This window comes from Paenibacillus massiliensis 2301065 = DSM 16942, from assembly GCF_000377505.1.
GTDB classification, from domain to species: Bacteria; Bacillota; Bacilli; order Paenibacillales; family Paenibacillaceae; genus Paenibacillus; species Paenibacillus massiliensis.
In genome coordinates, this window is the sequence record NZ_KB898193.1 from 230058 (window position 1) to 287728 (window position 57671).

Consider the following 57671-nt stretch of genomic DNA (forward strand, 5'->3'; position numbering starts at 1 on the left):
GCCCATGAGGAAAGCGATGAATACACTCAACCATTGGGGTCGCCTCTCCAAGTTCACTTCTGCAATTCCAGCAAGACACATCAGAGCGAACACCGCAATTTTCCAGTTCATAGTTAAATAAGGGTTCATTCCCCCTAGCATAAATGCTACAAGACGTAAAATACTACCCCAGAGTAGAGAAAATCGACCCGACATCACTCAGCCTCCTTTCCAAATCATATACCGTCATTTGTGACGAGTAGCGAATAACGACCGATGACCATCATCATGGCCCATTAACAGATTACCTCATTTATCCACTAAAGTTCAGCATAAAAGAGTAATAATATTATAGATTCGTTAGACTTTATCGTAGCGCACGACAAAGAGCCTTCCCGATGTAGAAAAGGCTCTTGATTACGAAGGATGCTTACATGGGCGACATCTTACGAGCCCGAAAGCTCATACAACTGTAGCCTTCCACTACATTTGCCACATTGATAACGCCTTGGGTCCATTCGCTTCTTCCGCATGTACATGTGACCACAGGCAGTACACTGTAGCTTGTACCGAAATGGTCGTGCTTGTCGTGATGTAGAGCGAGCATCGTTAGCAGGTAAGGTCCGGCAATAACGACTCCCCCCCACCTGGGCTAGCAATGTCTTAAAATCAGCGTCTCGATGCTTGTAGCCCATTCCGCGTAGATGCAGATGATAGTGACAGAGCTCGTGCTTAATAATACGCTCCACTTCATCTCGGCCAAATGCAGCCAATTGGTGCGGATTAATCTCGATATTGTGGCTCTTCAGAAAATACCTTCCACCTGTCGAAGACAGACGAGTATTGAAGCGTGCTTGGTGCCTGAAGGGTACGCCAAACGAGCTGAGCGAAATGCTCTCAATCCATTCCTGCAACTCCTCATCACTCATCTGTGTATGCTGCGACGCCGCTGTTTCCCTATCCATGTGCGCTCCCTCCCCACGACACTCCCCATCGAAACAACATTTTTACGGAACACATTGGGCGGCTTCCCCATATGCTAGACATACACAGGTTCGCAAGAGGAGGAGAGACGCATGCCCCAATGGCTCAGCAACCAGCTAATGCGTGCTTTTCACAAGCGGGATCGCAAGCAGATTCAATTATTGAATGACTGCTGGTTCCATTACCGAAGCACTCAAAAGAAAGCTCCAGCACCCTCAATGAAGGGTGCCAGGAATCCTTTGTCTTGATTCATACGGGACACGGCCCACCAGATGAGACCAGATTAAGCTTCCATGGGCTCATCTGCCGGTGCCTTCATCGTTAACCCAACTCTACCCTTCTTCAAATCCACATTCAGCACCCAGACAGTTACGTTATCACCGACAGACACCACATCCATCGGATGCTTCACGAAGCCACTACGCAGCTGGGAGATATGAACGAGTCCGTCGCTCTTGATCCCAATATCCACGAAGGCTCCAAAATCAATTACATTACGCACGGTACCCTGCAGCTTCATTCCTGGCGTCAGATCCTCAATCTTGAGGACGTCCTTGCGGAACACGGGGAGTGGCAACTCGTCACGTGGATCACGACCAGGTCTCATCAAGCTGTCCAAAATATCCTTCAGCGTAGGGACTCCGACCTCCAGCTTCGCAGCCCACTCTTCAGGCTGCAGTGCAGACAGAGCAGCCGTGCACTCCTTACTTCCTACTTCAGAGGTAGCCATTCCAAGCTCTTTGAACAAACGGTCTACAACCGCATAGGATTCCGGGTGAATTGGCGTTCGATCCAGCGCGTTCTCCCCACCAGGTACACGCATGAAGCCAACACACTGCTCATAGGTTTTGGCTCCCAGCCGTGGTACCTTCTGCAGTTGACGGCGATTGTTGAACTTGCCGTTCTCTTCGCGGTACTTGACGATATTTTTGGCAATAGTCGCATTAATGCCTGCTACATAGGACAAGAGCGAAGGAGAAGCGGTATTCACGTCAACGCCTACATGGTTAACTGCCGACTCGACCACAGCCTTCAGACTTTCTTCCAGATGCTTTTGTGACACATCGTGCTGGTATTGCCCCACCCCGATAGCTTTAGGATCGATCTTGACCAGCTCAGCAAGCGGGTCCTGAATCCGGCGGGCAATTGACGCTGCACTACGCTCTGCCACATCCAGATCGGGGAATTCCTCCTGCGCCAGCTTCGACGCCGAGTATACGCTCGCCCCTGCCTCGTTAACGATCAGATACGCCAAGCGGCTGTCACCGATCTCTGCAATGACCTCTGCTACGAATTGCTCCGTCTCACGGGAGGCCGTTCCGTTCCCGATCACAATGAGCTGAAGGTCATACTTTGCGATGAGCTCCTTGAACTTCTCCGCGGCCTCACGCTTTTTGTTGTTCGGTGGCGTCGGATAGGTCACAGCGACCTCCAGAAGCTTACCCGTGTCATCCACGGCTGCAAGCTTACAGCCTGTACGATAGGCAGGGTCTACACCAAGCACGCGCTGCCCCTTGATTGGAGCCTGCAATAGCAGGCTCCGCAAATTACCCGAGAAGATGGAGATCGCCTGCGTCTCGCCCTTCTCCGTCATCTCTGCTCTGACCTCGCGTTCGATGGAAGGCGCGATCAGACGCTTGTAAGCATCCTCGATAATCGTGTGTAATAGCTCAGTGACCAGAGAATTACCTTTCACAACCTGTCCCGCAACATAGCGATGCACCGGTTCCGCTGCAACTTCCAGATTCACCTTCAGAATGCCTTCACGCTCACCACGGTTAATCGCCAGAATTCGATGTGGTGGCATCTTCTTGGCCAGCTCACGATAGCTGTAATAGTTCTCGTAGACAGATTCTGCCTCAGCATCCTTCGCTTCCGATACAAGCATGCCGTGATCTAACGTATATCTGCGTACCCAGGTACGAATCGCTGCATCATCTGCGATATTCTCCGCCAATATGTCAGACGCACCTTGAATCGCATCAGCTTCGGTCTCCACACCGCGCTCAGGATCAATATAACGGCCTGCTTCCTCCTGCAGACTGCCCTGCTTGGGCTGTGCCCAAATCCATGCGGACAATGGCTCCAGTCCACGCTCCTTGGCGACACTTGCACGTGTCTTCCGCTTTTGGCGATAAGGCCGGTACAGATCCTCCACTTCCTGCAGCTTCACCGCATTGACGATAGCCTTGGACAACTCCTCCGTAAGCTTGCCCTGCTCCTCGATGATTCGCAGCACCTCGGTCTTACGATCCTCCAGATTGCGAAGATATTGCACACGCTCCTCGACCTGACGAAGCTGATTCTCGTCCAGCTCACCGGTCATTTCCTTACGATAACGCGCAATGAAAGGAATCGTGTTACCTTCCTCCAGCAAAGCTACGGTAGTTCGTACCTGCTTAAGGGACAGGGACAATTCCTGCGATACTTGCTTGATAATGCGCTCTGCCCGCTGCTTTTGCTCTATGTTTTGCTGCTCTTGCTCCTCTGTATTGGACATACGTCTTACTCCTCCTTGGACCCGTCACGCCTGCTGGCTACCATAATTTGAAGGCTGGTACATCAGCTAGGACGTTCACATTTATACACGTTCCTTATTATCACAAAAATCATGACAAAGCGCCAGTGCCGCATACTTGACGCAAAAGAAGCCGCATTGCTGCGGCTACCACGCTGCACATGACTGGCCCATTGTGGCGCCACGCATCATGTGTGATATCAAGATTTGCTGCATGTGCGCTCGCAGCTTGAACAAATAATAAGGCCATGAAGTTCGGACACCTCATGGCCTCTTCAAGACTGCATCTTGCCTGTTGTCTAGAAATCAATCAAGCCCAAACTGATCTGTAGAGAATCGCTTACTTTACGCATCGTCTCTTCATCCAGATGGGTGATCTTATCGGTAAGCCTTTGCTTGTCGATCGTTCGAATCTGCTCCAGCAGAACAACTGAATCCCGATCGAAGCCGTGCGTCGCTGCATCAATTTCCACATGCGTTGGCAGCTTCGCTTTTTGAATCTGGGCGGTAATAGCCGCCACGATTACAGTAGGACTAAAACGGTTGCCAATATCATTCTGAATAATGAGAACCGGTCTTACGCCCCCTTGCTCCGAACCGACAACAGGTGAAAGATCCGCAAAAAATACGTCGCCGCGCTTCACGATCAATGTTCATTACACCCCGCTTACTGTGCGGCCCAGAGTGCTGTCTGCATCTTCCTCCGCGTGAAACGCCTCGGATGCCATGGTAAGATTAATCTTCGCCATCTCCATATATCCGCGCTGCATCGCTTCACGGATATAACGCTTCTTACGCTCGTTCAAATACAACTTCATGGCCTGTCTGATGAATTCACTGCGGTTGGAATTTTCCATAGCTACAATCCCGTCCACTTCCTGCAAAAGATGATCTGGAAGACTGATCATGATCCTTTTCGTGCTCTGCAAATTGGCCAACGTTACTTCCACCCCCACAAACCTTGTCGCCATTGTACCATTATAACGTTATTCACGGTAATTTATACAAGAATAATATATGTGCTCCGTATATCAACTATGCTGTATCCCATTATAAACTACACGGACCGCCTACGTACAGTGCTTCTCGATCTGAAAAACGATAGGAAATCGTCTCTATACAACAATTTTACCGTCTAGATTTTATAATTCGAGATGCAAATGGCGAACTCCTGCTAGTTTATATGGTTTCTCTTGTCATTTCCTCGTTAAATATTACCAATCAAGGAGAACCGGTTTTGTAACCTTCGCGTTATTCGCGATAATGGTGGTATGACTTGTCGATTCATGGGGATGGAAATCAATCAGACCAATCAGACTATTCCTCACGAGAGGTCAGCAAGGGATTCGTAAGAGCAATCCTTACACCGTCTCGCAAATACGCACGCGGCACTCTCGCCGCAAGCATGCAGACCACTTCATAGTGGATGGTACCCAGCTTGGAGGCCAGCTCGTCAGCACGGATGCAGCCGTCTGACTGCTGACCGATGAGAACAACCTCTTCACCGGCATGAATTGGCTTGGCAGCATTCGCAAAATCCTGGAGAAGGACCATGCATTGGTCCATACAGATCGTTCCGACCACAGGCACACGACTTCCACGAACGAGGACCTCGGCTTTGCCAGTCAGCATACGCGAATATCCATCGGCATAGCCAACGGGCAACGTCCCTATACACTCCTCTTCCGTAGTAACATAGCGGGTACCATAACTGATTCCCCAGCCGGGGGGCAGGGTCTTGACATATACCAGCTCTGTCTTCAAGGTCAATACGGGCTTCAAGTACACCTGCTCATGATTCACCTCATCGGACGGATACAGCCCATACAGCGATATGCCGATCCGCACCATATTCGGCGAGAGTCCTGGCGTATCCAGTGCTGCTGCACTATTAGCCGTATGTATAATGGGAATGTTGATGCCTTGCTCTGATAACGTCTCTGCCACACTCCAGAATCTGCGATATTGCTCCAATGTATATTCTTTATCTTCTTCATCTGCACGGGCAAAATGAGTGAACAGCCCTTCCAGCTCAGCCTGCTCTGTCTCCAGCACACGATTAACGAAGGCTACAGCGTCTTCTCCCGGAAGTAGTCCCAGGCGTCCCATGCCACTGTCGATCTTGATATGGACCTTCAGCCTTCGCAAATCGCCACTACGATCCAGTCGGGCTATAGCTTCCAGCACCTCTGGGGAGAATAGTGTGATGGTAATGTCATGCTCCCATGCTATCTGTACCCCATGCGGTCCTGTATAACCGAGCACCAGAATGGGAAGCGTGATGCCTGCATGACGCAGCTCCAGCGCTTCATCAAGAAACGCTACGCTGAGATAATCAGCACCTATTCTCTCCAGCTCCCTGGATACTTCGACAGCTCCATGACCATAGGCATTTGCCTTTACGCATGCAAGCACCTTCTGGGTCGACGGGAGCGCCTGCCGAAAGGCCATATAATTAGCTTCAATGTGATTCAAATTGATTTCGGCCCTGGTCGGTCTGTAATGTCCTTCCAATTCCTCACCTTCATTTCTGAGAGTCCTTCGCCAGCATTTGTCAGCACGCCATACACCTGTGCTTGGCCAGTACTACCTGACAAGATGCTCTGGTCAATAGAACTATGTTAATGTTCTGCGAACCGACTGTCAATGAAGCTGCTACCGGAAGGTTGATCGCCCTCTCACACCGTGCAAAAAAAACAATAAAAGACGGATATCGGCGGAGCAGAGGCTTGGCTCTGGACCGTCAATATCCGCCGTTATGATGTTATTTACCCGATTGATCCTGCATAGAAGCGGCAATCTTGGTCATCTCGCTGACCGGTAGATCCGCGCTCGTAATTCTGAATTCGACCCCATCGTTCATCCAGGTCAAGGTCCGCTGCTGATCTCCGGTCAGCACACCCATCACTCCGAAGCCCATATCAATGAGGCTACCTGCTGACAGGGACACGGCCCGATCCTGAGGTCTGGCTTCTACGATGGTGAAATTGTACTGTCCTTCATAGCGAATCATGACAGCATGATTGCTGCTGTCGGTAATGACAGGCATATCGCGCATTTGTACCCCTTCTGGGAGATAGGTAGGCTCAATCAAGCCAAATTCGCTCATGGTCGGATCGACGACCCCTTCTCCCTCTTCTGCCGATTGCTCTGTAGATGAATCTGTGGAAGGTTCAACAGCAGACGGCTGCTGGCTGCCTGCCTTATCCTCAGCACCCTCGCTTGATGTCCCCTGCTGCTCGTTCCCAGTTGCCTCGTCAGTCTTCTCTCCTTGTCCCTCAGCTGATCCTGGCTCTTGGGATTGCTGCGTATTATTCGTATCGACAGCTGCCTCTGCCCCTGACGCCTCCGGGGTACCTGCTTGTGGAACAGCTGTGCTGCCCGCGGTCATATTACGTTCCATATCGAAGGCGTCCTTGTTGAATTTAGTGCCGAATTTGAAATCACTGAATTTGAGATCGACCAGCACCTTCGCATTCGCGTCAGACACCTGAACCTGCTGCGGCGCATAATTTTCTTTATTGAGCCAGATCTTCTGACGTACAAGAGAGCTACTGTTATAGTTCGCTGCTACATCAAAGACGTATGCATTCTCGCCACTCGCAAGCTGGCGGGTCTTGTCTCCAATAATACTACGCACAAGCGTCTCATACAGGTAGACCTGACCTTGATTGTCGGGCCAGTCACTCTTGAAGCGGAAGCTCTTGTTCAGACTTGGTGTCAGGACGAAGACACCTTCATCGTTGCGAAGCACAATCTGGGTAACATCCTTGTTCTCATTGGTCATGGCAATTCGATAGTAGGATGGCTTACGATACGACACATCAACCAAGTACTCTTGCGGCGTCTCTCCTGTATGCAGTGTCATCAGCGCCGTGCCGTGGTAGCTATCCATCCCGCTGACCACATTACTCAAATCCTTTACTACATCGTCCGCGCTTTTCTTGCCGCACCCGGCAACCAGCACGATCACGCACATGATCATGGCAAGCATCCATGAACTCCGGCGCATATCATCAACCCCTTCAGCACATGTTTTGATTCGGAATAGTACATGTCTATGAGGGACTTGTTCGATTTATGCAGACTAGCATGACAAGCCGGATTGTGAATTTGCATGGCATACTCTTTCGAGTGAATAAAGGGACGGATCTCTTAAATAGTTCCAAAAATGATTCCAAACTGTCACCTTCTCCATCTCTCCTGGCCTTGATCCCCTGTAGAACTGCCGTTATCTTGAATAAAGGGGGTTTTTGGAAGACAAATATAAAGCTACCAGAAAAGAGGTACGATCGTGATCCTAAAAATCGTTGGACAGGTTGCCGTGACTTTACTGTTACTGGCACTCCTGCTGTTCACAGGCTTCATTTTGCTATTCATTATTTCGTTCAGCATGGACACCCAGAGGTTCTACATTCCTATGCTATTGATTGTTATTGGCATTTTGGCGCTATATATCATTCTGTTCAATTTCCGTGCATTCCGCACTCGGCGACTGTTCCACAAGCTCTCCGCAGTGATGTTGGGTATCTGTCTTCTGACAGCTGGCGGCTACGAAATCAATCATATGTATCACAAAAGCCTTGAAATCAACAGTGTGCAGGACGTGGATATCGAGCAATACCAGCCCTTCCAGAACAAGGGTACCGTAGCCGTGCTCGGACACAAGGCTTCCTTTACCCTGTCAGCCACAGATGATCTGCCGCGTCTGGATGGAGCGACGGCACTGTATCCACTGTATTCAGCCTTCGTGCAAGCTGTATATCCTGAGAAGGAGTACACCCTGTATAACAGTGAAGTGATGGGCTCAGGCACTGGACGTGCCTATGAGCAGCTTATCATGGGCGAGTCGGATATCATATTCGCCATGTCACCCGGGGAAGTCCATCAGAAGATGGCCGCAGAATCGGGGCTTGATCTGAAGCTAACTCCCGTGGGTCGCGAAGCCTTTGTATTCTTTGTCCACAAGGATAATCCTGTCACAGCTCTGACCAGCGAACAGATTAAGGATATTTACACGGGACGCATCACGAATTGGAATCAGGTCGGAGGCAACAACGAACCCATCAAGGCGTTCCAGCGGCCTGAAAATAGCGGCAGTCAGGCGATGCTGCAGAAATTTCTCGGCGATGAGGAGCCTATGCCTGCCATTACCGAGGATGTGATCGCCGGGATGGGCGGAATTATTCAGCAAGCGGCTGGCTACCATAATTACAAAAATGCCATCGGATACTCCTTTCACCACTTCACTACCAACATGAACAAAAATGACGGAATCAAGCTGCTTGCTGTCGATGGAGCTCTACCCGACATAGCAGCGATCCAGAGCGGAGCTTATCCGATCATTTCAGAATTTTATGCGGTGACGGCTGAACGCCAAGGAAAGCTCAGGCAGCCACCGAAGCCAAGTGTAACCAAGTTGCTGCAATGGATCGTCTCTGAGGAAGGCCAGTCTCTGGTCGAGGCGACAGGGTATTTTCCACTGAAGTAAGAGGTTGTAAGCTGGTGCCTTGGATTGAGTAAAAAGCAGCTAATTCCTTTTTTCTTATCGGAATAAATTCATGTAATAAGATCATGATCTGTGCAATGAGAAAAATCATGCAAAACGGCAAGATTCTTTTTACATTTTCATATATTTTTCACTGGACGAAATCATAAAATCAATATATTCTGTAAGTAACTAAAAAAACGGAATAAGGATCTTCGGGGTAGGGTGAAAGTCCCAACCGGCGGTATAGCTCTAATGAGAGCTGAGCCCGCGACTCATGCGCTTCCATAAGTGTATGACTGATTTGGTGAGATGCCAAAGCCGACGGTATAGTCCGGATGGAAGAAGATCGACACATTAAGCCTTTTGTATGTATAGCTGGTGGTTTAGGTATACGTTATTATTTCACATACCTACAATTATCCTATATATGCTGAACTGGTTTATTTGATTAGCCCCCGAGCGTACACCTTATCCGTGTATTTCGGGGGCTTTTGTCGTCATCACCGGTCCTGTATTCATAAAGGAGTCTTAAAGCATGAGCGATACTACTGCAACCTCTGTTAGCTTTTCCAGACCGAAAATGAACAGCGGCTTTTGGCTGGTCGTCCTTGGTGCAGCCCTCTGGGGCGTTGATCCACTGTTCCGCATTCTGCTGTTGGACACTCTAACCTCCGCGCAGATCGTCCTTCTGGAGCATGTCCTGCTATTCTTATGTGCAGCTCCTATCCTCTGGAAGCATCGGGAAGAGCTGAAGCGTATTCGCCTTCGCCATGCTGTCGCCCTGTTCATTGTATCCTGGGGCGGTTCGGCAGTAGCTACCATCCTGTTCACCATGGCTTTGGCAGATGGCAATCCGAATGCCGTCCTGCTACTGCAAAAGCTCCAACCACTGTGTGCTATTATCCTAGCGCGCTTCATTCTGAAAGAAATGCTGCCGAAGCACTTTGGCTGGTTACTGGTAATCGCACTGGCTGGTACCTATATGCTTACCTTTGGCTGGTCCCTGCCTTTTGGTCATGTCAACGAATTCATCCAGATGGGAAGCTTGCTCTCTCTGGGAGCTGCGGCTCTGTGGGGCGGATCTACGGTTATGGGACGCTATCTGCTTGGCACCATGAAATACGAGACGGTAACTTCTCTTCGCTTCATGCTGGCCTTGCCGCTGTTGATGATCGTTACAGCTGTAGAAGGTGCTCCATGGCAGTTCCCGGCTGGACTAATGGCTGCAGGTGCTGTTACGCTCAACCTGATTCTTCAGGCCCTCTTGCCTGGACTGCTCAGTATGTTCCTGTACTACAAAGGTCTCGCAACCACCAAGGCGTCATATGCTACGCTAGCTGAGCTAAGCTTTCCAATGATCGGTGTCATCATCAATTGGATTGCATTTCGAGAGATGGTCACGCTGCCCCAGCTCACGGGCTTCATGCTGATCTGGGCCACCTTGTTCATCATTTCCCGTCAGCATAAAGAACCGGCCATGGAACCTAAGCTAGTATCTTAAGCAGATCAAATATGAGTATAGAGCCGCTGCAAGTGGGGAGCCCTGTCGACCACTGTTAAGCCTGCTGTTCATTGATCTAGGATCTCCCCAACTCATTAAATCTAATAAACGCCAAGGGCGATACCAGAGTCAAAGTTGACTACTGATATCGCCCTTCTCTTGTTGTACTATAAGGCACTTACCTTGGTTACTTCAATGTACTCACCTGTTACTACAAGCACTCAACCTATGAGTTATCTGATATGGGTCACACGATGGAATTGTTATGTACCCACGATATAACCTCTCATTAACCTCTCCTACTACGTCCTGACTTGTCACAATCCGCTAGCTCGCTTCACCCGTGAATTGTCTACGCTTGTCTGCATCCGGGTCCGAGACGAGACTGAGCTCCTGATCAAACACCGCCGTTACACGCTGTGTCGTCTCATAGGCTGGCCATTGCAGCGCTGCTGTTGCAGGATCGCCCGTCCGGGCAAAGGCAGCCCAGGCCGACAGCATTTGTCTCGACAGCTCCTTCATGTCCTCAGTGAGCTGAATGCCAAGTCCAGTCAATAGCTCAAGGTTACCGAATACGAAGGCAATCTCTGCTCCATGCACTGCTTTTCCCAGAAAAGGGTGGCCTGCGAGTGACCAATCGAACCGATACATCCACACGGATTGGTATCTTGCTTGTGCTGAGGCATACTGTACAGCAGAGCGCCAGAAATACAGCTCAGTCATGAATTTGCTCTGCCCCTCGACGGTCATTGGATAATACCGCAGCAGTTCCTCCCCATTCTCCAATCCTGTCAATGCATAGATTGCTTGTACTGCCAATTCAGGACTGATGAGGTGCTCCGGCTCGCGAACGAAATAGGCCCCTTCATCCAGATTCGTTCCGATGAGTAGCGGTACCTGAGCTCCTTGGCCGGATTGAATACAGGACAGCGGCTCCTCTGGCAGCGTATTCCCATCCACCACGGGCTGGAATAGCAACGTAATCCCGGCAGAGCCAACCTTCTGGTGCAGCTTATAGGTTGCCATCGTAATATCCTCCAGCGGTATGGCTGACAGATGCTCAACGGTTGGCTGCTCTACACCCAGCTCCTTCAGAAAAGCTGCCGCGATTGCGTGCGCCTTGTTGGCCTCCAGCACCTGTGATGCCCCACTTTGCATAATGGCCCGCTGGAACAATCCCTTTGCCGAAGGCATAGCTAGCAGCGCCCCGATGCTCATGGCACCAGCAGACTCCCCAAACACGGTTACGTTCTCAGAATCACCGCCGAAGGCCGTGATATTCTCCTGTACCCATCGGAGGGCAGCCACTTGATCCAGTAGGCCCGCATTGGACGCCAGCTCTGGGTCAAACGATGACAGATGCAAGAAGCCCAGCGGTCCCAAACGGTAGTTGATCGTTACGACCACCACATCTCCTTGCTGTGCAAGTGTACGCCCGTCATACAAGGACATGCTGCCAGAGCCCGTTACGAAAGAGCCACCGTGAATCCACACCATGACAGGCTTGCCCACAGAAGATACCACTGTAGCCTCAGTTGCCAATGCTGGGCTCCATATGTTCAAATACAAGCAATCCTCATCAGGATCTGGCTGCTCCGCTCTTGACCCAAAGATTCCCTCACTACTCTTGCCTGGCTGTGGACATACGGGGCCGAATTGTGCAGCATCGCGGATGCCCTCCCAGCTGGAGGGTGGCTCAGGGGCCTTGAAGCGCAGTTCTCCAACCGGTGGACTTGCATAAGGAATTCCCTTCCATACCCATACACCCTGTTCCTCTGTACCTTGTAACCATCCGTACTGTGTCTGGACACGACCGTCTGACATTTGAATACCTCCCCATCAAATATACATTTAGGATCTGAGGCCTCATTCAGGCAGCTACTCCACGGCGGTATCATCCTGTGAGACAGCCTTCGGCTCACTGCTCTTCTTTTGGCACCAGCTTGTAGATTTCTTCATCCTCCAGAGCGTCAATCAGACGATCCAGCCACTTGTAAAAAGATACTGCCTGCTTCATTTTATCACGATCATGCTCCAATATTTTCCTAAGTTCATCATTCTCCAATTCCTGGTCCAGTAACTTGTCCATTTCGTAGATGGCTTTGCGCATGACCTGGAGATTCATTTCGACAGCTTTACGCCACTTGATCGCGAAAAAATCTGCGAAGGTCTGATGCCAATCCATCTCTACTTCGTACAGATCCTTTCTGGAGCCTTTATTCCACACTTTATTGACCATTTTCAGATCAAGCAGTGTTCTCATGCTCGTGCTCATGCTGGTCTTGCTCATTTCCATTTCACGTCCCATGTCGTCCAGCGTCATGGGATGGTCCGCGAAGAACAGCAGCCCATACAGGTGCCCTGTAGATAGAGTTACACCATATAGATCCATATTTTTACCAATGGCCTCAATCACTCTTTTACGAATCTTCTGCAGCGTCTCCTGCTGCACTTCAGTCAATTGGTCCAAGCTCATGCTTGCAACCTCCTATCAGCTATTCTTGCTTCAATACTTCTTATATTTGCTTCTCTGCTTCCAGAGGAATGTAACTCGCATGTTCTTACTCCGCCAGATGCTCTCCTATTTCATGACACAGCGGGACCCGACATGAATCATGCCAATCCCGCTTGCTCATTCTAAATATGAAGCTGTAAAAGCTCTCTGGTGTCTTTTTTGTAATTATATAGAATTTGTTTACATTATTTAAGAAAAGAACATGCATTTTTTCACTACTTTGCTTCCTTTTCATTAACATTCGGTTTCAAAAGTCTGCTTTTTGCTTATATTTCTGATTAATGTCTATTCTACAGAAAAGAATAAAGCAAAGTAAAGTTACGAATGTTAAAGCTATTGAGAGCATAGTGGAGGATATTAGAGGATAATTTCATACAGTTTTTTCTGTACGTTCCTTATGAACAGATTTTTCGGTTGAAAGAAACGTAGACTGTCTGTTACAATTATCAACGTTGCGAACGAAGCCTACGGTCATTCATACAATTAGCTTTCGTAAGCAATCCCTTAACTTTGCATCAATCGCCATACAAGCACCAACGGGGTTAATGGAAAGCGAAAGATAGAGAGAAGAGGTGGATATATGACTATTTTGGAAGTCAGAAATGTCAGCAAGCTATTCGGTCCTAACGTCGAACAAGGCGTATCCCTGCTTGAGCAAGGATGGACTAAGGAAAAACTGAATAAGGAAAAGAATATTACCGTAGGGGTCAACCGGGCCAATATGGATATTCAGCAAGGTGAGATTTTCGTCATTATGGGCTTGTCCGGTAGTGGTAAATCTACACTTGTACGTATGTTCAATCGTCTGATTGAGCCGACCTCCGGCGAGATTCTTGTGCATGGCAAGGATTTGCGCAAAATGAACAAGGAACAGCTACGGGAAGTTCGGCGCAAGACGATCAGTATGGTGTTCCAGAAATTCGCATTGTTCCCGCATCGTACTGTGCTGGAGAATGTAGAATATGGACTGGAAGTTCAGAATGTAGACAAGGCTGAACGCAGACAGAAGGCAGAGCAATCGTTGGAACTGGTCGGCCTCAAGCATTGGGGAGACAAGATGCCAGATGAGCTAAGCGGTGGGATGCAGCAGCGTGTAGGTCTAGCTCGTGCATTAGCCAATGATCCTGAGGTACTGCTGATGGACGAAGCCTTCAGTGCCCTGGACCCGCTCATTCGCCGCGACATGCAGGATGAATTGCTTGAACTGCAGGATAAAATGAAGAAAACGATTATTTTCATTACCCACGACTTGGATGAAGCGCTGCGAATCGGTGACCGCATTGCCTTGATGAAGGACGGAGCCGTCGTACAGATCGGGACTCCGGAAGAGATCATGATTCAGCCTGCCAACTCGTATGTGGCGCGTTTCGTGGAAGACGTGGATTTGTCCAAAGTACTTACAGCAGCGCATGTCATGCGCAGACCCGAGACGATAACACTGGATCGTGGTCCTCGTGTAGCCCTGGAGCTCATGCGCGAACGCGGGATATCCAATCTGTTTGTCATCGACCGCTCCAAGAAGCTGCTGGGAGTCATTACTGCTGAAGATGCTGCGGCTGCCCTGAAGGCAGACAAGAAGCTGCAGGATATTCTAATAACAGATGGACCGCAGGTAGCACCGGATACCGTCATGAATGATCTGTTCGAGATTACAAGCTCCTCTAAGGTTCCGCTGGCCGTCGTAGATCAGAACGGCAAGCTGCAAGGAGTCATTGTACGTGGTGCCCTGCTGGGTGCTCTCGGCGGAGAAGTCTCATTGAAGGAGGTGTCTGAGCATGCCGAAAATACCACTCGCTGAATGGGTTCAAAGTATTGTTGATTGGATGGCGGTGAACCTGGAAGGATTGTTCAGCGTTATCTCTACCGTTATTTTCAGCATTGTAGGATTCTTCTCAGGACTCTTTATGCTGCCACATCCGATTGTATTTATAATCATTCTAGGAATAATTGCTTACCTGGTAGGACGGGTACCGTTAACATTGTTCACCGTGCTCGGATTCCTGCTGATTGATAATCTTGGCTATTGGAGTCAGACGATGGATACGCTGGGTCTTGTCATTACCTCGGCGCTGATCTCCGTGCTACTCGGTGTACCGCTTGGTATCTGGTGTGCTTACAGCAAGACAGCATCTCGAATCATTACACCACTGCTGGACTTTATGCAGACGATGCCTGCATTCGTATACTTACTACCGGCTGTAACATTCTTCAGTCTCGGTGTTGTTCCAGGTGTCATTGCGTCTGTGATTTTCGCAATTCCGCCAACGATTCGTATGACCAACCTCGGGATCACTCAAGTATCCGGCGAGCTCGTCGAGGCTGCAGATGCCTTTGGTTCGACCTCGGGTCAGAAGCTCTTCAAGGTACAACTGCCGCTGGCTATGCCAACACTCATGGCCGGTATTAATCAGACGATCATGCTGTCTCTGTCGATGGTCGTCATCGCTTCCATGATCGGGGCACAAGGTATTGGTGCTGAGGTCTATCGTGCTGTAACCCAATTGCAGATTGGTAAAGGCTTCGAAGCTGGTCTGGCCGTCGTCGTCCTGGCTATTGTACTTGACCGCTTCACACAGAACCTGTTCAATTCGGGGCGTAAAAAACAGAGTCGTGTGACCAGCAAGCAAAAAGCGCTGATCGCTGCTGCTGCGGGTGTAGTGATTCTGATCGCTGGTGCATCCCAATATTTCATTGGCAATGACTCCTCTGCTTCTGGTAATCATCAAGCCAGCTCCAGTGCAGGCGAGGCCGTGGACTACCGAATTATCGGTATTGATGCTGGTGCTGGAATTATGAAGTCCACGCAGAAGGCCATCGAGGATTATGAATTAAGTGACTGGACACTGGTAGAAGGCTCTGGAGCAGCCATGACCGCTGAGCTGGACAAGGCTATTCGTAACGAAGCCCCTATCATTATCACGGGCTGGACGCCGCACTGGATGTTCAATAAATATGACTTGAAATATCTAGAAGATCCCAAGAAGTCTTATGGTGAAGCAGAAGAAATTCATACCATTGCACGTAAAGGTCTTCAAGAAGATCACCCTGTCGCTTACGAGTTCCTGAATCGCTTCGAATGGACCTCAGACGACATGGGCGAGATGATGATTGCTATTCAGGATGGCACAAGTCCAGAGCAAGCAGCACAGGATTGGGCTGAGAAGCACAGCGACAAAGTCGATGCCTGGACTGATGGCTTGCCCCCTGTAGGTGGCGATACCTTCAAACTTAGCTATGTGGCTTGGGATTCCGAGATTGCCAGTACCAATCTGCTGAAGTATGTGTTGGAGAATCGTTTGGGCTACAAAGTCGAAGCTCTGCAGGTAGAGGCTGGACCGATGTGGACCGGAGTCGCCAGTGGCGATGTCGATGCATCCCCAGCAGCTTGGCTACCATTAACACATGCCGACTACTGGGACAAATACAAGGGTGAGATTGACGACCTGGGTGCGAATATGACAGGCGTGAAGACGGGACTGGTCGTCCCTGCCTATATGAATGTCAACTCCATTGAGGATCTGAAAGGCGGCAATACAGCTGCCTCCAATAATGATAATACCGCCGCTGTCGGTGAGGAGTTCAAATACCAGATCGTTGGTATTGATGCTGGAGCAGGGATTATGAAATCAACAGCACAGGCCATTGAAGACTATAGTCTGTCGGATTGGAAGCTGATCGAGGGTTCCGGTGCAGCCATGACGGCCGAACTCGACAAGGCCGTGCGGAGCGAGCAGCCGATCATCATTACCGGCTGGACGCCGCACTGGATGTTCAACAAGTATGATCTGAAGTATCTGGAGGACCCTAAGAAAACTTACGGTGATGCGGAAGAGATCCATACCATTGCCCGAAAAGGTCTGAAGGAGGACCATCCTGTCGCATACGAGTTCCTGAACCGCTTCGAATGGACCGCTGACGACATGGGTGAGATGATGATCGCTATTCAGGCAGGCACAAGCCCTGAGCAGGCAGCTCAGGATTGGGCTGAGAAGCACAGTGACAAGGTTGACGTCTGGACCGAGGGGTTGACACCTGTGAATGGTGATACCTTCAAATTCAGCTATGTGGCCTGGGATTCCGAGATTGCCAGTACGAACCTGCTGAAGTATGTCATGGAGAACAAGCTGGGCTACACCGTGCAGGCTCTGCAGGTAGAGGCTGGACCGATGTGGACGGGAGTCGCCAATGGCGATGTGGACGCTTCTCCTGCTGCTTGGCTTCCGCTTACACACGCCGATTACTGGAACCAATACAAGGACCAGCTTGATGATCTCGGCGCGAATATGACAGGTGTGAAGACGGGGCTGGTTGTCCCTGCTTACGTGAATGTCAACTCCATTGAAGAATTGCAATAACTTATTATAAGTTAACTAAAAGAGTATTTACACTGGCCACTCCGTTATCATGTAAAAAGCTTAGCTGAATCTAAAGTATCAACTGCACAACGTAAAGGTCGAGGAAGTAGCTCTGTGTAAGAGCCTGCCTCGACCTTTGTTATATTATCTACTCCATCCCTGACTGGCTTGGCCGCGAACCGCATTATCATCCGCCAGAATCGCCGAACCTTGCTCAGCAGTCTGTTCCTGTCTGAACCACAACGGGTAGATCACGAATGACACGAGCAAGGTAATACACCCTATAAGCCCTAATGCCAGAACATCCTTCAGGACGTAGTCCATCCCCAAGCCCTTCAGGGTCAGATTGCGCACAGCCTCCAGATAATACGTCAGCGGAAGCGCATGGCTAATCCCCTGAATAAATCCAGGCATCGCTTCAATTGGCCAAGTATATCCCGATAGCATAAAGGAAGGAACTGCGATGAGCATCAGCACCTGTGTAGCATTGACCTTCGTTGTCGAGATAAGACTGAACAGGAAGCCAAGCCCGCAGAGTGCAAAATTGAACGCCAGTGATACTAATACGAACGGTAACAGCTGACTATTGAACGGAATCCCGAAGCCTAACGCGCTAATGCCGAATACAGTCACCGTGTTGATCGCTCCAGCCAGGAAATACGGAGTCAGCTTGGCGATGGCCAGCCGCCAAGGCGTATGGCGCCAGGCACCGAAGCGTGCCCATGTTCCTCGCTCCTTCTCCCCGGTGCAGGACAGTGCAATTCCAAGCAGCAAGCATTGCTGCAAGGCTGCGCCAAGTACACCGATAGGCATGAAGAGCTGATAATCATAGGTCGGATTGAACAACACCCGCGAGCGGAACGGAATCGCACTGAACGTCGATGCAGCCTGATCCGGGTTCATTCCCTTCATTTCCAGCGATTTGGTGGATACTCCTGCACTAATGCTACTGATGACCTGATTCGCAATCCGGCTTGCACTATTGGAATACATCATATTACTACCATCTATAAGTGTCATGACTGGTATGTTCTCTCCATGCTTGATCCGATTCGAGAAATTATCAGGTATGATAATGCCTACCTTAGCCTCACCGGACTCCACCTGTCTGACGACTTCGTCTTCATTAAAGACCTGCCGATTCACGGCAAACGTATCTGTCGCATCGAACGCCTGAACAATCTGTCTGCTAAGCTGCGATTGATCGCCGTCATACACCGTCACAGGCATTTCTGTAATTCGTTGATTCATGTATAAGAAGCCAAATAATATCGTATAAAGGATAGGCGTAGCCAGCAAGATTAAGAGCAATCTTCGATCTGCAATCAGCAGTCGGAACTCCTGGGCAAGAACGCCCCTGATTGTCAGTTTGTCTTCCATATTAATGTGCCCCTTGCTGCAGGAATACGGTAGAGCCTGTCGGTACGGTATCTGGCAGATCCGTCAGCAGTACTTTGATTCCAAAGGAACGCACATCCGTATCACCGGAGTTCTGACTCGGTCTTTGTGTTGCGAAGTCTGCTGCTGCATCCATTACAGCAACCTTTCCTTTGACCACAGATTGATCCGATAGCAGGCTCACTTGCACCTCATCGCCTACATGAAGACCGTTCAACTGTGTCTCTGGCACATAGAATTTCGCCCAGCGCTCGCCGGTTGTCTCAATGGTATATACAGCGAAGCCTGCACTAGCCAGCTCTCCCAGGTTCAACGTCTTGGAGCGAATGACTCCGTCAGCCGGTGCAAGTAATTCAGAATATCCTACATACGTCTGTACTTCCTGCAACGCCGCTTCGGCTTGTGCTACTTGGGACTCAGCACCCTCCACAGTGGATTGCGCCTGCTTCACTGCAGATTGAGCCTGTTCTACAGAGGCTTGAGCCGCCTTGACATCCTCCTGTTTCAACGTCACTTGCCCTGCTCCGGCTTGGGCTTCCTTCACCGCAGCAAGGGCTTGCTGATATTGAGCTTCTGCAGCTGCAATTTCTTCGCTTCTGCTGCCCTGCTGGATCAGGTCCAGTTGTTGGCTGGCAACCTCATACTTAGTTTTTGCCTGTGAATGATCCAATGTAGCTTGATCCAGTTGGGCCTGCGTAGCCGCGCCTGCATCCTTCAGATCACGGATACGCTGTAGCTGCGTAGTCGCCAGCTCATATGCAGACTTGGCAACCTGCTGGTTCAGCTGCGCCTGTTGAATCTCCTGTGGCCGAGCTCCCGTCTTGAGTGCATCCAGCTTTGCCTTGGCGGCTGCTGATGCTGCTTTGGCCTGGGCAATCTGGCTCTCAACGGTCTGGGACGTCACACCTACCGCAGTATTGCCTTGACTCTTCTTGGCTTCAGCTGCGCCTACCGTTGCTTCGGCTTGGCTTACGCCTGCTTTAGCCTTGGAGACATTGGCTTTGGCTGCTTGCAGGGCTGCTTCAGCCTGCTTCACTTTGTCCTCTAGCTCCTTATTTTCGATCCGAGCAATAACTTGGCCTTTAGTAACTTTATCCCCTTCATTCACTAGCAATTCGGAGATGCGGCCACTTGTCTTGAAGCTCGCATTAATGACGTCTGATTCTACAGTTCCTGAAGTACCCGAGAAATCAGATTGTCCAGAAGTTGTCTGTGTACCCTGGAAAGCGAACAGTGCGTAGAAGCCCAGTGCAATGATAAGTATAATACCTGCATAGATTGTATATTTCTTTATAGTCATCTCTAATCCACTCCATGAATTGATTATAATTGCGGAGCCTTCAGCCCCAATGCATTGTAAATGAATGTTCTTACCGTTCTGCGAATCTGCGGGTCGGGAACACCGTCTCCCCCAATAACGACGCTCATCGGCATGAAGATGTAGATCCCGAAGACACAATTGGTAATCGTCTTGGTGTCGAGCTCCTGTGCAATAAACCCAAGCTGCTTGGCAGAATCAATCTCGTTCTCCATGTAGGTGAAGTAGCTATCTAGCACCTGGCGAATATCAAAATGATGCTCATTGACGACCCAGCCCTTACTGACAAGCAATCGGCAAAAATCCTGTTCCTCCCTCATGAATTTGAAATGAAGCTCAAAGAGTTGCTCCACCCGCTCCATGACATTCTCCGTTGGAATCAGATCCATGCCCTGCTTCATTTGCTCTACGAATCGGTCCATACCTGTCTTGAGAATGAAGATATACAGCTCCTGCTTGTTCTTGAAATTATAGTACAACGTACCTTTGGCAATGCTGCATGCCCGTGCGATCTCTTCCATATTGGTCTCGTTATAGCCACGTTCGGAAAAGGCCCTCAGTGCACCATTGAAGATGAGCTCCTTCGTTTGATTTTTCATGCTTCCTCCTTTTTTTGAACTGACCATCCAGTACAAAAAATCCACTGAAGTTATTATAATCATGTCAGTGCCCTAACTTCAATACTAAAATTTCCAATCGAATGAATTTAGAATAACCGTTCAAACAAGTCGTTCAATAACCTTGGGAACAGCTCCTAGCAACATAGACAATAAAAATGCTCCCCTCAAGTGTGTTGGTAAATGTGACTTCACCTATCCACTCTGAGGAGAGCATATTAGCCTCTTCAGCTGTAGCTATTCAATTCTACGAACCTAGTACCTTAACTGAAATTGATTGTTAATCTGTGTACTTATTGCACGGTCTGATTATACTGCGCAATCTTCTCCGTAATTTGCTGTGCTGCCTGGTCCAGGGCCGCCTTCGGCTCCTGTTGTCCATTTAACACCGACTCGATGGCACCTTCCGCAATCTGACGAGCCTCCGGGAATACACCCATGACAGCCCCTTGCGTTGCCTTCGTCGCGGCAGAAGCGTGCAGCTGATCGACCGCAGTCTTGAATTGTGGATATTTCTCCATGTTATCCTTCAACACCTGCTGCTCATAAGCTGCTGTTGTAATTGGGAAGTAGCCCGTATTCACACTCCACTCCGCCTGAACCTCAGGAGAAGCGACGAACTTGATGAATTCCCAAGCCGCTTGCTGCTGCTCCTCTGACTTGTTGTTCATAATATAGAGACTGGCTCCCCCAACGACGACCCCACCCTCAGTGGCGCTAGAAGGACGCGGCAAGAATGCTGTACCTACCTCGAACTTGTCTCCAACCTTCTCCACGATGGAACGCAGGCCTGCTGTCGAATCCAGTGTCATGGCAATCTGACCTGCTGCAAATGCACTGTTCGTGTCGTCGGTATTCCGTCCCAGATTCGAAATGATCTTCTTATCCAGCATGCCCTTCCACCACGTCAAGGTTTTCACGCCGGCTTCGCTGTTAATCAGAGATTCAGTGGCAGCAGCGTCTCGACCATTGCCATTGTTCACGTACTCAGCATTTTGATTAGCAAAAAATTGCTCCAGGAACCATCCATAAATCGCGATGGAAGCTCCTGTCTGTCCGTTCGCATTCAGAGCTGTAGCCGCTTGCTCGAAGTCTTCAAACGTCACAGGTGGCTTCTCAGGGTCCAGGCCCGCAGCCTTAAAGGCATCCTTGTTATAGTACAGAATTGGATTGGATGTATTGAATGGCATCGCATTCAGCTTGCCGTCTATCGTGTAATAACGAGTGATGTTCGGCTCCAGCTTAGACAGGTCAAATTGATCCTTATCAATGAATTGCTGTACCGGGGTGATGGCTTTGGAATCAATCATGAATTTACTCCCGATCTCATAGACCTGAATCAGATCCGGTCCACTATCCGAGCCCATAGAGGCCTTGAGCTTGTTCAGGCTGTCATCATACTTCCCTTGATAGATCGCTTCAACCTGAATGTCGCTTTGTGAGCTGTTGAACTTATCCGCGATTTGTTGAATGGCCTTCTCACCATTTCCGGACATCGAGTGCCACCAGGTTACCTTAACAGGGCCTCCAGTACCGCCTTCACTCGCAGGATTTTGGGCATTCTCCGCCGCTGTACCTCCACTGCAGGCTGAGAGAACGAGCAGCATACTAAGACAAATAAGCATGAGTGGAATAGATTTCTTACGCGTGAACATGGAATCGCTCCTTTGATTTGAATGAATATGGATTTGGATGAATGTGAATGAGATTATGGTAATGAGATTATGGTAATGAGATCATGTGATACTGGTTTATCCTTTGAGGGCCCCTGCTGCCATTCCACGTACCAGCTGCTTCAGCCCAAGGATTAACAGGAGCAGCGACGGTAGAATAACGAGCGCAGTTCCTGCAAATACGAGATTCCACGAGGTGGCTTCCTGGAATTCCAGCATGGATATGCCAATCTGTACGGTGCGCATCTGTGGTGTGTTCGTAACGAGCAATGGCCACAAATACGCATTGTACATATCCAGAAAAGAATAGACCGCAAGTGTGCCAAGTGCCGGACGAGATAGCGGCAGCACGTGGAACAGGAAATAACGAATATGACCACATCCGTCCATGCGTGCCGCCTCATAGAGCTCCTTGGGCAGCTGCATGAAGAATTGGCGGAGCAAAAAAGTCCCAAAGGCTGTAGCGAGAAAAGGGATCGTAAGTCCCTGATATGTATCGAGCCAGTTCCAGCTGCGAATGGTCAGATAATTCGGAATCATCGTGACCTCCCATGGGATCATCATGGTAGCCACGAACAGGCTGAACATAAGATTTTTGCCCTTGAATTCCATTTTGGCAAACGCATAAGCTGCGAGACTGGCGGTAATCAACTGACCGACCATGGTGATCCCGGATACCAAGAACGTATTGGCAATGAATCTGCCAATCGGTACAATCCCGAACACTTCAACGAAGTTCACCAGATGAAAGGATGTCGGGACAAGACGCGGCGGATAAGCACTCGCATCCTGCGGTGACATGACGGACATAAAAAATGTATAAATTACCGGGTATAGCACGAGTAGAGCCAGGATCGTCAATACAACATAGATCAGCGATGTCTGCAAAGAGCGCTTCATTGATAATGCACCTTCTTCTCTACCCATTTGAACTGAATGAGCGTCAACAGGAAGATGACACTGAACAGTACGAGTGCCTGAGCACTGCCCGTTCCAAAGCGAAAGTTCACGAAGGCTTCCTGATAGATTGAATAGACGAAGACATTCGTGCTGTTCATAGGTCCACCCTTGGTCAGAATGTTGATCTGTGCGAAGGATTGGAACGCCCCGATGATGGATACGACAACCACGAAAAATATTGTCGGGGACAGCAACGGTAACGAGATACGCCAGAACGTAACCATCGCCCCTGCTCCATCGATTTTAGCACTCTCATAGAGCTCCTCCGGTATCCCTTGAAGCCCACTGGACAGGACTATATAATTGAAGCCCAGATTCATCCAGATGGTCATCATGGCAATCGAGAACAAGGCCCAGTCCGGGCTTGTCAGCCACGGAATCGGTTCAATCCCTACCAGGCTGAGCCAATAATTCAGCATACCCAGAGTCGGATGAAAGAGGAATTTCCAGATGACTGCTGAGGAGCCTACCGACAGCACCATAGGCAAGGCAAAGCTGAATTGGAAGATACGCATTCCCCTGAGCTTTGTGTGGGTCAGCGCCGCCAGTACCAATGCTAGCAAGATGCCAACTGGCACTGTGAGCAGGGCGAATAGAACGGTGACCTGAATGCCCTGAAAGAAGAGTCCCGAGCGAAGCAACGTCACAAAGTTATCCAGTCCCACGAATGCTGCTACCTGCCCAGCGGGCGAGGTCGAGTGAAGACTCAAATAGACGGATTTCAGCATCGGGTAGAACATGAAGATGGAGAATAGCAGCATCGACGGGGCCAAGAATACATAAGCCAATGCTTGCTCACGAAGCATTTGTACCCGTAGCGAGGCTGGTCGATTCATGCTCTGTCGCGCCTTGGTTCTTTTGCGAACCGGAAAATTCATCGACTCGTGAAGCTCACTCATAAATTCATCCCTTCTGCAATGACTTAAAACGGTAAATTGTTCCTGTTACCTTCATCAGTGTAGAGATCATGTGTCATGTGAGCATCATGCGACTGTTATTCCTCTGTTAATATTGGGTAGTTTTGTTAAAAAAGAAAAAGACTGATGCTTACCATCACTGGTAGTCATCAGTCTCGTTTTATTACATTATTTCGTGAAATTCGCAGTACTTCTAATTGTACAGCCATACTAATGAGAAAAAGAATTGCTCCGAGCTTACAGCTTGATTTCCCCATCATACGTTGCGATAGCCTTGTATAGCTCTGGACGACGATCGCGGAAGATTCCCCACTCTATACGTGCATTTTCCAATGCATCCAGATCAAAAGTAGCTGTCAGCACGGATTGCTCTGTACGTCCAGCCTCTTGAATCATATTCCCTTGCGGACCTGCAATGAACGAGGAGCCATAGAACGTAATGCTGGAATCCTCATCCTCCTCCAGTCCAATCCGGTTGGAAGCAATGACAGGAATCAGGTTAGAGGCTGCATGTCCACGCATGCACATCTGCCAGTGATCCTTGGAATCAATGTCTCCATCCTGCGGCTCCGAGCCGATCGCCGTAGGGTAGAAGAGCAGCTCTGCTCCCATGAGCGCCATGCATCTGGCCGCTTCTGGGTACCATTGATCCCAGCATACGCCCACACCGATCTTCGCATAGCGTGTATTCCACACCTTGAAGCCGGTATCGCCTGGATTGAAGTAGAACTTCTCCTCATAGCCAGGGCCGTCCGGGATATGACTCTTCCGATACTTGCCCAGTACTTCTCCGTCCGCATCAATGACGGCGAGAGAATTGTAGCGTGCATAGTTCTTCTTCTCATAGAAGCTGATCGGTAATACGACCTGCAATTCCTTGGCGATCGCCTTGAAATGATTCACGGCCTTGTTGTGCTCCAGCTCCGTCGCGTATACATAGTAATCAGCCTTCTCCTTCTGACAGAAGTAAGGCGTCTCGAACAGCTCCTGCAGCAAAATAATTTGCGCTCCATCCGCCGCCGCCTGGCGCACAAGAGTCTCTGCCTTGCTAATATTCTCATCTATATTCGTTGAACAGCTCATTTGGGTAGCTGCAACCTTCACTTCTCTCATGTTCATCCTCCTTTTAGACAATTCATCTAGGGTCCCGTACCTTGACCAGTCAAATGTGAGCGTAGAGCCGCTGCAAACGGGGAGCCCTGTCGACTGGCTTTACACGTTACACCTGAAATTAGATTCGGCCAAGTTACTAGCCTCGGATTGAGGCAGGCATCTGCTGTGTGGTGCAATGTACATTTCCGCCTTCACGAATAACGGCCATGCCGTCTACTGTGCGGATACGACGATTCGGGAACACCTGGCTCAGCACCTGCTCAGCAAGTCGATCTGTCTCTGCCGCCGTCTCGCCGAATACCGGCAGAATGATGCCGTCATTGACAAAATAAAAATTAATATAGCTTAGTGTTAGTCGGCTATCTTCATAATCTCTTCTCGGTGGCTGCTGAATCTCGATAATCTCCAGCTTGCGCCCACGAGCATCGGTTGTGTTACGCAGAATCTCCAGATTTTCACGGCTGATCTCATAGTTCTCATCCTCTGGATCATTGCACACCTGAATGATGACCTTGCCTGGCGCAGCAAAACAAGCAATATTATCGACATGACCATCCGTCTCGTCACCAGATAATCCACGCTTCAACCAAATGACCTTCTCCACTCCTGTGTAACGGTACAGCTGCTCTTCAATATCAGCTCTGCTCATCTGTGGATTACGATTCGGATTCAGAAGACATTCCTCTGTCGTCAGGAGCATGCCTTCTCCATCCACATGAAGAGAGCCTCCTTCCATGACTAGCGGAGCATCAAACTGGGTAACATCCAGATGCTGCAAAATCTGTGGCGCCACATGATCGTCCAGATCCCAAGGCTTGTATTTCTCGCCCCAGGCGTTGAACTTCCAGTTCACTCCTGCCAGACGTCCACTTGCATCCTTGATGAAGGTCGGACCGTTGTCACGCAACCAGGCATCGTTATGCTCGATTGGTAGCAACTCTACATTGTCACCAAGCTGGAGTGCACGCACTTGCTCCAGATCAGCACCATTCACCACTACAGTGACAGGCTCGAATTCGGCCATCGCACGAATAATCTCTGCGTAGCCCTCACACACGGAAGCATGGGTGTCAGGATAGACCATGGAGGATTGCACAGGCCAGGATATAAAAGTACGCTCATGCGGCGCCCATTCTGGCGGCATGCTGTATTGTTGTTCATTTGGATACATGTTCACGGCTCACTTTACTATAGAATTCTGTACCTCAAGCTAAGATGCCCTGCAATCAGACAAGATTCAATACACGCAATCATCTCGTGACTCACTGCTAACCTTGCAGCTGACTGCAAACTCAAGCTACATCATACAATATTATGAGCTTGTCCTCAATGCCTGCCTCGTTCCTCGCTTGGTTAATTCAGGGTTTTATTCTCGTGATGGGCCTCTCCTTGGCTCAACTCCTTGAATAAATCAGATTTCACGGAGGAGGCTGGAGCCTGTTCCGACTTTAGCTGCTGCTGCTGTGACTGTCCTTGTTGCTGTGACTGTGCTTCTGACTGTGTTTGCAACTGTCCCTGCTGATTGCTTCCCCAGTATTGCTCCATTAGAGCCTTGACTTGTCCAAACGTTACAGGCTGCGCTTCAGGCATATATTCGTAGCCGATTAGACCATTGGTCTCCACCGTCAGCGTCTTTATATCCTCAAAACGAGCAATTCCTGTCTGCCGTAGTTTCATCTCCAGCTGGTCCACTGTCATCCGTAGCTTCTTTAGTTCATGCTCCTGCAGCCGTCCCTCACGAATGACGGTCACCGCGCGGCCGCGCATCAAATTCTCGAACCAACTCCATTTCAGCTCCAAATATTCCATCAGCAGCAAAATAGTAATGAATGTAACCGCTGCTACCAGAGCCAACCAGATGCTCTTATCTGCAATCGGCTGTACGATGACGGTACCAATGGAGATCATGATGACTGTAGTGGGAATAGTCATTTGCGAGATGGATTTACGGCCCGCGATTCTTAACAGCACCATAGCTCCTATAATGACAACGCATGACTTCCAGAATTCTTCCCATACTTCATAGTAATTCACCTTGAACACCTCTATTCTCATCACTTCATACTTCGCTATTTTTCTAAGCCATCAGGATGTGTGTACAACAACGCTTATAATTCATTGTGAGTTAAAGCAACTAAAAAGATTCATTTGTATGTACTTTAAAAGGCTAGTGTTCGATTCCCTTCCCTTTGAAGCAACAATTCACATGGAATAAATATTAGAAAAGAACAGGCGGATCTTAGCCACCTGCTCTTCGCCATGCAAGGTATATCCCGTTAGTTCTACAGTTAGAGTTAGACTTCCACAGCTTCACGTCTCTTCATCTGAAGTGGAGGAGGAATGAGCCAGCCTTTTTCTTTCGTTAATTGAAGAATGCGCACACCCAATGCGGCCTTCGTCACATGGTATTTGGCATATAATGCCCCTATGTCCTCTCTAATGCATTGACCCATCATGGAGCTACATGCTACCAGGCTTGCCCCTGTGTCTACGGCGATCTTGGCTGCAATCTCTGGGTCTGTAAATCGAGCTCCTGCAGGGATATCCTCTAATTTAACAGCAGGTCTCTCTGGCAGAGCCGGGGATGAGGCAATTCCGTTATCCGTCAACAGCGTGTCACACTCTTTAATCTCCAGCTTGGCTTGGTCGATCAGAGCCTCTAACGTCTTTCTCAGATCCTTATCGCCTGCATGATTCAGGTACGCCTGGTAACAAGAGAGTGCTCCTTTGGCCATCATGGATGTCTGCCATACTCCATAGACTTCTCCGTAATGCATTGGTTCATCTTTAGGGTTGCCACTTAATATTCCCATACGTATCACTCCTTTATTTTTGGACTCGTTTAGCTTCTCTGCTTGAGTGATGGAATATGCAGATGAGAATACTGGAAAAAGGCCCTTCACTCCATAATCACTTATGGGAGCAAAAGACCCTACTTTGGTAAACAAAACAAATCAGATCAGCCCAGCTTGCTTGAGGCTATTGATATTGAAATAGTAGCTGTTCTTATACTTAGTAACGCCAATTCCATTCACCGTTGCCTTGCCACTAGTACCATTAATGATGCTCTCATCGAGGGTAAGACGTGCGAATTCTTTTGTATTGGCTACAAACGGGCCTGTCTTGACGATCAGATCGTTACCTTCCACGATCACATCATAATCATAAGCATCCTCCAGCAACTCGCTGGCAAGCCAGCCTTCAGAGATTTTAGGTGGGATAGTACTTCCTGGCATAGTCTCGGCAATAATCAGGTTTGAATCATCCGAATCGGTATACTCCTTGATCAGCTTGCCACTTTTGTCATAAGCTCTGAATACTTTGATCCCGTTGGACGGATAGACACCCGATTCACTCTCCACAAGGACCTGGTTATTCTTATTAAAGTCCTTAATAGCCTGCTCCTCGGCAATCATGGCATCTGTATTTCGAATTCGACCATCATCAATGGTGTAAATATCTACATCGGAGCTGGAAGCGGAGTTGGAAGCAGAGACAGAAGTCGCATTCCCGATCTCAACCTGTTTTTTATCAGCATTCCATCTATAGGGTACGCCTGTGAGATCACCGATTTTAGACAACGGGATATACGTTTTTCCATTATAGTTCAGGATAGGATTCGTTTGGTCCTTATACAGGGTTCCATTCACAACAACCGGACTGTTGAATTCAGTAAGTATATACTGCTTGACCGCAGCATAGGCCGAACCACCGAATGATGCCGTTACACCTAGTGCAAAGCCAGACAGTAACAAGGCAAGACTTTTCTTCTTCACAACAAAACACTCTCCTTAGCTAGTCAATTCCCATGATTGTAAAAAAACTATAAATCTTATATCATCGTATCATTTGTAAATAATTAGGTCTAAACATTAAATTACATTAAACATATAGAAAAATAGCTCTTCACCTATAACCTAAGAAATTATGATATTTTCATTCTGTCCTGATAGAATCCTCCAATGCATAACCTCACACAAAAAGATGCCATTACCCGGTAAAGGGCAAGACATCTTAATGTTATTCATTGAATTCATTGGCATCCAATTTACCCCTGAAAGCTTGCAGGGAATTGCTGCACAATTCCTCTCGTCATTACGTCGGCCATCTCTAGCGCTTGCGGCTCAATCAGATTATTGGTGGCAACATTCTCCTCATATTTCCCCGCAATACGGGCTGCTACCTCTGCTGTGAGTAGACGCAGATGCTCATACATCATATGCCTCCACTCCTCCTCAGACCAATAGGGGTTAATTTTGCCTAGAAACGCTGCAATAGCATCTGCATTGGCGTACCACCGCCTCTGGGCATCTTCTGCCTCCTTGATCTGGTTGGACTTGAGCTTCTGCACTAGCTCTGCGGCAATCGTGAGATGCTCTCGCAGCAAGCGTGCAAATTCCCCTGCTATGGCTGGACCATAGAGTGGCTTCAGCACAGCTGCAAAATCCTCCGGGTTCCGCAGCAGCCTGGCCGTCGTTGCCTGCTGATCTGGCAGACTGCCCACAATGCTATTCACTGTCAAACGTGTCCAATAGATATGCTGCTCCCATAATGCACGAAGCGTTCTGTTCAATTCCACCATGGACGGGGTCCACAGATCATGACGGTACACCTGGAAGGAATTCATGTAATGCATGAAAGGCAAGGTAGAATACATGCTGGAGAGCTCCTTTTTTAACACATTATATAGGCGGACTTTCCATATTGTGCATGTACCCAGATCAGGCCTAAGGATTGGTTATCCTCTTACAGCTTGAAACGCTCTACGACCTGCTGCATGTTCTCTGCCATCCTGGACAAAGTATTGGCGGCAGCATGAATATCTTCTATTGAAGCAAGCTGCTGTTCGGAAGCAGCAGTGACTCCCTGGAAGGATTCCATATTGGCTTGAGCGATGTCGGCTACCTCCTGTACAGATGCAGATACCTCCTCAGCGCTGGCGGAGATCTGCTGAGTTACAGACGATACATCTTCAAGCTGATCTACGATCTGCTCCGTCGCGGCCTGGATATCAGCGAACGCTTCCGTTGTCTCTTGAGTCACCTGCAGACCATGCGTGACATCGGAGATCACCTGTCCCTCCATCATATGTGCTACATTGCGAATCATATCAATCATTTGGGTTATGACGAGCTGAATCTGGTCGGCAGTCCCCTTGGATTGATCCGCAAGCTTGCTAACCTCATTGGCGACCACAGCAAAGCCCTTGCCCTGCTCCCCTGCTCTGGCTGCTTCAATGGAAGCATTGAGCGATAACAGGTTCGTCTGCTTCGCTATATCCGCAATGCCCTTACTCATCTCAATGACGTCGCTGCTATGCTGGTTCAGTTGCTCGATCATGGAAGCTGACTCTCGAACAGAGGTTTGTATAGCCTCCATCTGTGCCTTCATTTCTGATACCTTCCCACTTCCTAGCTTAATCGTCTGTACTGTCTTCTCTGTCGATGTAAAAATCGTATTCGAGGTGTCTGCAATGCGCGTAATGCCAGCAGATACCTCCTCCATCGCTCTCGCGCTTTCTCTTGAGACATTCGCCTGAACCTCTGCACCGTCTGCCGACTTCACAACAAGCTCGGTTACATGCTCTACTGCCTTGGAATTCTGCTCTGTCGTTGCATTCATCTCTTCACTGGATGCGACCAGATGCGAGGACGTATTGGCCAGCTCTTGAATGACCCTCTGTAAGGAGATGATCATAGCATTATAGTTGGAGGCCAGCTGCCCGACTTCATCCTTGCGCCGCGTATTGATTTGCTCGTTCAGATACCCTTCACTTACCCGCTTCGTAGATACTACCATCTGTTCGATTGGACGCGTAATCCCGCGAATCACGATGACGAGGATGACCAGCATCACAATGACGGAGACACCAAGCACTATCCACATCGTATACAGAATAGGCTGTGAAGCCACGCTATACTCATTGATTTTAAGTGCCGTTACAATCTTCAAACCGGTATACTTGTTCGTCATGAAGTTCGTCTGAACCTGTTCACCTGTATCCAGCGCAAAATCTAGCGTGCCGGAATCGTTCTGCTGAATATAGTCGTATTGACTGCCCTCTACTTGATCCCCGGGGGTCATTGTAGGGTGAGCCATAATTTTATTGGTCTTGTCCAGAATAAACGCATAGCCCTCTGAGCCGACATGCAGCCCACTGATGATATCATTAATTTTGCCAAAGCTGATCGCGAGCGTTACGCCCCCTTTGCCATCCGGGAAGGCTCTTGTAATATTCAGATTATAGTTACCTGAAGTCGCCGATATGATGGGGTCAGCTACGGCAGCTTGTGTAGGGTCTACCATCATGGTCTTATACCATGAGCGGGTGCGTGGATCATAATCCTGCTGGCCTGGGTCAGGGGACTTCATCCATGCCCCTTGGTCGTTACCGATGACCAGAATTTCGATCTCCGGGTGGCTGGTCACGAAATTATCAATGATTCTGCGCGCCTCAGGATCGTTCACATCCAATTGCTCCGAGCTAAGCTGCTGGGCTAGCCCGTTAACATTCGCTATCTCCATCTCTACAAGCTGATTTAATGCGGCATCCAGAAGCTGCATCTGAGAAACTGCTGACTCATTCAGCTTGACCTGCAGCTGCGTCTTGGAGCTATTGTATGAGAAGAATCCCACCAACAGGCTTGGGATCAACACGGCTACCATCACAAATGCTGTCAGTTTGACTCTTAACGTATTCCATTGAAACCTTTTGTTCATCGGATACTTCACCCTCTTCTATTCTTCAAATTTGCACCATCGTTAGAATCATCGGTTATTCCTGCTGCACTATGAAGAGAGTTTGCGAAATTTGTCGTTTTTTTTCATTCACTGTCCATCCCAAGCCTCGTATCCCAGATACAGCATGTTGAGCTATAGAAGGCTTCAAGGTAATATAGAATTAGATATGTAAGAACAGAGAGGATTCAGACATGCTCATCCAACAGCTGAAGTACGCGGAGAACTTGACTATCCAGGAACAGCATATTGCGGCCTATGTACTGAGCAATCCGGAGGCTGTTTTTACCTCAACGGCTCAGGAGCTGGCACAGCAGACCTACACGAGCTCTTCGACCATTGTGCGCTTCTGCAAGAAGCTTGGTACCAAGGGCTACCCGGATTTCCAGCTTCAACTCGCGCTACAATACCCACATTCGCCGCAGGATATTGCTGTGTATGAGGACGGAATGAATGCGAAGGTGGCTGACCCGACTATCCTCGCCATGGACAAAGTCCCGTATCTATATCAGCAAGCGGTAGAGCAGACCCGGCGTCTGCTGAGCCACAGTGAGCTCTTGAAAGTATATCGCTGGCTACAGGAATGCAGGCGCATTGATATCTACGGAAGTGACTCAAATTATTATCTAGGGCAACAGGCCAGCAGCAAGTGGAATGAACTCGGAAAATCGTCGATGGCATACAACACCGTTAATGTCCACTACATTCGCCAGCTGAACCAGGAGGCACTCCCCTTGTCGCTCATCATTTCCAAAACCGGAGAAACTCCAGCTATGCTCGAAGCTGCCCGACAGTTGAAGCATAGACAAGGTAAGACCGTTGCAATTACCTCCCATGCCAGCTCTACACTGGCAAAGCAATGCGATGCCGTACTGCTGCTACCGAATGATCGTGGCGACTTCCGCTTGTCCAAGCCATCCTCCATGATCTCCATCATGTACATTTTTGACCTCCTGTACGTATGTCTCTTGGACAACGATGAATAAGCCAAGGAGTTGGCAGCTACTGCTGCTTTCCTTGGCTTATTGCTCATATTAGAGGAACTGTCCCATCATGACCAGTCACAGGGAATGGATTGATTGTAATAGTAATTACTATTGAAAAATAGCAGCAGAACTCAAGGCTGGGATTGGTCTGCCTGAAAGACGATTCCGGCATGCTGTCGCGCCCGATCCAATACCTGCATGACAGAGTAGCTATATTTTAGTAGTTCATAGCATCGTTCCAGGTCCTGACCTGCAATCATATCGTGGAAGGACTTCAGCTCGTAATAAAGCCGATTAGCTTCTGTCTGGACATTGACCTCCTCGGCCTCATCTCCCAACTTCACCCAGAAGCTCCGGCAACCGTTCGGACCTTCGACCACATGCAAATATCCCTTTTCCCCTTGAATCAAGGCAAAGTTCATACCTGCCGTATCCTTGGACCCTACACATTCCGCGATAAAGTCAGGATACTGCAGCACGGCCACCCCTGAGGTGTCGATGCCGTTCGCGTGCTTATTCGCAGTGTAGGCTACGCTGTCTGGGCTACCGAACAGATTCATCACAAAATGAATGTTGTAGATGTTAATATCCATCAGTGCTCCTCCCGAAAACTCAGGATTAAACACATTCGGTGTCTCTCCTGCCAGCAGTTGATTGTATTTGCGCGAATACTGGCTGTAATTACATTGAATGAAGCGAATAGGACCCAGCTTAGGCAAGTATTCTCTTATCTCATGATAATTGGGAAGGTGAATCAGGGATATCGCCTCGAACAGCATCAGCTTCTTACTCATAGCCAATTCCAGCAATACCTCTGCTTCGCGTGCCGTGGATGTAAATGGCTTCTCACAGATCACATGCTTGCCGTGCTCCAGCGCCCTCCGTGCATATTCATAATGCAGGCTGTTGGGAGAAGCAATGTACACGACCTCCACAGCCGGGTCTGTTAGCAGCCCCTCTAGATCCGTATAGATTGTGGCGACACCATACTTTTGAGCCAAGGGCTCCGCTGTCTCGTGCTTTCTTGAATACATCGCCGTGCAGCTCACCTGCTCCAATTGACTTGCTGCTGACAAAAAGCCATCTACAATTGACCCTGTGCCAATAGTTCCAATTCTCATACCTTATCCCCCAATTCGTAAGTGATCCCCTCACTATGACTCATTAATACGTTGTTATATGACATATTTTATTATTGTTACTTCTGAAAACCAGGCCATATTTGCCCTCGCAGTAATAAAGCCATTTTGGAATACCGGGTATCAACCTAACTTGCAGAACTTGCAGAACTTGCAGAACTTGCAGAACTTGCAGAACTTGCAGAACTTGCAGAACTTGCAGAACTTGCAGAGCTTACTGTGTCTGTCGTGCCACTTCCACTCCATCCGCTAGCACCTTCAGCACATACAGCACTTCTTCATCCTTCACTGGCTTCTCGGCTCCCTGACGAATCGCTTGCTGTAATCCCTCGTACAGTAGGCCGTAGTCTGTGACCTCAGAAGGCACGCGCTCGTTATGCTCTATACCGTCCTCGTCCACATAAGACAGCTTGCCCCAATTGTCCTCTGGCTCCTGCTCGAAGGATACAAGTGTTGGCCCAGTGTGGCCTTTTGCCTGATGACCGCTACTGTACTTCACGAAGCTTCCCTTGTCGCCATGCACCACGAACTTCGGATGATCGATCTTGACGAGCAAGCTGGATTTGATCGTAGCTTTCATCCGTCCATATCTGAAATCGATATCCACATAGTCGTCCGCCTGCCCCGGAGCCACGAGACTTCGCACATCATAATCAATACGATCCGCAGGGCCATATAATGAGATTAACTGGTCAATCGTATGAACCGCCAGACCATGCAGGAGCCCAAATCCATGTCTTGTATAGTTGGGCCAGAAGTAGTCGTAATGGGATTGAATCTCCACGATATTGCCCAGCTTTCCACTCTCCAGCACTTTCTTCAATGTAAGAAAATCTCCATCATATCTACGATTCTGGTTAGCCATGGCTATAAGATTGCGGGACCGGGCTAACTCGAAAATCTCCTGTGCTTGCGCTGCATCTGATGCAAATGGCTTCTCCACAAGCACATGCTTGTCATGCTCCAAGGCCAATCTGGCATACTCCACATGACTATCCACCTGAGTGCACACTACGATTACGTCAATCTCATCATCCATTAGAACTTCCGTCAGGTCCGTCGTAAAGCGAATAGCTGGATAATAGCTCTCCCGGTCGGTATCCCCGATCCGGTCCTCTTCTCTGCGAAAGATCGACTTCACACGGATATCCTCACGGCGCTCCACATAAGGAAGATGGTAATTCACTACGGCATTTCCGAATCCGATAAAGGCTATATTCAACATGCTCATCCCTCCTGTTTTAGTAGGTATGGCACTCATGATACTATAAACTTTATCGATGCAGAACGGCTTACAGAGGAGTTGGCAGTCCCTTACACGGAAAGGCTCCATCCTTCCGAATTCATGAAATTTGATTTCATTACAATGGTCAGCAAGCAGTCTATAGCGAATCTATACAGATACTTAAGGGGACAGGCGTCTGCGGTCTTCTGAAGTGGATGGGCGTATATTGCGGCGGAGCAGCATCACGATGAAGAGCAGGATGGGAAGCAGAATTTGGAATATCGGATATACCATGTCCCCCACAATAATGCCTGCATGATAAAATTCAGTAAAGTTAGCGGGCAGCATCGACATCGTAAATACAGCTACACACACTGGGAGTATCCATTTCTTATAGCTTGTACGTGTTGTATCTGAGAAACCGATGATTGCCGCAATCAGAAAGGTGGACATTCTTGTCCCCAGCCCCAAAAAGGCGGCGAGAATAAATAAAACGTCCATTCGCTCAAATACCTCAGCCAACTCAATCAACTGCACAACCTTTAACAGCGGAAAAACAACAGTAGGTGCCAGTACGGGACCAAGCACAAGCAAATTGATCTGATTGATGACTAGCATGGCGAACGATACTGCACCGTAGCTGATAAGCATCGACTTACGCAGATTACCACCTTTCTTTACCATAGGAAAATACACCATGAACAGGATGGATTGAGCGAAAGGAAAGGATAACATCTGTGGTATGGCTGCGTCCCAGGCAGGCTGCATTCCATGCTCCAGCACAGGTAGCATATACTCAAAATTCACCAAACCCGTACCGAAAATCATAATAAGCAGGAGGATATAGCTAATCAGCAGCACTGGTAGCAGCACTTGAGTTCCGAGTAAGTAGACCCGTGGCCCGTAACGAGCTAACGTATATCCGATTCCCAAAATCATTAACATGGGAACGACAATAGGTGTCTGATTAAGCAGCATATAGACTGTAATCTCTCCAATATCGCGCAGGCTGCGCGAGGATTCATAGGCAAAATACATGCAGAACAGAATGGCAATGATGGAGCCTATTCCCTTGCCCATATAGTGCTGGAACAACTCGAATAGATTCTTATTCGGTTCTCTGTTATGCATCGCAAAGTGCAGCATGAGCAGTACCAGCCCAATACATGCACCCAGTAGCATAGATAGCCAAGCGTCCTGCTTGGCTGAGCCTCCAAAGAAATAAATGGCGAGTCCACCCATTTGGAACACGATAAATGTACTGACAATCTGCGACGTCTGCACTTGCTCTCTTTTCACGAGCCTTCCTCCATTCTCATACCGTCCTTTACTAGTGAGGCAATAGCTGTTCAAAGGATTTATTCAGCAGACCCGGTCGCTTCATCTTCGCCTTGACCTGGACGTCAAGGTCCAGAGCAGCCAATTCGTTGTCCCAATGATCGCTCAGTTGTCTCCATTTATTGGGGTAATGCCGATGGATTTCATCAGCGAATCCTGGCAGATCTGCCTTCAATCTCCGACTGCCCTCCCAGCTCCTGGATATCATATTAGCTACCTTCTTCTCTACTTCACGCTCAATGGGTCTGAGACTATCTGGGCTCTTCAGGTCCAAATGGCCTCCATACTCCAATAGTTCACCCTTCACCTCAACCGTAACCTGCATCTTGAAATGATCGCCAACCGGGATCGGCTTAATCCTGCTCTTCGATCGAAATATGCGAAAGCTGGAATACCCTCCCGCACGGGTAGACACCGGAATACTAATGGTCCCCATCTTGAATTGATTCGTAAGCCAAGCCATACCTTGGCTCTCCTCGCGACTTAGCCACCCGATCAGGCGATCTCGCTGAAATACACCGAGTTTAACGATTCTAGGTGCGCCGGGAGAAGAAGTCTTCTTATTCTCCTCTTCAGACTCCATCACAGGGTTAGATTGCTGTCCAGCCATAATCACTGGCACGCCGGCCGCGTGCGATTCTGATGTGATCTTCTGTGCGAGCTGATACACTTTCACAGTTGGATAATCAGAATTGACCTTAGACGTCTGCCTGATGAGCTCAGTTAGTGCAATGCCGGGATACTTCTCAGGTAATACAAGCTTCCTAATCAGGTCAGATGCTTTACCGTCAGTAAGGGCCACAATCACAGATTCACGGGAAGCATTGATCCGAAATAACAAGTCAAGAAACTCATGAATCCCGTGTCTAGCTGCCTCTTCTCCAATAATCATGACATCTGTATGCGCAAAATATAAACGTCGGGTATTCTCTAATGAAGTTTTCATAGATGCCTCACGAACGGTCTTGCCTTGGGTGCTAATCACATGGACTGCTGCTCCTCCAGATGCAGCCCCTGGGCTCATTCCCCCTCCAATAACAGAGGGCACAAGCACCTGATAGGATAATTTCCAATGATCATCCTCCCAATCCAGCCCCACCGCAATCGCCAGACCCAGCTTGTTGAGCTCCTGCCGATCCCAACAGCCTGTCAACAAAGAAGTAACGAGTACAATGATCCACATCTTCATCCAATAGCGGGACATAGCCTGTTCACCTACTTGTCATTTTTCTCGCTTTCTTGTAGATCAGGACCTTGACGCACCGGATTTCGCTGACTGAGATGAACAGGACGACGATCCATTTTGGGCCAAGGCGTTCGTACGAAGACATCCTTCATGTTCGACCATTTCAATGGAGCTATCGGTGTAAGATAAGGCACGCCGAAGGAACTGAGTGAAGCCATATGGAACAACAACGTAACTACGCCGCACATAATGCCGAAGATGCCGAATGCCCCCGCCAGTAGCATCAGGGCGAAGCGAATCAATCGGATGGCAGCAGACATGTTCACCATGGGAATCACAAAGCTGGAGATCGCCGTGAAGGAGACCACGATAACCATACCAGCGGAGATCAACCCTGCCTGTACAGCAGCTTGGCCGAGTACCAACGCACCCACGATGGAGATAGCTGACCCGACCACCCGGGGCATACGCACACCTGCTTCACGTATAATCTCAAAGGTAATCTCCATCATAAAGGCTTCAAGCAAGGCGGGAAATGGTATCCCTTCTCGTTGGGCGGTCAAGCTGAACAACAGCGGTGTTGGAATCAGCTCCTGTTGAAAGGTAGTGACGGCAATATATAAAGACGGTAATAGCAGCGTAATCACAAAGGCTAGAAAGCGAACATACCGCAAGAAAGTAGCAATATCATACCGTTGGTAATAGTCCTCACTGGATTGGAAAAATTTGAAAAACGTCGCTGGAGCGAGTAAAGCATAAGGTGTCCCATCTACGAGCACAGCTACCTGCCCCTCCAGCAGGTTACCCGCGACCGCATCCGGCCGTTCTGTGTTCAACATCGTAGGGAACGGCGTCCACAATTTGTCTTGAATAAACTCCTCAATATATTCACTCTCCAGCACACTATCTGTATCCACCGCTCGAAGACGCTCCTTAATTGTTGTCAGTACCTCCAGATTAACGATTCCGTCTACGTAGGCCAGCACGATCCGGGTCTGTGTATACTTGCCGACGATATGTTGATCGAATGTCAATTCAGGAGAGCGAATACGGTTGCGAAGGAGAGCAAGATTCGTGCTGATGCTTTCTGTAAAGCCCTCCTTCGGACCACGTACCACCGTCTGGGTCGAGGGCTCTTCCACACTCCTTCTCATCCCTCCTTGCACAGAGACGGCCACAGCCTCATCGTCCCCATCCAGAATGACCATCGCATTACCCATGAGAATGGAAGAGAGCAGCTCCTCACGACTCCGTACCACTGTCACATCTCCATCCGTAATGTATCTGCTCCATTGCTCTGTATGATGATCTTTATTGACCAGCTCCGACTCATGGCTAAGCAGATGGGTCATTAGACGGCTCACCAACATTGAATCGACGAGACCCTCGATATAGCAGACCGCAATAGGGATCTCTACCCCAGCATGGTTCTGAATGCTCCAACGTCTAATGATAAAATCCGGGCTCTCTCCGATTCGCCCACGTAAGTAGGCCAACGACTCTGACAGGGAGAAGCTTATAGGAGTTGACGTCTGTTTCGTCCGTTCTGCTGAGTCAGCTCTGGTGCTTGAAGTAGCATCTGACCTCTGTTCCGTCTCATCTTTATGAGTTGTGTGTTGTGACGAATTCGTTCTCTTACGCCGGCGAAATGGAATCATGCTACTCCCCCCTGCTTGCTAATTCATGGTTAGTATGCTGGTAAGGGTGACATTGTATACAAAAAAAGGCATCCCTGCCAGCTGGCAAGGATACCTGAATGATTTCGATTAAAGTTCAAGAATTTGCTTTTTCTTTGCTTCAAATTCTTGCCTGGTGATGATGCCAGAATCACGAAGCTCTGCAAGAGTCTTTAGATAGTAATACTGTAATTAAATTATAAAGGAGTATCGCTTAGAAATAGAACTTTTTGTTACTATTGTAGTAATAAGTATTTAAAGGAGATGAAATCATTGATAATGATCGCTTTGGGTGTCGCAACAATTTTCTTCTCACTTTATGATTACAAGTATCCTAATTCTAGGTTTTCACAATTTTTCAAACGCATCAGTTATGGGCACAAGGATGTAGAGAGTTCAAAAACCGGAAATATAATTGGTATATCTACTGGTGTAATATTTATCTCGATAGGTTTCATAGCTACATTTCTTTCACGCATTTAGAAATCAATACATACGGAGGATCTCCACTTTTTGGATAGTAGGATGTTCTTCCCCCTACATCCTCAAAACAACGCCATTTGTCCGACCTGTCCACCAGCTACGGCTTGATCCATAGGACTGGGTAATGCAGCATACTTGGTACTTTCATTCATCCACCAGTCCTTTCTTGAAGTGAGTCTTTCACATTTTAATCACTTACCATAAAACACCAAATATGATACAATAACCACAAATTATCCAGGAGGTGTAAGGATGAAAAAGAAATTCGCTACACTTGCGTTAATTGCTGTGTTATCTCTTTCCATGGCTTCACTTGCTTCAGCTGCTGGTGTCGCCCCTCAATCGTGTACCGTGATTCATCAATGCTGGATGTTTCAATAGACTTTAGTTAGCTGGCTAGGATATCTGGCCAGCTTCTGTTTTGCCACCTCTTTATTTATTTCCAGTAGGTGTCGCACTTCATATTACAATCTGTCATTAAGAAAAGGCTCCCTCTCGGGAGCCTTTCAAATAGCAGTATTTACAGGCTTTTGAGCCCTTATTACATCATGCCGCCCATTCCACCCATGCCGCCCATGTCAGGAGCACCAGCAGCGCCAGCAGGTTCTGGCTTGTCAGCGATAACCGCTTCTGTAGTCAAGAACATAGCTGCTACGGAAGCCGCGTTTTGCAGCGCAGAGCGAGTTACCTTCGCAGGGTCAACGATACCTGCGTCGATCATGTTCACCCAGTCACCAGTAGCTGCGTTGTAGCCTACGCCGATCTCTTCGCGTTTCAGGCGCTCAACGATAACGGAGCCTTCTTCGCCAGCATTAGCTGCGATAGTACGGATTGGAGCTTCCAGAGCGCGCAGAACGATGTTCACGCCAGTCTGCTCGTCACCAGCCAGTTCAACAGCAGCCACAGCATTGTATACGTTCAGCAGCGCTACGCCACCACCGGATACGATACCTTCTTCAACCGCAGCACGAGTAGCATTCAGAGCATCCTCGATGCGCAGTTTGCGTTCTTTCAGCTCAGTCTCAGTAGCTGCACCGACTTTGATTACAGCAACGCCACCGGACAGCTTAGCCAGACGCTCTTGCAGTTTTTCTTTGTCGAACTCGGAAGTAGTCTCATCCAGTTGCGTACGGATTTGGCTTACGCGAGCATCGATGTCGGCTTTGTTGCCTGCACCGTCAACAACGATTGTGTTTTCTTTTGTAATACGAACTTGACGAGCTGTACCCAGTTGGTCCACTGTAGCGGATTTCAGGTCCAGACCCAGTTCTTCAGTGATCACTTGACCACCAGTCAGGGCAGCGATATCCTGCAGCATAGCTTTACGACGGTCACCAAAGCCAGGAGCCTTAACAGCTACAGCATTGAATGTACCACGCAGCTTGTTCACTACGAGCATAGCCAGCGCTTCACCTTCTACATCCTCAGCGATGAGAACGAGTGGCTTACCTTGCTGAACGATCTTCTCCAGCAATGGCAAGATTTCTTGTGTGTTAGTAATCTTCTTATCTGTAATGAGAATGTACGGGTTGTCCAGTACAGCCTCCATTTTGTCCGTATCAGTGATCATGTATGGAGAGATGTAGCCGCGGTCGAATTGCATACCTTCAACGACTTCCAGCTCAGTAGCGAATCCACGGGATTCTTCAACTGTGATTACACCGTCTTTGCCTACCTTCTCCATAGCTTCAGCGATCAGTTCGCCTACTTCGTCGTCAGCAGCAGAGATTCCCGCTACTTGAGCGATGGATTGCTTGCCTTCGATTGGCTTAGCGATGTTTTGCAGCTCTGCAACAGCTGCTTTTACAGCCTTGTCGATCCCTTTACGGATACCGATTGGGCTAGCGCCAGCCGTTACATTCTTCAGACCTTCAGTAATGAGGGCTTGAGCCAGTACAGTAGCCGTAGTCGTACCGTCACCAGCAACATCATTAGTCTTGGTAGCTACTTCTTTAACCAGTTGAGCACCCATGTTCTCGAATGCATCTTCCAGCTCGATTTCCTTAGCGATGGTTACACCGTCATTAGTAATGAGTGGGCTGCCGAATTTCTTCTCCAGCACTACGTTACGGCCTTTAGGACCGAGAGTTACCTTAACCGCGTTAGCCAGTGCATCTACGCCACGAAGCATGGAACGACGAGCATCTTCACTGAATTTAATCTCTTTAGCCATTCTGAGAAAACCTCCCTATGGATTATAAATTAACGTTCAATTCCTATATTCAGGTTGAGCGGATATACCCTTATGCTGATATACCGTTAACCAATGATCGCGTGAATGTCGCTTTCTTTCATAATCAAATACTCTTTACCTTCGTATTTGATTTCTGTTCCGGCGTACTTCGAGAAAATTACTCGATCGCCTTCCTTCACTTCCAGAGGAATGCGGACACCGTCTTTCAATGCGCCAGCACCGACCGCAATGATTTTACCTTCTTGCGGCTTCTCTTTAGCGGAGTCAGGCAGGACAATTCCGAATGAAGTTGTCTGTTCTTGTTCGATCGCTTCCACCAATACGCGTTCACCCAAAGGTTTGATCATGAAAAAATAGCCTCCTTATTCAAATGTTCTGGATTATAGGGTTGTTGGTCTATGTATTAGCACTCAACAACGTTTAGTGCTAACAACCAATTTCATAATACTCAACTTGGGATTCAATTTCAAGTGCTTAAGGTCATTTTTATTGAAGATTTTTGCAAAAATCCAGCAAGTCCACCAACTCCACTCCATTGTACCCAATTCTAGTCTATCTATGCCAATCGCCTGATTCTACCGAGAGACAAGCTCCTAATAAGATCATTATTGTACTTCACTGTTCTTTATTCCCTTTAACTTTATTCCCTCCAAGATTCTCATCCCTCTCCTCATCTGCACGCTGCTGCCTCCGATAGACAATAGAGGACACGAGTATGCTTCCCTCATACAGCAGAAGGAGTGGCACAGTGACGAGAAGATCGGATACCAGATCTGGCGGTGTAATGACAACAGCAATAAATACCAGACCGAAATAAGCAAAACGCCGCACCTTACGCAAACGCGACGGATTCAGGATGCGAATCGCCGTCAAAAACATAATGACTAGCGGAAGCTCGAATAGCAAAGCCACAGGCAGCACGATGTTGAATAGGAATCCAAAATACTGCATGACTCCATAAGTCTCCTGCAAGCCCATACTGCGATTCACAGAGGTTGTAAATGCCAGAGCCATCGGATAGATAACACCATAAGCGAACAGGGCTCCACCTACGAACAGCAAGAACACATATGGAATATAACGTAGGGCCGCAGAGCGCTCCTGCTGTCGTAGTCCAGGCCCCACGAAGCGCCATAGCTGATACAGCGCAAAGGGCAAAGTAGCACCTACAGCGAATATGAATGAAATCTTCACATAGATGCTGATCCCATCCCATACGGAGAGAGCGTTCAGCTCCAGATCAGAAGGAAAGCGCTTGGTAAGAAGATAACGGTACACTGGAGCGGCTGCATACAGACCACCAATCAACGTGCCTATTAGCACAAGCAACACCCATATGATTCTTCGCCTTAGCTCCGTCAGATGCTCAGTCAGGGACAGTAGCTCCTCGTAGGTCTCATTTGTTCTCGAAATGTACGATCTTGGCTTCCCGTTCTGCAGTCGAGCTTGTCGGAGAAGACGCTCTTGCTCCAAGCTTGGCTGCTGCCTAGCTTGGTCTGTCTCACTATGCTGCACTTCCTCCTGCACTTCCTCCTGCACTTCTTCTTGTGCTTTCTCCAGGACTTCCTCTTGCCCTATCTTCTGGGCTTCGTTAGGGCCAGTTCCCTGTCCTACTTCCTGACGATCTTGCTGCTTCTGCTCCTTGTCCAAAGGTTAACCTCCCTCCCATCCATCTACATACGAACCTAGACACAAAAATCCTCTCCACGAGGAAAGGATTCCGGTCATACCCTGCTGAATCGCTTAGGGTTCTTGTTTGTTCGCAGCTGACTTCTGCTCCGTTGCAGACTCAGGCTTGGAGGAAGTAGCTGATGCGTGAGCTGGCTTGGATTTGTGCTCCTCGACATGCTCCTCGGCCATCAGCTCGCGTGCACCGTTCTTGAATTCTCGAAATGTTCGCCCCAGCGCTCGCCCAAGCTCAGGAAGCTTCTGAGGTCCGAACAATAGCAGTGCTAGTATTATCAACAAAATATAGCCTGAAGCCCCGATCGTCGGCATGTCCATTCCTCCTTATCATGCAAGGCATAAGGTTAGCATCACAGCTTCATGTCCATACTCGTCATGGTCTCCTGCCGTAGAATCCTCAAGAGCCCTGCTTGAATTGACCAGTTACCATGAGCAAAGCTTCCGGAAGCTGATCCATGATGGCAGCCAGATTCTCATGTACACCTTTTGGAGTACCAGGCAGGTTCACAATGAGGCTACGTCCCCGTATACCCACCGTACCCCTGAAGAGCATGGCTGCCCGGTTCTTCTGCATAACAGATGCTCTCATGGCCTCCGCCATACCAGGGACTTCACGCTCAATGACACGCCGGGTCGCTTCTGGAGTCACATCTCGAATGGCCAGTTCTGTTCCGCCTGTCGTCAGCACCAGGTCGGCATGAAAGTAATCTGTCATTTCAATAAGTGCCGCTATAATCTCATCCGGCTCGTCAGGCACAATGCGGTATTCTACAATCTCTCCGCCCAACTCTTCCTCGATCAGTTCACGAATGACCTGAGCACTGGTATCCTCTCGTTCCCCGCGGGCTCCTTTATCGCTGGCTGTCAGAATCGCTGTTCTCCACAACATAAGATCACCCTTCTCCTATGTTCAGCATCTACAGCCCGTAGGCTGAAGTGCCGATTTTTGTATCCTATCCCGTTCTTTGCGACCATACAGTACTTCAAAGCCCCAGTCCGCCAGATTTCGGAGATATAGATCATATAGCTAGTTATTCACCACGCTGAAAATCCCCGCTCTTGCCTCCGGTCTTGGATTGCAGCATGGTCGGGCCGATCACAATATCCTTCTGCAGTGCCTTGCACATATCATAGACGGTCAGAGCAGCCGCAGAAGCTGCAGTCAAGGCCTCCATCTCGACTCCCGTCTTACCTTCAGTCTTAACCTCCGCTTCAATATAGAGGATATCCTCACCATTGTCGCTGAAGTTAATATTCACGCCTGTCAGGGCCAACGGATGACACATCGGAATCCAATCGGAGGTCTTCTTGGCTCCCTGTATACCAGCTACCTGCGCAACCGCCAGCACATCACCCTTCTTCACAGCCCCTTCACGTATTGCTCGCAAGGTAGATGGAGCCATTGTAAGACTCGTAACGGCTACGGCGGTACGCACACTTGGTGTCTTCCCTGATATATCTACCATCCGCGCGCGCCCTTGCTCATTAAAATGGGTAAAAGACTCCACCCTGTCACCTTCCCTTGATTATCTTGTCGTACTAATACTGCCATCACTCGTGAAAATGAAATCCAGCCTGAGATCCGTACTCTCCATCGGTACATGTGCAATGAGTTGCTCTGGAAAGGCGAGCGCAACATAACAAGGCTTGTCCGTCTGTTCAGAACGGGCTTGCCCCACAACGTTAGCAAAGCGATCATAATATCCGCCTCCATAGCCCAGCCTGCCTCCACTCTGATCAAAGGCCAAACCTGGTACGACTACCCAACTCACCTCTCCCCATTGCTTCCGAGGCCAAAGTGGGCAATGCTCAGCAGGCTCCAAAATCCCCCAAGCTCCTGGCACCAGATCGGATGGACTCCTGATCTCGCGCAGCTCTAATGTATGTGCTTCTTGCAGTACCTTCGGTGCCAGCACCAGATCGCCTTTACTCCAGCTATGATGAATGAGCTCCAGCGTCGAAATCTCGCTACCGTAGGGTATGTAGCTGAACAGCGTGAGTCTGCCACCTCCGCTGCGTCCACGCAGCTCCTCCCAGGCCTGAATCGCATGCTGACAAGCCATACTGGAGTCCACTGTGTGAGCATCCTTAGCCCTAGCGTTCCTGAGCTGTCGCTGCTGGGCTCGTATGCTGGCCTTGATTCGGCTGATATCCGTCATGAAGCAGTTCCTTTCGTTCTTGTCCATGCTGCCTGATCATAGTCTCTAAACATTCTACTTGTAGTGTATCATTGATTGTGGAAAATAACCACAAGCCCGGTGCCTCAAGCCGCCGCTGCTGTGCATTCCGCAGGATTTCATGTACACTGGTAATAGGTCTGCCGTTAGCAGACGCAAATTGTGATGGAGGAATAGAATCGTTATGCTGCTGCAAGTATCTGGCATTACAAAAGCATATGAAGTTGACCCGATTCTGGACGGGGTAAATCTGCAAGTTCTTGAACGCGAACGGATCGGCCTCGTTGGTGTGAACGGCGCGGGCAAATCCACCCTGCTGAAAATCATTGCAGGAGAGCTGTCTTATGATGCAGGACAAATATACAAATCCAAAGAGACCCGGATCGGATATCTGGCGCAAAATAGCGGACTGGATTCTCAAAGATCCATCTGGGAAGAAATGCTGCGTGTATTCGACACGCTCGTGACCGCAGAGGCTGAGTTGCGGCAAATGGAGCAGGAGATCGCAGAACAGGCACAGGACCAATCTACCAAGGCCTACGAGGAGCTGCTGGAGCGCTACGCTCGCAAGTCCGACTGGTTCAAGGATCAGGGCGGTTATGAGATGGAGACTCGCATTCGCAGCGTACTGCACGGAATGGGCTTCGGTAGCTTCGCTCCGGATACCCCAATTTCAACGCTAAGCGGAGGCCAGAAGACCCGTCTGGCACTAGCCCGCATTTTGCTGCAGGCACCTGATCTGCTCATGCTTGATGAGCCTACCAACTATCTCGACATTCAGACCCTGACCTGGCTGGAGGATTATCTCCGGGCCTATCCAGGCGCCTTGCTTGTCGTATCCCATGACCGTTACTTTCTGGATCGGCTCGTCACGACCATTGTCGAGATCGAGCGACATCAATCCACTCGTTATACCGGCAATTATTCTCGTTATATTGAGCTGAAGGCTGCCGAGTACGAGGCACAGATGAAGCAGTTCGAGAAGCAGCAGGTCGAGATTGCCAAGCTTGAGGACTTTATTCAGAAAAATCTTGTACGTGCCTCCACGACCAAGCGTGCCCAGAGTCGCCGAAAAGCACTTGAAAAAATGGATCGAATGGATAAACCAGCAGGCGAGCTGAAGAAGGCGCATTTTTCCTTCGACATCCAGTACATGTCGGGCAAGGACGTGCTGACAGCCGAGAACCTCTCCGTCGAGTTCCAGCAGGGACAACCTCTGTTCAGGAATGTATCGTTCCAGCTCTGGCGCGGAGACACGGTGGCTCTGATTGGACCGAATGGAGTCGGTAAATCCACCCTGCTAAAATGTCTGACAGACTCCCTTCGTCCCAATCAGGGGGCCATTCATTGGGGAAGCAAGATCAAGATCGGTTATTATGATCAGGAGCATACCAGTCTGAATCCCAGCAATACCGTATTGGAGGAGCTGTGGAGTGAGTATCCACATCTGGAAGAGGCTCGAATTCGTACGGTACTTGGGAACTTTCTTTTTAGTGGAGAGGACGTACTGAAGAAGGTATCTACCTTGAGTGGTGGGGAGAAGGCCCGTCTCTCTCTCTCGAAGCTGATGCTGCGAGAAGCCAACATGCTGATTCTTGACGAGCCTACGAACCATCTGGATCTGTTCAGTCGCGAGGTACTAGAGGCTGCGTTGCTGGATTATGAGGGAACATTACTGTTCATTTCCCATGACCGTTATTTCCTGAATAAAATGGCTGAACGGGTCATTGAGCTGCATCCAGAAGGCATGGAGCAATTCCTGGGGAACTATGACGATTATGTGGCCAAGAAGCTGGAGCTTAAGGAGATTGCCTTGGAAAATGCCTCAGCCGCCAATAACAGTAAGACCGCTACCGAGTCCAGTCCGTCTGAGGCGGACAAGAACGGAGCATCTTCCTATGCAGCCGGAAAACAGGCCAAAAGTGAGGAACGCAGCCGTCAGCGTAAGGTCGAGGCCTATGAACAACAGATCGCCGAGCTGGAGGAGACAATCCACGCCTTGGAGCTGGAGATGGCCTCGCCTGAGGTATATCAGGATTACGAAGCTCTGCAGGCCATTCAGGGCAAGCTTGAGGAGCGGAAGCAGGAGCTTACAGAAGTGTACTCAGCTTGGGAACAGCTGCTAGGAGAATAAATCTGCCGTACTGTAAACGATGTGTAAAAAAAACGACAAATTTTATTACCGCCGTCTGTACACAAAGTTATTCACATTAAAACTGCATACACAATAGAAGAAAATGACCTTGATTGGTCATTTTTTTCTTTGTTATATAAGGGCTGTGTTAAGTAATCCACTCGATAACCAGTATTATCCACCCTTTTATCCACATTATCCACAATTTTCGTCATCATTTTGTTAAGATCTATCCCCTGTGCTCCCATTCGACAAATTTCATGGCTGGCGGGCCTTTTCAGTCATTATCCACAGAAAAGCATGGATATGTGGATAACATTGTTAACAACTTGACAAATGTCATTGCACCAATTTCCGATTTTGGGATACCTATCGCGTGTATTAAAAAAGCCTGCCGACTCTGCAAGAGACGACAGGCACTATGTTAAATGGTCAGTGATTCTATCTAAAGCTATCCTTAATCCAATCTAATTTGGAGCTTGGGTCTTATAACCAACCTAAACAGAGTTCACAAGAAGTCCTGATAAGCATAGTGCTCATCTGGCCAATGCTACAGTAAGGCTTCGACGTTACTCCGCCCTTTGAACGGACCAATGCTCCAGGGATAATCCAGGATCTGCCTTCATATCAAGTGCGGAGGACTCTCCATGCTGCCATTTGATATAAGCTGCGGCTCCGATCATCGCTGCATTGTCCGTGCAATATTTCATCGGTGGGATCAGTAGCTCAATTCCTTCTCGCTCGCAGCGCTCCTGTAGTGCAGCTCGCAGACCGCGATTGGCAGCTACACCACCGCAGAGCAGCAATTGCTTCGCCTTGAACTGGTGCATGGCACGGACGGATTTCTCTACAAGCACCTCAATCACAGATTCCTGAAAGCCGCGAGCAATCGCCCCGGGATGAATCTCTTCTCCCTTCATCTTCGCCTGATTAATGGCATTCAGCACGGCTGACTTTAAGCCGCTGAAGCTGAAATCATAGGAGTCCGCCTCCAGCCAGGCACGGGGAAGCGGGGTTACCTCGTCCGATTCCAGGGCCATTCGGTCCACATGCGGTCCACCAGGGTACGGGAAGCCGATGGCACGAGCAACCTTGTCATAGGCTTCACCCACCGCATCATCGCGTGTGCGTCCAATGACCTGAAAGCTCCCTTCTGATTCCATCAGGACCAGCTCCGTATGGCCTCCCGATACCACGAGAGCCATACATGGGTATTTCAGCTCCGAGGTCAGTGCATTAGCATAAATATGTCCAGCAATATGGTGTGTGCCGATCAGTGGCTTGTCGAAGGCAAGCGCGGCACTTTTCGCTGCTACGATCCCTACGAGTAGTGCACCGACAAGCCCCGGCCCTTGCGTCACGGCAACAGCGGATAGCTCCTCCGGATCAATACCTGACTTCTCCACAGCCTCCTCCAGCATATAGGTAATGCTCTCGACGTGTTTGCGCGAAGCAACCTCGGGTACGACGCCCCCAAATGCTTGATGAGTATCGATCTGACTGGCAATCAGATTCGACAGCACCTCCGTACCATCCTTGATGACCGAGACGGCTGTCTCATCACAGCTGGTCTCGATGGCTAATATATAACAAGGCTTCGATGGTTCAATTACATCTGCCTTGATGTGCTCCTGCATTGTCATCCCTTTGTCCACTCCTCCTGGTCTTCGGGATTATGTCCGGCAGGAAGGTCAGCCCACATAATAAGGGCATCCTCCTGATTGTCCGAATAATAGCCTTTGCGCATGCCTGAAGGTATAAATCCCTTTTTCTCATATAATTTCTGGGCCACATGATTGGAGACACGGACCTCCAGCGTCATTCGTTCCATTCCTAATTGGCTCGCCTGCTTCATCAGTTCGTCAAGCAACCGCTCTCCGAGTCTGCGTCCGCGATATTGCTCACGCACGGCAATGTTTGTGATATGGGCTTCATCGAGAATCGTCCACATGCCAGCATATCCGATAGCGTCTCCATCCAGCTCCATCAGCAGATATTTGGCGAACATATTATGGGTTAGCTCATTGCGAAATGCATCCTCGGTCCAGGGCAATGTAAAACATTCCCGCTCAATCTTCATGACCGCTTGAATGTCAGCTACCAGCATAGGACGGAAGGTAATGCTCGCCTCCTGCCGTTCTTGCTCGTTCAGCTCCCTCATGTGCTTGTCGCCCCCTTCGTACGTGCCTGAAGCAGGTTGACCTCCGCCTCTGCCAACTGCGTATAGTTCGGCACCAAGGTATGAAGCTCATCCTCTTGTCCATCCTGTAACCGTGTAGCACCGAGCCTTCCGATCCATCGTCCCTCCAGCTCATAGGGTTGAGCCCTAAGCTCCAATAGCTCTGACAGCTCTGTGGCAGTAAGTTGGTGCACCTCAGTCTCTCCTACCAGGTATATGGCCTTGGGACGTTCCTGTGGTGAGGTGTCCTGGACAAGCTGGACCAGTTCCTCCACCCAACTACTCATAAGCCGGATCGCATCCGGGGCTAGTCGACGGGGTTCACTACTACCAGCTGCTGCGAACAACGATGTATACACCTGACCACGCCGCGCATCCAGCAGTGGCACAATCCACTGTATGTAATTTGCTTCGTCTACCTGCGCGGGGGAAGCTACAGTCCCCCCAATCTGACTCTCTTCAGAATGCTTCGCTGCTTCACCAGCCTGTGCCCGGTTCCAGCCTCCCCAGGCTAGTGCCTGTAATGTGGATACGCCTACCACAGGGACCTTCCAGGCCCAAGCCAGCGTCTTTGCGGCCGTAACTGCAATTCGCACCCCTGTGTAGGAGCCTGGCCCAATGCCGACAGCGATTCCCGCAATCTGCTCACGTGCTGTCCCAGTCTCCAGCATTAGCTCTTGAAGTCCAGTCAGGACATGAACGGAATGATTGCGCTCTCCGTGTATATTTTTCTCCTCGATCAGCTGCTGCGAACGTGCTTCCACTACTGCTGCGGCCATGACCGCCGTAGCTGTATCCAGCGCCAATAGCCGCATCTGCGGCTGGTTCTTTTCATGATTCATATCGTTCATACTCCATTCTCTCCAAGACTGGCACACCAGTCAGCATATAGCTCACCATAGCCATTCAGCTGGATAATCCGTTCCTGTTCTCCGGTATACTCAATTCTGATGTGCAGATGCTCGGGCGGGAGCAGCTCGGGAATCAAGCTCCCCCATTCAACCAGACACACGCCTTCACCATAGAAATATTCATCCAGGCCAAGCTCCTCGGCCTCTTCCTGGCTGATCCGGTACACATCCATATGGTACAAAGGCCATCTGCCTTCATATTCCTTAATAATCGTAAATGTAGGACTATTCACAACGCCCTCTACGCCCAGATGTCTGGCAAATGCTTTGGAGAAGGCTGTCTTACCTGCTCCGAGATCCCCATCCAGTACGATAATTGCCCCTGGTACGGATCTTAGCGCCAGCTGTGCTGCCAGCTTGTCCGTATCCTGTTCACTTCGGGAACGAAATGTATAACTACCTTGATTTGAACTCATCATCATCACCTCAGAGCCTGACTAGTACCTTGACCAGATCCAATGTGAGTGTCGAGCCGCTTCTCCGCTAACGACCATGCTTCCCAGATCACTCAACCCAAAAATTTGATTCGGTCCCTATTCCAGCTTCCATAACTTGACCTTTATTATATATTTCACGTCAAGCTCCCGCAAGGAAAGCTCGTGATTTCGTAATATATGTAGATTTTGGCCATGAAGAAGTATTCACCTAGGTCGATTGCACGCTCATTCCTATGAATTTACGCAAAAAAAGGATGCCCGCATAACAATCGTTGCAGCATCCTGACATTGCTCCTTTTCATTCAACCTTAACTTTCTTCCTCCAGACGATCCACCCGTACTGTCATCGTATTCGTGGGCCTGCTTCCAACTTGAACCGTCGCCATACCATTCTCCGCATCCACATGCTCGATCCAGACCGGCTCTCCCTCCAGCTTGACCGAAATCATCTCCTTGGAGTTGTAAATATCTACTGCACGCTTCACATCCATCATACGGCTTACAGCTCCTTTCTGAGTTTATCCTATCGCCCTTTTAGCCTTTTTTAGCCTCTCACAGCCTTTTGCCAGCTTAATGCTCCGACGCTTCTGGTTCATTGCGTACCGCTATCGAATCCTGCATGGCTTCCAATTCATCCTCCGCCATCTGGTTTACATCCAGTGCGGGATATTCATTCATACCTGAGTCCTTGGCGGTCAGTGCCTCCCAGTTCACATGCTGTGCAGCAATGGGATATGGGGGTACAGATTCATGTGACAGCATGAACTCTGGCGGCAATGCATCACGCTCTCCGGCTGCCGGAAAACGAATCACCAACGCTTGACTACCCAGCTTGTGTCTGACCTTGGCGGGTCTCTTCATGCTGTTCATCCCTCCACGTAAGTAGTTCGTTTGTTACTATGTACAGAACATCCATCAGACATGCGTTCATACAAAATCATTCATGAAGCATACTACAGGTAAGCGAGATGGACGCATATTCTCCATGCACAAGCCACTGCTATAACCGGGATATCAACCTAAGGTTGAAGCGGCGTTTTCAACAATAGCGCCTGTTAATAATAAACATCATACGTCCAGCTTAAGTTCATATGATCGCCAAGATGCATCCACACAAATGAAGCAAGTAGAATATTTGAAATGAAATACGATGCAAAATGCTAATAGGATCTCACACAAATCAAAGAGGAAGGATGGTGCACTCATGCATACCGTCTGGAAAGGAGCCATTAGCTTCGGATTGGTTCACGTCCCTGTCAAGATGTTTTCCGCAACGGAGAATAAGGACATTTCCATGCGCTACATTCACAAGGAATGCGGCAGTCCGCTCAGTTATGTTCGTAAATGTCCCGTATGTGACAAAGAGGTGGAATGGGAGGAGATTGGCAAGGGCTACGAGTACGAGAAGAGCAGATTCGTCATGTTTGATAAGGACGAGCTGGAGCAGCTCACGGAGCAGGGCAACAAGAATATCACGATTCTGGATTTCGTGAATCTGGAGGATATCGACCCGATCTACTTTCAAAAAACTTATTATCTGTCCCCTGATCAGACTGGAGATAATGCCTATTCCTTACTGCTGAACGCGATGCGAGATACCGGGAAAATCGGGATCGCCCAAATCTCCATTCGCTCCAAAAGCAGTCTGGCAGCCATTCGTGTATACAACAACTGTCTGGCGATCGAGACCATCTTCTACCCGGATGAGATAAGACCCGTCAGCCAGGTCCCCAATCTGCCCGAGCAGCCGCAGGTTAACGAGAAGGAACTAACGATGGCCAAAATGCTTATTGAGCAGCTTTCGAGCGAATTCGACCCTGCCAAATATACGGATGCCTATCGTGACAAGGTGCTTGAGCTCATTTCTCACAAAATCGCGGGTGAGGAGATTAAGGTAGCTCCATCCAAGCCAGAGACGAATGTCGTTGATCTCATGGCAGCACTGCAAGCCAGTATCGAATCCATCAAGCCGATCGCTACAGATCCTGGTCCGGCTCCTGCGAAGCCACGCAAGCCGCGCAAGCCAGCCGCCTCACGGCAAGCTGCTGGTGGCGAAGCCAGTGATGCCGCTGCGGCTCCCAAGCGTAAAAGCACAACAAAACGGACCAAGACCTAGTCAACATATCCGACCAGCAAAGGAGGTGCAGGATTGGCACGTACAGCACAGGGAACGATCACCATCATGGGCTGCGAGATTCCCATTACGAACCCAGACAAGCCCTTGTGGCCGGAGGCAGGCATTACCAAGGCCATTTATTTGGAAAAGCTCGCCCTACTCGCACCTTATCTGCTGAAATATTGCCGTAATCGTCTCTTAACCGTCATTCGCTGGCCGCATGGCATTCATGGCAAATTTTTTTATCAGAAAAACGCGCCTGTCTCCAGACCCGAGTATATATCAACGTACCGTGATGGTGATATTGAGTATATCGTGCTGAACGAGCTGCCCCAGCTATTATGGCTTGGCAATCAGGCTGCTCTCGAATTTCATCCCTCCTTGCATGACGTAGGCAGTATACTACCTCGCGAATGGATTATTGATCTGGACCCGACGCTTGAGATCGAGCCTAGAATCATGGAGGCCGCCAGCCTTGTCGATGATGTGCTTCGTTCGCTAGGCATTGCATCCGTTGCCAAGACCTCGGGGGCTACAGGTGTTCAGATCATCGTGCCGATCCATCAGGGGATTACCTTCGACGAATTGCGCAGTGTAGGGCATCTGGTCGGTCGTTACGTAACGGAGAAGCATCCGAAGCTGTTCACGATTGAGCGATTAAAAAAAGAGCGCGGTACCTGCATCTACTTTGATTATTTGCAGCATTACGCTGGCAAGACGATCGCAGCCCCCTACACACCGCGGGCTCGCGCCGGAGCTACGGTATCCACACCGCTCACATGGGCAGAGGTAAGACAGAATGTCTCTCCACTGGATTATCATCTGCTTAACATTGAGGAACGGCTGGGAAAGCTGGGCGACCTTCTGGATTCCCTTCCTCCACAGCCGCTGGAACCGATTATCCGTCAGCTCAAGAAATAGTAAACTTATTTACGACAAAAAAGCCCGACAGGTCACTTACCTGCCGGGCATTTCTGCTACACGATCTGCTATACATTCAGCCCTTAACCAACAGCCAACCATTCAATCATTCATGCCGGCTTCAGCTTCGCTAATGGATTCCCTTTTTCTTGAAGCGTCCACCCTTCACATCGTGAATATTGCCGATCGCCACGAACGCATGCGAATCCCAATCCTCCACAATACTCTTCAGCTTCGCTTCCTCCAGTCGAGTGATTACGACAAAGATAACCTTCCTGCTGTCACCCGAAAAACCGCCTTCTCCATCCAGATACGTCACACCACGTCCCAGTCGATCGGTAAGTGCATCGCCGATATCACGATATTTCTCACTAATAATCCATACCGATTTGGATTGGTCAAGACCCTCAATGGTAATGTCAATCATCTTCATCGCAATATAGTACGCGATCATGGAGTAGAGGGCATTCGGCCATCCGAACACAAAGCCTGCACTTCCGAGTATGAAGACGTTGACGAACAGCACGACCTCGCCTACGGAAAATGGTGACTTCTCACTGACGAGAATCGCCACAATCTCCGTTCCATCCAGGGATCCGCCAGAGCGAATGACCAGACCGACACCTACACCGAGAATGACACCACCGAAGATTGCACCAAGCAAGGGCTCACCCGGTGTTAAGGCAGATACGTCATGCAGCAGGTACGTACCACCTGACATCAATACGACACCAAGCAGCGTACATAACGCAAATGTCTTGCCAATCTGCTTGTAGCCGAGGATCAGAAAAGGAAGATTCAGCATCACGAGGAACACGCCGAGGGGAATTCCGAAAATTTCAGACAGCATGATGGAAATACCAGTAATACCGCCGTCTATTACTCCATTTGGTACGAGGAAAATCTCAAGGGCCACCGCCATCAAAGCTGCTCCGAGTACGATAAAGATACCCTTCTGCAGCAGCCGCTTCGTCTGCACCTTCCGGCTAACCGGAAGCTTCTGTAGATTCGTTGCTATCTCATCTGGAGTCATGCTGCTCATTCTACTCCCCCCATTTTTCTCAGCTTACAATTACAAGAAAAGGGACCGCTCCATGCAGCCCCCTCCTCCCGTCGTTGTTTCTCATATATATACTATATCATAACAGGAGATTTTTAGGCAAAAAAGTTAGAAAAAAGCAGTATACTCTCCAATGAGCAGGATTATCTATGCTAAACGGGCTCAAATCGACTTTAAAGAAGGGGAGATAACATGCGTGCTAGCACTTCTGCTGTCTTCTGAATGCGATGGCGTTCCTTGAATCGTTCAGACTCTATAGCTATTGAATGCTCCAGATCCCGCCTGAAGTCCTGCTCCAGGCGCTGAATGAATGCTTGAGAGAAGACCAGGGTGGTGAGCTCAAAATTATAAAACAAGCTCCGCATATCCATATTCGCCGTCCCTACAGATCCGAACAGATCATCGACAATCAGAATCTTGGCATGCATGAAGCCTTTGCGATATTGATAAAATCGGACACCAGCATTCAGCAGCTCAGCTACATAGGACAACGAGGCAAGCTTCACCAGTATGGAATCGGACTCATACGGAATGATGATTCGTACATCCACCCCACTGACAGCCGCTGTCTTGAGCGCCTCATAAATGCTCGGGTCCGGAATAAAATACGGTGTTGTTAGCCACACTCTGCGTCTGGCTACTGCGATAGCTCCGAAGCACAGCTCTTGAATCGCATTCCATGCCAAATCCGGCCCGCTGGCTACAATCTGGACCTGATCCTCCCCTTCGCACTCATGTGGCGGAAAGAGACGGGGATCATCAATACGCTCACCCGAGGCAAGCTTCCAGTCACTGAGGAAGGTGTTCTGCAAAAAATAGACCGCATCGCCCTCGATGCGTGTGTGCGTGTCCCGCCAATCCCCCATTTTCGGATATTGGCCCAGATAGTCATCACCTACATTCAGACCACCGACAAAGCCAACTCTACCGTCTACAATCAGAATTTTGCGATGATTACGATAATTGATTCGTTTATCAAGTGTGGCTAGCAATGGCGGCAGAAAGTAATGAAATTCTATTCCAGCCTGCTTGCAGGTCTGGACAAAGGAGGATGGGAGGTGATAGCTGCCCAGCCCGTCCACAACAAAGCGGACCTTGACGCCCTCCTTGGCCTTGCGGATCAGCAGCTTCTGAAAGGTCGATCCAATCGTATCGGCGCGAAAAATATAGAATTCGATATGAATATGATCCTGTGCCTGTTCGATCGCCGCAAGCATTGAAGCAAAGGTCTCCTCCCCGTCCGTGAGCACCGTTGCCCTGTTACAGCCTGTAATCGGGCTTTCCGTGAGTCGGGACAGCATGTTGAACAAGCGTTCATAGTGGATGAACTCCGGGTTGGACATATGCTGGATGTCATGGATTACCTTGGTCTGACGCCACAGAGCTTCCTTAATCTGCTGGAACAATCTGGACCCCTGATTGCGAAGTACTTTTCGTTTCTTGTAATCCTGAGCTACAAAATAGTACACAACGAAGCCAATCAGCGGAAAACAAAACAGAATAAAGAGCCAGGCGACCGCCTTAGCTGGCTGTCGAAACTCAAGAATGAGGATGGTTGCGGTCTGAAAAATAAATATGAGCAGCACAATCGTCAGCCACAGCATAAGGCACCTCCTTGTACATTATTGTCATGATTAATAGGATTGCTGAATAAATAGTAAGCAAACAGGCATATAGCCGGCACCTCACTCACGCACTTCACCATGCCAGGCGGAATCTGCCGGAAAGGAGCTGTTTATGAGAAAA

53 protein-coding genes, 1 pseudogene and 1 riboswitch (2 of these 55 cut by a window edge) are annotated in these 57671 nt (G+C 49.1%); of the genes and pseudogenes, 11 read left to right on the forward strand and 43 right to left on the reverse strand.

The window, feature by feature from the left end; genetic code table 11:
* Positions 1-195: the 5' portion of a hypothetical protein gene (locus D328_RS0119045; RefSeq protein WP_018886631.1), read on the reverse strand. The gene continues 39 nt to the left of window position 1, outside the view; 195 of the gene's 234 nt are visible here — the first part of the coding sequence; it begins with the start codon at positions 193-195; its stop codon lies off the left edge, out of view.
* Positions 196-425: 230 nt separating this feature from the next.
* Positions 426-944, reverse strand: coding sequence for a SprT family protein (locus D328_RS0119050; RefSeq protein WP_018886632.1), 519 nt, complete (start codon positions 942-944; stop codon positions 426-428).
* Positions 945-1055: 111 nt separating this feature from the next.
* Between D328_RS0119050 and cmpA the strand changes: the two genes are divergently transcribed.
* Entirely contained in the window at positions 1056-1211 is a 156-nt protein-coding gene (gene cmpA / locus D328_RS31070; RefSeq protein ID WP_018886633.1) for a cortex morphogenetic protein CmpA, read from the forward strand.
* A 35-nt stretch (positions 1212-1246) separates the two neighbouring features.
* On the opposite strand, the gene D328_RS0119060 is transcribed toward cmpA, so the two are convergent.
* The 5 genes from D328_RS0119060 to D328_RS0119080 all read right to left on the reverse strand — a co-directional run bounded on the left by D328_RS0119060 (position 1247) and on the right by D328_RS0119080 (position 7493).
* Positions 1247-3463: a Tex family protein gene (locus tag D328_RS0119060; protein WP_018886634.1), complete on the reverse strand. Its 2217-nt coding sequence runs from the start codon at positions 3461-3463 to the stop codon at positions 1247-1249.
* Between the two features lie 317 nt (positions 3464-3780).
* A complete protein-coding gene (locus D328_RS0119065) occupies positions 3781-4131 on the reverse strand; it encodes a type II toxin-antitoxin system PemK/MazF family toxin (RefSeq protein WP_007429335.1) in 351 nt (116 codons plus the stop codon).
* A gap of 6 nt (positions 4132-4137) precedes the next feature.
* Positions 4138-4419, reverse strand: a complete 282-nt coding sequence (locus D328_RS0119070) for a CopG family ribbon-helix-helix protein (protein ID WP_018886635.1) — start codon at positions 4417-4419, stop codon at positions 4138-4140.
* A gap of 379 nt (positions 4420-4798) precedes the next feature.
* Complete coding sequence (gene alr, locus D328_RS0119075; RefSeq protein WP_018886636.1) at positions 4799-5995, reverse strand: alanine racemase; 1197 nt, start codon at positions 5993-5995, stop codon at positions 4799-4801.
* A 250-nt stretch (positions 5996-6245) separates the two neighbouring features.
* The gene (locus D328_RS0119080; RefSeq protein WP_026281267.1) at positions 6246-7493 is read right to left on the reverse strand and encodes an outer membrane lipoprotein-sorting protein; all 1248 of its coding nucleotides are present in this window, start codon (positions 7491-7493) and stop codon (positions 6246-6248) included.
* A gap of 282 nt (positions 7494-7775) precedes the next feature.
* Between D328_RS0119080 and D328_RS0119085 the strand changes: the two genes are divergently transcribed.
* Together D328_RS0119085 and D328_RS0119090 are read left to right on the forward strand one after the other, a co-directional pair.
* Positions 7776-8972, forward strand: coding sequence for a PstS family phosphate ABC transporter substrate-binding protein (locus tag D328_RS0119085; RefSeq protein ID WP_018886638.1), 1197 nt, complete (start codon positions 7776-7778; stop codon positions 8970-8972).
* Between the two features lie 204 nt (positions 8973-9176).
* Positions 9177-9323, forward strand: a riboswitch (FMN riboswitch).
* A 184-nt stretch (positions 9324-9507) separates the two neighbouring features.
* A complete protein-coding gene (locus D328_RS0119090; protein ID WP_018886639.1) occupies positions 9508-10473 on the forward strand; it encodes a DMT family transporter in 966 nt (321 codons plus the stop codon).
* Between the two features lie 327 nt (positions 10474-10800).
* Here the strand turns inward: D328_RS0119090 and D328_RS0119095 are convergent, their stop codons facing one another.
* Together D328_RS0119095 and D328_RS0119100 are read right to left on the reverse strand one after the other, a co-directional pair.
* Positions 10801-12297, reverse strand: coding sequence for a carboxylesterase/lipase family protein (locus tag D328_RS0119095; RefSeq protein WP_018886640.1), 1497 nt, complete (start codon positions 12295-12297; stop codon positions 10801-10803).
* 94 nt (positions 12298-12391) lie between these two features.
* Positions 12392-12949 (reverse strand): GbsR/MarR family transcriptional regulator, encoded by a 558-nt coding sequence (locus tag D328_RS0119100; RefSeq protein WP_018886641.1) that lies wholly within the window; start codon positions 12947-12949, stop codon positions 12392-12394.
* 619 nt (positions 12950-13568) lie between these two features.
* Between D328_RS0119100 and D328_RS0119105 the strand changes: the two genes are divergently transcribed.
* Positions 13569-14786 (forward strand): quaternary amine ABC transporter ATP-binding protein, encoded by a 1218-nt coding sequence (locus tag D328_RS0119105; RefSeq protein WP_018886642.1) that lies wholly within the window; start codon positions 13569-13571, stop codon positions 14784-14786.
* Entirely contained in the window at positions 14764-17343 is a 2580-nt protein-coding gene (locus tag D328_RS0119110) for a glycine betaine ABC transporter substrate-binding protein (RefSeq protein ID WP_018886643.1), read from the forward strand. Before D328_RS0119105 ends, D328_RS0119110 begins: the two co-directional genes overlap by 23 nt.
* Before the next feature lie 144 nt (positions 17344-17487).
* Here the strand turns inward: D328_RS0119110 and D328_RS0119115 are convergent, their stop codons facing one another.
* The 13 genes from D328_RS0119115 to D328_RS0119175 form a co-directional block, all read right to left on the reverse strand.
* A complete protein-coding gene (locus D328_RS0119115; RefSeq protein ID WP_018886644.1) occupies positions 17488-18723 on the reverse strand; it encodes an ABC transporter permease in 1236 nt (411 codons plus the stop codon).
* Between the two features lies 1 nt (position 18724).
* Positions 18725-20041 carry an HlyD family secretion protein gene (locus D328_RS0119120; protein ID WP_018886645.1) on the reverse strand — a complete coding sequence of 439 codons (1317 nt, stop codon included), beginning with the start codon at positions 20039-20041 and terminating at the stop codon, positions 18725-18727.
* Positions 20042-20064: 23 nt separating this feature from the next.
* Entirely contained in the window at positions 20065-20658 is a 594-nt protein-coding gene (locus D328_RS0119125) for a TetR/AcrR family transcriptional regulator (protein WP_018886646.1), read from the reverse strand.
* 311 nt (positions 20659-20969) lie between these two features.
* On the reverse strand, positions 20970-22331 hold the full coding sequence (locus tag D328_RS0119130; RefSeq protein ID WP_018886647.1) for an ABC transporter substrate-binding protein: 1362 nt from the start codon (positions 22329-22331) through the stop codon (positions 20970-20972).
* A gap of 96 nt (positions 22332-22427) precedes the next feature.
* Entirely contained in the window at positions 22428-23249 is an 822-nt protein-coding gene (locus tag D328_RS0119135) for a carbohydrate ABC transporter permease (RefSeq protein ID WP_018886648.1), read from the reverse strand.
* Positions 23246-24187 carry a carbohydrate ABC transporter permease gene (locus D328_RS0119140; protein ID WP_407667807.1) on the reverse strand — a complete coding sequence of 314 codons (942 nt, stop codon included), beginning with the start codon at positions 24185-24187 and terminating at the stop codon, positions 23246-23248. The genes D328_RS0119135 and D328_RS0119140 overlap by 4 nt, the downstream gene beginning before the upstream one ends.
* Before the next feature lie 276 nt (positions 24188-24463).
* The gene (aguB, locus tag D328_RS0119145; protein ID WP_018886650.1) at positions 24464-25339 is read right to left on the reverse strand and encodes an N-carbamoylputrescine amidase; all 876 of its coding nucleotides are present in this window, start codon (positions 25337-25339) and stop codon (positions 24464-24466) included.
* Positions 25340-25475: 136 nt separating this feature from the next.
* On the reverse strand, positions 25476-26510 hold the full coding sequence (locus D328_RS0119150) for an agmatine deiminase family protein (protein ID WP_018886651.1): 1035 nt from the start codon (positions 26508-26510) through the stop codon (positions 25476-25478).
* A 182-nt stretch (positions 26511-26692) separates the two neighbouring features.
* Positions 26693-27373: a DUF421 domain-containing protein gene (locus D328_RS0119155; RefSeq protein WP_026281269.1), complete on the reverse strand. Its 681-nt coding sequence runs from the start codon at positions 27371-27373 to the stop codon at positions 26693-26695.
* 260 nt (positions 27374-27633) lie between these two features.
* Positions 27634-28152, reverse strand: coding sequence for a DUF3231 family protein (locus tag D328_RS0119160; RefSeq protein WP_018886653.1), 519 nt, complete (start codon positions 28150-28152; stop codon positions 27634-27636).
* A gap of 141 nt (positions 28153-28293) precedes the next feature.
* The gene (locus D328_RS0119165; RefSeq protein ID WP_018886654.1) at positions 28294-29115 is read right to left on the reverse strand and encodes a hypothetical protein; all 822 of its coding nucleotides are present in this window, start codon (positions 29113-29115) and stop codon (positions 28294-28296) included.
* A 272-nt stretch (positions 29116-29387) separates the two neighbouring features.
* A complete protein-coding gene (locus D328_RS0119170; protein WP_018886655.1) occupies positions 29388-29996 on the reverse strand; it encodes a hypothetical protein in 609 nt (202 codons plus the stop codon).
* A gap of 89 nt (positions 29997-30085) precedes the next feature.
* Positions 30086-32059 carry a methyl-accepting chemotaxis protein gene (locus D328_RS0119175; protein WP_018886656.1) on the reverse strand — a complete coding sequence of 658 codons (1974 nt, stop codon included), beginning with the start codon at positions 32057-32059 and terminating at the stop codon, positions 30086-30088.
* Positions 32060-32271: 212 nt separating this feature from the next.
* On the opposite strand from D328_RS0119175, the gene D328_RS0119180 reads away from it, so the two are divergent.
* Complete coding sequence (locus D328_RS0119180) at positions 32272-33063, forward strand: MurR/RpiR family transcriptional regulator (RefSeq protein WP_018886657.1); 792 nt, start codon at positions 32272-32274, stop codon at positions 33061-33063.
* A gap of 131 nt (positions 33064-33194) precedes the next feature.
* On the opposite strand, the gene D328_RS0119185 is transcribed toward D328_RS0119180, so the two are convergent.
* The 6 genes and pseudogenes from D328_RS0119185 to D328_RS31910 all read right to left on the reverse strand — a co-directional run.
* A complete protein-coding gene (locus tag D328_RS0119185; RefSeq protein ID WP_018886658.1) occupies positions 33195-34184 on the reverse strand; it encodes a Gfo/Idh/MocA family protein in 990 nt (329 codons plus the stop codon).
* A gap of 232 nt (positions 34185-34416) precedes the next feature.
* The gene (locus D328_RS0119190; RefSeq protein WP_018886659.1) at positions 34417-35427 is read right to left on the reverse strand and encodes a Gfo/Idh/MocA family oxidoreductase; all 1011 of its coding nucleotides are present in this window, start codon (positions 35425-35427) and stop codon (positions 34417-34419) included.
* 180 nt (positions 35428-35607) lie between these two features.
* Positions 35608-36726 carry a GerAB/ArcD/ProY family transporter gene (locus tag D328_RS0119195; protein ID WP_018886660.1) on the reverse strand — a complete coding sequence of 373 codons (1119 nt, stop codon included), beginning with the start codon at positions 36724-36726 and terminating at the stop codon, positions 35608-35610.
* 31 nt (positions 36727-36757) lie between these two features.
* Positions 36758-37969: a Ger(x)C family spore germination protein gene (locus tag D328_RS0119200; protein WP_018886661.1), complete on the reverse strand. Its 1212-nt coding sequence runs from the start codon at positions 37967-37969 to the stop codon at positions 36758-36760.
* Positions 37970-37980: 11 nt separating this feature from the next.
* A complete protein-coding gene (locus D328_RS0119205) occupies positions 37981-39609 on the reverse strand; it encodes a spore germination protein (RefSeq protein WP_018886662.1) in 1629 nt (542 codons plus the stop codon).
* Between the two features lie 108 nt (positions 39610-39717).
* Positions 39718-39792: pseudogene (locus D328_RS31910) on the reverse strand (SHOCT domain-containing protein); the annotation flags it as partial.
* Positions 39793-40362: 570 nt separating this feature from the next.
* On the opposite strand from D328_RS31910, the gene D328_RS31780 reads away from it, so the two are divergent.
* On the forward strand, positions 40363-40491 hold the full coding sequence (locus D328_RS31780; protein WP_018886664.1) for a hypothetical protein: 129 nt from the start codon (positions 40363-40365) through the stop codon (positions 40489-40491).
* A gap of 160 nt (positions 40492-40651) precedes the next feature.
* On the opposite strand, the gene groL is transcribed toward D328_RS31780, so the two are convergent.
* The 7 genes from groL to D328_RS0119250 form a co-directional block, all read right to left on the reverse strand.
* Complete coding sequence (groL, locus tag D328_RS0119220) at positions 40652-42283, reverse strand: chaperonin GroEL (RefSeq protein ID WP_018886665.1); 1632 nt, start codon at positions 42281-42283, stop codon at positions 40652-40654.
* A gap of 86 nt (positions 42284-42369) precedes the next feature.
* Positions 42370-42651: a co-chaperone GroES gene (gene groES / locus D328_RS0119225; RefSeq protein ID WP_014280320.1), complete on the reverse strand. Its 282-nt coding sequence runs from the start codon at positions 42649-42651 to the stop codon at positions 42370-42372.
* 268 nt (positions 42652-42919) lie between these two features.
* Positions 42920-43717 (reverse strand): twin-arginine translocase subunit TatC, encoded by a 798-nt coding sequence (tatC, locus tag D328_RS0119230; RefSeq protein ID WP_026281271.1) that lies wholly within the window; start codon positions 43715-43717, stop codon positions 42920-42922.
* A 330-nt stretch (positions 43718-44047) separates the two neighbouring features.
* Positions 44048-44302 carry a twin-arginine translocase TatA/TatE family subunit gene (locus D328_RS0119235; RefSeq protein WP_018886667.1) on the reverse strand — a complete coding sequence of 85 codons (255 nt, stop codon included), beginning with the start codon at positions 44300-44302 and terminating at the stop codon, positions 44048-44050.
* An 85-nt stretch (positions 44303-44387) separates the two neighbouring features.
* Positions 44388-44879 (reverse strand): MogA/MoaB family molybdenum cofactor biosynthesis protein, encoded by a 492-nt coding sequence (locus D328_RS0119240; protein ID WP_018886668.1) that lies wholly within the window; start codon positions 44877-44879, stop codon positions 44388-44390.
* Positions 44880-45021: 142 nt separating this feature from the next.
* The gene (gene moaC, locus D328_RS0119245) at positions 45022-45498 is read right to left on the reverse strand and encodes a cyclic pyranopterin monophosphate synthase MoaC (RefSeq protein ID WP_018886669.1); all 477 of its coding nucleotides are present in this window, start codon (positions 45496-45498) and stop codon (positions 45022-45024) included.
* Positions 45499-45516: 18 nt separating this feature from the next.
* Complete coding sequence (locus D328_RS0119250) at positions 45517-46149, reverse strand: 5-formyltetrahydrofolate cyclo-ligase (protein WP_018886670.1); 633 nt, start codon at positions 46147-46149, stop codon at positions 45517-45519.
* Positions 46150-46351: 202 nt separating this feature from the next.
* Here D328_RS0119250 and D328_RS0119255 point away from each other — a divergent pair, with 202 nt between their 5' ends.
* Entirely contained in the window at positions 46352-48301 is a 1950-nt protein-coding gene (locus D328_RS0119255) for an ABC-F family ATP-binding cassette domain-containing protein (RefSeq protein ID WP_018886671.1), read from the forward strand.
* 569 nt (positions 48302-48870) lie between these two features.
* Here D328_RS0119255 and tsaD read toward each other — a convergent pair.
* From tsaD to D328_RS29420, 6 genes are all read right to left on the reverse strand, one after another.
* Positions 48871-49944 (reverse strand): tRNA (adenosine(37)-N6)-threonylcarbamoyltransferase complex transferase subunit TsaD, encoded by a 1074-nt coding sequence (tsaD, locus tag D328_RS0119260; protein ID WP_018886672.1) that lies wholly within the window; start codon positions 49942-49944, stop codon positions 48871-48873.
* Complete coding sequence (gene rimI / locus D328_RS0119265; protein ID WP_018886673.1) at positions 49941-50462, reverse strand: ribosomal protein S18-alanine N-acetyltransferase; 522 nt, start codon at positions 50460-50462, stop codon at positions 49941-49943. Before rimI ends, tsaD begins: the two co-directional genes overlap by 4 nt.
* Positions 50459-51322 carry a tRNA (adenosine(37)-N6)-threonylcarbamoyltransferase complex dimerization subunit type 1 TsaB gene (gene tsaB / locus D328_RS0119270; RefSeq protein WP_026281273.1) on the reverse strand — a complete coding sequence of 288 codons (864 nt, stop codon included), beginning with the start codon at positions 51320-51322 and terminating at the stop codon, positions 50459-50461. The genes rimI and tsaB overlap by 4 nt, the downstream gene beginning before the upstream one ends.
* A 5-nt stretch (positions 51323-51327) precedes the next feature.
* Positions 51328-51807 carry a tRNA (adenosine(37)-N6)-threonylcarbamoyltransferase complex ATPase subunit type 1 TsaE gene (gene tsaE / locus D328_RS0119275; protein ID WP_018886675.1) on the reverse strand — a complete coding sequence of 160 codons (480 nt, stop codon included), beginning with the start codon at positions 51805-51807 and terminating at the stop codon, positions 51328-51330.
* Positions 51808-52136: 329 nt separating this feature from the next.
* Positions 52137-52319, reverse strand: coding sequence for an H-type small acid-soluble spore protein (locus tag D328_RS0119280; protein WP_025681277.1), 183 nt, complete (start codon positions 52317-52319; stop codon positions 52137-52139).
* Between the two features lie 79 nt (positions 52320-52398).
* Positions 52399-52689, reverse strand: a complete 291-nt coding sequence (locus D328_RS29420; protein ID WP_018886677.1) for a hypothetical protein — start codon at positions 52687-52689, stop codon at positions 52399-52401.
* Between the two features lie 343 nt (positions 52690-53032).
* On the opposite strand from D328_RS29420, the gene ku reads away from it, so the two are divergent.
* Complete coding sequence (gene ku, locus D328_RS0119290) at positions 53033-53944, forward strand: non-homologous end joining protein Ku (protein WP_018886678.1); 912 nt, start codon at positions 53033-53035, stop codon at positions 53942-53944.
* Positions 53945-53977: 33 nt separating this feature from the next.
* The gene (gene ligD / locus D328_RS0119295) at positions 53978-54865 is read left to right on the forward strand and encodes a non-homologous end-joining DNA ligase (protein WP_018886679.1); all 888 of its coding nucleotides are present in this window, start codon (positions 53978-53980) and stop codon (positions 54863-54865) included.
* A 130-nt stretch (positions 54866-54995) separates the two neighbouring features.
* Here ligD and D328_RS0119300 read toward each other — a convergent pair whose 3' ends face one another.
* Together D328_RS0119300 and cls are read right to left on the reverse strand one after the other, a co-directional pair.
* Positions 54996-55898 carry a YitT family protein gene (locus D328_RS0119300; RefSeq protein ID WP_081625315.1) on the reverse strand — a complete coding sequence of 301 codons (903 nt, stop codon included), beginning with the start codon at positions 55896-55898 and terminating at the stop codon, positions 54996-54998.
* A 200-nt stretch (positions 55899-56098) separates the two neighbouring features.
* On the reverse strand, positions 56099-57529 hold the full coding sequence (gene cls, locus D328_RS0119305; RefSeq protein WP_018886681.1) for a cardiolipin synthase: 1431 nt from the start codon (positions 57527-57529) through the stop codon (positions 56099-56101).
* A gap of 133 nt (positions 57530-57662) precedes the next feature.
* On the opposite strand from cls, the gene D328_RS0119310 reads away from it, so the two are divergent.
* A protein-coding gene (locus tag D328_RS0119310; protein WP_026281274.1) for a M23 family metallopeptidase crosses the window boundary here: on the forward strand, positions 57663-57671 show its 5' end (the start). It continues 1023 nt past the right edge of the window; 9 of the gene's 1032 nt are visible here — the first part of the coding sequence; the start codon lies at positions 57663-57665; its stop codon lies off the right edge, out of view.

Bases quoted from the DNA above. Each gene is read 5' to 3' on its own strand.
- groL (WP_018886665.1), bottom strand. From the start codon at position 42,283: ATGGCTAAAGAGATTAAATTCAGTGAAGATGCTCGTCGTTCCATGCTT.
- rimI (WP_018886673.1), bottom strand. From the start codon at position 50,462: ATGAGGGAGCTGAACGAGCAAGAACGGCAGGAGGCGAGCATTACCTTC.
- D328_RS0119120 (WP_018886645.1), bottom strand. From the start codon at position 20,041: ATGACTATAAAGAAATATACAATCTATGCAGGTATTATACTTATCATT.
- ku (WP_018886678.1), top strand. From the start codon at position 53,033: ATGCATACCGTCTGGAAAGGAGCCATTAGCTTCGGATTGGTTCACGTC.
- D328_RS0119250 (WP_018886670.1), bottom strand. From the start codon at position 46,149: ATGACGGATATCAGCCGAATCAAGGCCAGCATACGAGCCCAGCAGCGA.
- D328_RS0119080 (WP_026281267.1), bottom strand. From the start codon at position 7,493: ATGCGCCGGAGTTCATGGATGCTTGCCATGATCATGTGCGTGATCGTG.
- D328_RS0119105 (WP_018886642.1), top strand. From the start codon at position 13,569: ATGACTATTTTGGAAGTCAGAAATGTCAGCAAGCTATTCGGTCCTAAC.
- D328_RS0119200 (WP_018886661.1), bottom strand. From the start codon at position 37,969: ATGTCCCGCTATTGGATGAAGATGTGGATCATTGTACTCGTTACTTCT.
- D328_RS0119185 (WP_018886658.1), bottom strand. From the start codon at position 34,184: ATGAGAATTGGAACTATTGGCACAGGGTCAATTGTAGATGGCTTTTTG.
- aguB (WP_018886650.1), bottom strand. From the start codon at position 25,339: ATGAGAGAAGTGAAGGTTGCAGCTACCCAAATGAGCTGTTCAACGAAT.
- D328_RS0119160 (WP_018886653.1), bottom strand. From the start codon at position 28,152: ATGGGAATATTAAGTGGCAACCCTAAAGATGAACCAATGCATTACGGA.
- tsaB (WP_026281273.1), bottom strand. From the start codon at position 51,322: ATGAATCATGAAAAGAACCAGCCGCAGATGCGGCTATTGGCGCTGGAT.
- D328_RS0119095 (WP_018886640.1), bottom strand. From the start codon at position 12,297: ATGTCAGACGGTCGTGTCCAGACACAGTACGGATGGTTACAAGGTACA.
- D328_RS0119110 (WP_018886643.1), top strand. From the start codon at position 14,764: ATGCCGAAAATACCACTCGCTGAATGGGTTCAAAGTATTGTTGATTGG.
- D328_RS0119235 (WP_018886667.1), bottom strand. From the start codon at position 44,302: ATGCCGACGATCGGGGCTTCAGGCTATATTTTGTTGATAATACTAGCA.
- tsaE (WP_018886675.1), bottom strand. From the start codon at position 51,807: ATGAGTTCAAATCAAGGTAGTTATACATTTCGTTCCCGAAGTGAACAG.
- groES (WP_014280320.1), bottom strand. From the start codon at position 42,651: ATGATCAAACCTTTGGGTGAACGCGTATTGGTGGAAGCGATCGAACAA.
- D328_RS0119090 (WP_018886639.1), top strand. From the start codon at position 9,508: ATGAGCGATACTACTGCAACCTCTGTTAGCTTTTCCAGACCGAAAATG.
- D328_RS0119240 (WP_018886668.1), bottom strand. From the start codon at position 44,879: ATGTTGTGGAGAACAGCGATTCTGACAGCCAGCGATAAAGGAGCCCGC.
- D328_RS0119300 (WP_081625315.1), bottom strand. From the start codon at position 55,898: ATGACTCCAGATGAGATAGCAACGAATCTACAGAAGCTTCCGGTTAGC.
- D328_RS0119125 (WP_018886646.1), bottom strand. From the start codon at position 20,658: ATGAAAAATCAAACGAAGGAGCTCATCTTCAATGGTGCACTGAGGGCC.
- D328_RS0119140 (WP_407667807.1), bottom strand. From the start codon at position 24,187: ATGAATTTTCCGGTTCGCAAAAGAACCAAGGCGCGACAGAGCATGAAT.
- D328_RS0119060 (WP_018886634.1), bottom strand. From the start codon at position 3,463: ATGTCCAATACAGAGGAGCAAGAGCAGCAAAACATAGAGCAAAAGCAG.
- D328_RS0119175 (WP_018886656.1), bottom strand. From the start codon at position 32,059: ATGAACAAAAGGTTTCAATGGAATACGTTAAGAGTCAAACTGACAGCA.
- D328_RS0119190 (WP_018886659.1), bottom strand. From the start codon at position 35,427: ATGTTGAATATAGCCTTTATCGGATTCGGAAATGCCGTAGTGAATTAC.
- tsaD (WP_018886672.1), bottom strand. From the start codon at position 49,944: ATGACAATGCAGGAGCACATCAAGGCAGATGTAATTGAACCATCGAAG.
- D328_RS0119280 (WP_025681277.1), bottom strand. From the start codon at position 52,319: ATGGATGTGAAGCGTGCAGTAGATATTTACAACTCCAAGGAGATGATT.
- D328_RS0119135 (WP_018886648.1), bottom strand. From the start codon at position 23,249: ATGAAGCGCTCTTTGCAGACATCGCTGATCTATGTTGTATTGACGATC.
- D328_RS0119050 (WP_018886632.1), bottom strand. From the start codon at position 944: ATGGATAGGGAAACAGCGGCGTCGCAGCATACACAGATGAGTGATGAG.
- D328_RS0119115 (WP_018886644.1), bottom strand. From the start codon at position 18,723: ATGGAAGACAAACTGACAATCAGGGGCGTTCTTGCCCAGGAGTTCCGA.
- D328_RS0119170 (WP_018886655.1), bottom strand. From the start codon at position 29,996: ATGTATTCTACCTTGCCTTTCATGCATTACATGAATTCCTTCCAGGTG.
- D328_RS0119180 (WP_018886657.1), top strand. From the start codon at position 32,272: ATGCTCATCCAACAGCTGAAGTACGCGGAGAACTTGACTATCCAGGAA.
- D328_RS29420 (WP_018886677.1), bottom strand. From the start codon at position 52,689: ATGAAGAGACCCGCCAAGGTCAGACACAAGCTGGGTAGTCAAGCGTTG.
- D328_RS0119150 (WP_018886651.1), bottom strand. From the start codon at position 26,510: ATGTATCCAAATGAACAACAATACAGCATGCCGCCAGAATGGGCGCCG.
- D328_RS0119205 (WP_018886662.1), bottom strand. From the start codon at position 39,609: ATGATTCCATTTCGCCGGCGTAAGAGAACGAATTCGTCACAACACACA.
- D328_RS0119130 (WP_018886647.1), bottom strand. From the start codon at position 22,331: ATGTTCACGCGTAAGAAATCTATTCCACTCATGCTTATTTGTCTTAGT.
- cls (WP_018886681.1), bottom strand. From the start codon at position 57,529: ATGCTGTGGCTGACGATTGTGCTGCTCATATTTATTTTTCAGACCGCA.
- D328_RS31780 (WP_018886664.1), top strand. From the start codon at position 40,363: ATGAAAAAGAAATTCGCTACACTTGCGTTAATTGCTGTGTTATCTCTT.
- cmpA (WP_018886633.1), top strand. From the start codon at position 1,056: ATGCCCCAATGGCTCAGCAACCAGCTAATGCGTGCTTTTCACAAGCGG.
- D328_RS0119100 (WP_018886641.1), bottom strand. From the start codon at position 12,949: ATGAGCTTGGACCAATTGACTGAAGTGCAGCAGGAGACGCTGCAGAAG.
- D328_RS0119255 (WP_018886671.1), top strand. From the start codon at position 46,352: ATGCTGCTGCAAGTATCTGGCATTACAAAAGCATATGAAGTTGACCCG.